General features: G+C 45.5%; 49 protein-coding genes and 1 riboswitch (1 of these 50 running past the window's edge). Of the genes, 40 read left to right on the forward strand and 9 right to left on the reverse strand.

The annotated features are described in order from the left end of the window. Positions 1-403: 403 nt before the first annotated feature. The 10 genes from ABCM67_RS10370 (at position 404) to ABCM67_RS10415 (ending at position 15,432) form a co-directional block, all read left to right on the forward strand. Positions 404-2,020 (forward strand): mannitol dehydrogenase family protein, encoded by a 1,617-nt coding sequence (locus ABCM67_RS10370; RefSeq protein WP_022427075.1) that lies wholly within the window; start codon positions 404-406, stop codon positions 2,018-2,020. A gap of 56 nt (positions 2,021-2,076) precedes the next feature. Continuing rightward, positions 2,077-3,297, forward strand: coding sequence for a PfkB family carbohydrate kinase (locus ABCM67_RS10375; protein WP_147603311.1), 1,221 nt, complete (start codon positions 2,077-2,079; stop codon positions 3,295-3,297). Positions 3,298-3,390: 93 nt separating this feature from the next. Further along, positions 3,391-3,783: a VOC family protein gene (locus ABCM67_RS10380; protein WP_015526181.1), complete on the forward strand. Its 393-nt coding sequence runs from the start codon at positions 3,391-3,393 to the stop codon at positions 3,781-3,783. A gap of 142 nt (positions 3,784-3,925) precedes the next feature. Continuing rightward, positions 3,926-4,570 (forward strand): GntR family transcriptional regulator, encoded by a 645-nt coding sequence (locus ABCM67_RS10385; protein ID WP_022427078.1) that lies wholly within the window; start codon positions 3,926-3,928, stop codon positions 4,568-4,570. Between the two features lie 176 nt (positions 4,571-4,746). Continuing rightward, on the forward strand, positions 4,747-6,126 hold the full coding sequence (locus ABCM67_RS10390) for an APC family permease (RefSeq protein WP_022427079.1): 1,380 nt from the start codon (positions 4,747-4,749) through the stop codon (positions 6,124-6,126). Beyond that, positions 6,119-7,528 (forward strand): serine hydrolase, encoded by a 1,410-nt coding sequence (locus ABCM67_RS10395; protein WP_015526178.1) that lies wholly within the window; start codon positions 6,119-6,121, stop codon positions 7,526-7,528. The genes ABCM67_RS10390 and ABCM67_RS10395 overlap by 8 nt, the downstream gene beginning before the upstream one ends. A gap of 188 nt (positions 7,529-7,716) precedes the next feature. Then, on the forward strand, positions 7,717-8,727 hold the full coding sequence (locus ABCM67_RS10400; protein WP_342992838.1) for a leucine-rich repeat domain-containing protein: 1,011 nt from the start codon (positions 7,717-7,719) through the stop codon (positions 8,725-8,727). After that, entirely contained in the window at positions 8,724-10,076 is a 1,353-nt protein-coding gene (locus tag ABCM67_RS10405; protein ID WP_287084504.1) for a VWA-like domain-containing protein, read from the forward strand. The genes ABCM67_RS10400 and ABCM67_RS10405 overlap by 4 nt, the downstream gene beginning before the upstream one ends. Before the next feature lie 145 nt (positions 10,077-10,221). Next, the gene (locus ABCM67_RS10410) at positions 10,222-12,636 is read left to right on the forward strand and encodes a glycosyl hydrolase family 65 protein (RefSeq protein ID WP_015526176.1); all 2,415 of its coding nucleotides are present in this window, start codon (positions 10,222-10,224) and stop codon (positions 12,634-12,636) included. Positions 12,637-12,732: 96 nt separating this feature from the next. Continuing rightward, the gene (locus tag ABCM67_RS10415; RefSeq protein WP_342992839.1) at positions 12,733-15,432 is read left to right on the forward strand and encodes a cellobiose phosphorylase; all 2,700 of its coding nucleotides are present in this window, start codon (positions 12,733-12,735) and stop codon (positions 15,430-15,432) included. A gap of 137 nt (positions 15,433-15,569) precedes the next feature. On the opposite strand, the gene ABCM67_RS10420 is transcribed toward ABCM67_RS10415, so the two are convergent. Continuing rightward, the gene (locus tag ABCM67_RS10420; RefSeq protein ID WP_110102967.1) at positions 15,570-16,310 is read right to left on the reverse strand and encodes an AraC family transcriptional regulator; all 741 of its coding nucleotides are present in this window, start codon (positions 16,308-16,310) and stop codon (positions 15,570-15,572) included. Between the two features lie 173 nt (positions 16,311-16,483). On the opposite strand from ABCM67_RS10420, the gene ABCM67_RS10425 reads away from it, so the two are divergent. The 10 genes from ABCM67_RS10425 to ABCM67_RS10470 all read left to right on the forward strand — a co-directional run bounded on the left by ABCM67_RS10425 (position 16,484) and on the right by ABCM67_RS10470 (position 29,418). Continuing rightward, positions 16,484-17,851, forward strand: a complete 1,368-nt coding sequence (locus ABCM67_RS10425; RefSeq protein ID WP_173756803.1) for an ABC transporter substrate-binding protein — start codon at positions 16,484-16,486, stop codon at positions 17,849-17,851. 72 nt (positions 17,852-17,923) lie between these two features. Beyond that, a complete protein-coding gene (locus ABCM67_RS10430) occupies positions 17,924-18,877 on the forward strand; it encodes a sugar ABC transporter permease (protein WP_215708107.1) in 954 nt (317 codons plus the stop codon). Continuing rightward, positions 18,877-19,722 (forward strand): carbohydrate ABC transporter permease, encoded by an 846-nt coding sequence (locus ABCM67_RS10435; protein ID WP_044961860.1) that lies wholly within the window; start codon positions 18,877-18,879, stop codon positions 19,720-19,722. The genes ABCM67_RS10430 and ABCM67_RS10435 overlap by 1 nt, the downstream gene beginning before the upstream one ends. Before the next feature lie 20 nt (positions 19,723-19,742). Continuing rightward, positions 19,743-22,202 (forward strand): glycoside hydrolase family 3 protein, encoded by a 2,460-nt coding sequence (locus ABCM67_RS10440; protein WP_215708106.1) that lies wholly within the window; start codon positions 19,743-19,745, stop codon positions 22,200-22,202. Between the two features lie 153 nt (positions 22,203-22,355). Beyond that, positions 22,356-23,942 carry an AAA family ATPase gene (locus ABCM67_RS10445; RefSeq protein WP_342992840.1) on the forward strand — a complete coding sequence of 529 codons (1,587 nt, stop codon included), beginning with the start codon at positions 22,356-22,358 and terminating at the stop codon, positions 23,940-23,942. A gap of 252 nt (positions 23,943-24,194) precedes the next feature. Further along, positions 24,195-24,929, forward strand: a complete 735-nt coding sequence (locus ABCM67_RS10450; protein ID WP_342992841.1) for a FadR/GntR family transcriptional regulator — start codon at positions 24,195-24,197, stop codon at positions 24,927-24,929. 309 nt (positions 24,930-25,238) lie between these two features. Then, positions 25,239-26,432 carry an Ldh family oxidoreductase gene (locus ABCM67_RS10455; protein WP_330577395.1) on the forward strand — a complete coding sequence of 398 codons (1,194 nt, stop codon included), beginning with the start codon at positions 25,239-25,241 and terminating at the stop codon, positions 26,430-26,432. 56 nt (positions 26,433-26,488) lie between these two features. Next, positions 26,489-27,664 carry a malic enzyme-like NAD(P)-binding protein gene (locus ABCM67_RS10460; protein ID WP_015526165.1) on the forward strand — a complete coding sequence of 392 codons (1,176 nt, stop codon included), beginning with the start codon at positions 26,489-26,491 and terminating at the stop codon, positions 27,662-27,664. Positions 27,665-27,842: 178 nt separating this feature from the next. After that, positions 27,843-28,901 (forward strand): histidinol-phosphate transaminase, encoded by a 1,059-nt coding sequence (gene hisC, locus ABCM67_RS10465; RefSeq protein ID WP_288866279.1) that lies wholly within the window; start codon positions 27,843-27,845, stop codon positions 28,899-28,901. A gap of 16 nt (positions 28,902-28,917) precedes the next feature. Continuing rightward, a complete protein-coding gene (locus ABCM67_RS10470; protein WP_021652100.1) occupies positions 28,918-29,418 on the forward strand; it encodes a small multi-drug export protein in 501 nt (166 codons plus the stop codon). 171 nt (positions 29,419-29,589) lie between these two features. On the opposite strand, the gene ABCM67_RS10475 is transcribed toward ABCM67_RS10470, so the two are convergent. Genes ABCM67_RS10475 through ABCM67_RS10505 form a run of 7 tightly spaced genes read right to left on the reverse strand, consistent with a single transcriptional unit; the run spans position 29,590 to position 34,429 of the window. After that, a complete protein-coding gene (locus ABCM67_RS10475) occupies positions 29,590-30,651 on the reverse strand; it encodes a PilT/PilU family type 4a pilus ATPase (protein WP_118608158.1) in 1,062 nt (353 codons plus the stop codon). 4 nt (positions 30,652-30,655) lie between these two features. Continuing rightward, entirely contained in the window at positions 30,656-31,141 is a 486-nt protein-coding gene (locus ABCM67_RS10480) for a hypothetical protein (RefSeq protein ID WP_118608157.1), read from the reverse strand. Then, positions 31,138-31,590, reverse strand: coding sequence for a hypothetical protein (locus ABCM67_RS10485; protein WP_129974725.1), 453 nt, complete (start codon positions 31,588-31,590; stop codon positions 31,138-31,140). Before ABCM67_RS10485 ends, ABCM67_RS10480 begins: the two co-directional genes overlap by 4 nt. After that, positions 31,587-32,081 (reverse strand): DUF4860 domain-containing protein, encoded by a 495-nt coding sequence (locus ABCM67_RS10490; RefSeq protein WP_022426851.1) that lies wholly within the window; start codon positions 32,079-32,081, stop codon positions 31,587-31,589. The genes ABCM67_RS10485 and ABCM67_RS10490 overlap by 4 nt, the downstream gene beginning before the upstream one ends. Beyond that, positions 32,078-32,434: a hypothetical protein gene (locus ABCM67_RS10495; protein WP_059086728.1), complete on the reverse strand. Its 357-nt coding sequence runs from the start codon at positions 32,432-32,434 to the stop codon at positions 32,078-32,080. The genes ABCM67_RS10490 and ABCM67_RS10495 overlap by 4 nt, the downstream gene beginning before the upstream one ends. Before the next feature lie 12 nt (positions 32,435-32,446). Continuing rightward, positions 32,447-33,490, reverse strand: a complete 1,044-nt coding sequence (locus tag ABCM67_RS10500) for a type II secretion system F family protein (protein ID WP_342992842.1) — start codon at positions 33,488-33,490, stop codon at positions 32,447-32,449. Positions 33,491-33,511: 21 nt separating this feature from the next. Continuing rightward, the gene (locus tag ABCM67_RS10505) at positions 33,512-34,429 is read right to left on the reverse strand and encodes a transglutaminase-like domain-containing protein (protein ID WP_342992843.1); all 918 of its coding nucleotides are present in this window, start codon (positions 34,427-34,429) and stop codon (positions 33,512-33,514) included. A gap of 129 nt (positions 34,430-34,558) precedes the next feature. Beyond that, a riboswitch (cyclic di-GMP riboswitch) is annotated at positions 34,559-34,646 on the forward strand. 160 nt (positions 34,647-34,806) lie between these two features. Here ABCM67_RS10505 and ABCM67_RS10510 point away from each other — a divergent pair. The 18 genes from ABCM67_RS10510 to ABCM67_RS10595 all read left to right on the forward strand — a co-directional run bounded on the left by ABCM67_RS10510 (position 34,807) and on the right by ABCM67_RS10595 (position 54,939). Next, positions 34,807-35,802 (forward strand): hypothetical protein, encoded by a 996-nt coding sequence (locus tag ABCM67_RS10510; protein WP_021652107.1) that lies wholly within the window; start codon positions 34,807-34,809, stop codon positions 35,800-35,802. A gap of 251 nt (positions 35,803-36,053) precedes the next feature. Beyond that, a complete protein-coding gene (gene rho, locus ABCM67_RS10515) occupies positions 36,054-37,574 on the forward strand; it encodes a transcription termination factor Rho (protein ID WP_021652109.1) in 1,521 nt (506 codons plus the stop codon). A gap of 105 nt (positions 37,575-37,679) precedes the next feature. Continuing rightward, complete coding sequence (gene rpmE / locus ABCM67_RS10520) at positions 37,680-37,883, forward strand: 50S ribosomal protein L31 (protein WP_015526151.1); 204 nt, start codon at positions 37,680-37,682, stop codon at positions 37,881-37,883. Positions 37,884-37,975: 92 nt separating this feature from the next. Next, positions 37,976-38,974: a DUF1385 domain-containing protein gene (locus tag ABCM67_RS10525; RefSeq protein ID WP_129974728.1), complete on the forward strand. Its 999-nt coding sequence runs from the start codon at positions 37,976-37,978 to the stop codon at positions 38,972-38,974. Beyond that, complete coding sequence (gene prmC / locus ABCM67_RS10530) at positions 38,961-39,848, forward strand: peptide chain release factor N(5)-glutamine methyltransferase (protein WP_022426857.1); 888 nt, start codon at positions 38,961-38,963, stop codon at positions 39,846-39,848. The genes ABCM67_RS10525 and prmC overlap by 14 nt, the downstream gene beginning before the upstream one ends. Then, complete coding sequence (prfA, locus tag ABCM67_RS10535; protein WP_015526148.1) at positions 39,841-40,917, forward strand: peptide chain release factor 1; 1,077 nt, start codon at positions 39,841-39,843, stop codon at positions 40,915-40,917. The genes prmC and prfA overlap by 8 nt, the downstream gene beginning before the upstream one ends. 56 nt (positions 40,918-40,973) lie before the next feature. Next, the gene (locus ABCM67_RS10540; protein ID WP_015526147.1) at positions 40,974-41,891 is read left to right on the forward strand and encodes a sugar phosphate nucleotidyltransferase; all 918 of its coding nucleotides are present in this window, start codon (positions 40,974-40,976) and stop codon (positions 41,889-41,891) included. A gap of 14 nt (positions 41,892-41,905) precedes the next feature. Then, positions 41,906-43,252: a phosphoglucosamine mutase gene (glmM, locus tag ABCM67_RS10545; RefSeq protein ID WP_015526146.1), complete on the forward strand. Its 1,347-nt coding sequence runs from the start codon at positions 41,906-41,908 to the stop codon at positions 43,250-43,252. Positions 43,253-43,260: 8 nt separating this feature from the next. Next, positions 43,261-44,319: a tetratricopeptide repeat protein gene (locus ABCM67_RS10550; RefSeq protein ID WP_022426860.1), complete on the forward strand. Its 1,059-nt coding sequence runs from the start codon at positions 43,261-43,263 to the stop codon at positions 44,317-44,319. A gap of 1 nt (position 44,320) precedes the next feature. Beyond that, on the forward strand, positions 44,321-45,556 hold the full coding sequence (gene hflX, locus ABCM67_RS10555) for a GTPase HflX (RefSeq protein WP_118608153.1): 1,236 nt from the start codon (positions 44,321-44,323) through the stop codon (positions 45,554-45,556). A gap of 214 nt (positions 45,557-45,770) precedes the next feature. Continuing rightward, positions 45,771-48,143, forward strand: a complete 2,373-nt coding sequence (locus tag ABCM67_RS10560) for a ribonucleoside triphosphate reductase (protein ID WP_059086732.1) — start codon at positions 45,771-45,773, stop codon at positions 48,141-48,143. 334 nt (positions 48,144-48,477) lie between these two features. Further along, the gene (locus tag ABCM67_RS10565) at positions 48,478-48,918 is read left to right on the forward strand and encodes an ACT domain-containing protein (RefSeq protein WP_015526141.1); all 441 of its coding nucleotides are present in this window, start codon (positions 48,478-48,480) and stop codon (positions 48,916-48,918) included. A gap of 27 nt (positions 48,919-48,945) precedes the next feature. Continuing rightward, complete coding sequence (locus ABCM67_RS10570) at positions 48,946-49,617, forward strand: response regulator transcription factor (protein WP_022426863.1); 672 nt, start codon at positions 48,946-48,948, stop codon at positions 49,615-49,617. 7 nt (positions 49,618-49,624) lie between these two features. After that, complete coding sequence (locus tag ABCM67_RS10575; RefSeq protein ID WP_022426864.1) at positions 49,625-50,683, forward strand: sensor histidine kinase; 1,059 nt, start codon at positions 49,625-49,627, stop codon at positions 50,681-50,683. Positions 50,684-50,869: 186 nt separating this feature from the next. Then, positions 50,870-51,637: an ABC transporter ATP-binding protein gene (locus ABCM67_RS10580; RefSeq protein WP_015526139.1), complete on the forward strand. Its 768-nt coding sequence runs from the start codon at positions 50,870-50,872 to the stop codon at positions 51,635-51,637. Then, positions 51,630-53,651: an ABC transporter permease gene (locus ABCM67_RS10585; RefSeq protein WP_022426865.1), complete on the forward strand. Its 2,022-nt coding sequence runs from the start codon at positions 51,630-51,632 to the stop codon at positions 53,649-53,651. Before ABCM67_RS10580 ends, ABCM67_RS10585 begins: the two co-directional genes overlap by 8 nt. Positions 53,652-53,915: 264 nt before the next feature. Next, positions 53,916-54,635: an AzlC family ABC transporter permease gene (locus ABCM67_RS10590; protein ID WP_015526136.1), complete on the forward strand. Its 720-nt coding sequence runs from the start codon at positions 53,916-53,918 to the stop codon at positions 54,633-54,635. Then, positions 54,625-54,939 (forward strand): AzlD domain-containing protein, encoded by a 315-nt coding sequence (locus ABCM67_RS10595; RefSeq protein ID WP_015526135.1) that lies wholly within the window; start codon positions 54,625-54,627, stop codon positions 54,937-54,939. Before ABCM67_RS10590 ends, ABCM67_RS10595 begins: the two co-directional genes overlap by 11 nt. 49 nt (positions 54,940-54,988) lie before the next feature. Here ABCM67_RS10595 and dapF read toward each other — a convergent pair whose 3' ends face one another. Then, positions 54,989-55,843 carry a diaminopimelate epimerase gene (gene dapF / locus ABCM67_RS10600; protein ID WP_342992844.1) on the reverse strand — a complete coding sequence of 285 codons (855 nt, stop codon included), beginning with the start codon at positions 55,841-55,843 and terminating at the stop codon, positions 54,989-54,991. 344 nt (positions 55,844-56,187) lie between these two features. Here dapF and ABCM67_RS10605 point away from each other — a divergent pair, with 344 nt between their 5' ends. Together ABCM67_RS10605 and ABCM67_RS10610 are read left to right on the forward strand one after the other, a co-directional pair. Beyond that, positions 56,188-56,964: a transporter substrate-binding domain-containing protein gene (locus ABCM67_RS10605; protein ID WP_015526132.1), complete on the forward strand. Its 777-nt coding sequence runs from the start codon at positions 56,188-56,190 to the stop codon at positions 56,962-56,964. A 144-nt stretch (positions 56,965-57,108) separates the two neighbouring features. Continuing rightward, a protein-coding gene (locus tag ABCM67_RS10610) for an amino acid ABC transporter permease (RefSeq protein ID WP_059086976.1) crosses the window boundary here: on the forward strand, positions 57,109-57,671 show its 5' portion. The gene runs 130 nt beyond the window's last position; only the first 563 of its 693 coding nucleotides appear in the window; it begins with the start codon at positions 57,109-57,111; its stop codon lies beyond the right edge, outside the window.

Below are 57,671 nucleotides of genomic sequence, written 5' to 3' on the forward strand. Positions count from 1 at the left end.
GTCTAACTCCATTATATTTATCATCCTTTTTCTTATATCGACGGATATGTATTTATGAACTAATTGTTCTTTTTCAGCATACTACATCAGGGAATGGAGAACAAGTGTTTTTTTATACTATAGAGATTTTTTTGAGCAGATATGCTCAGATGTGCAATTCATCTCCCCACCTGAAGAGGTGGGAGAATTCTTGCTACATTTGTTAAATGTATTTTAGTATAAATTTGCGGGAAATGCAATGTAGGGGAGAACGGGTAAAAGTAAACAAAAAAATAAGAGTAAAATTAGACGCTTTGCCAATAGATTTTTAAAAAGGAAAGTTTTATACTCTACTTACAGTTAAGACATAAACATAAGTAAAAGACATAAATAACGAAATGAACGAAAAAAAGGAGGTTCTATCATGAAATTAACAAGAGAAGGAATCAAAGAGCGTGAAGCATGGGAGAAAGCAGGCATCAATCTTCCAGGATACGATGTAGAGGCAGTTACTGAGAAAGCGAAGAAGGAGCCAGGCTGGGTACATTTCGGAATCGGAAATATCTTCCGTGTATTTATCGGAGGTATTGCAGATGGTCTTCTGGAAGGGGGAGTTCTTGACAGAGGCATCACATGTGTAGAGACCTTTGATTATGATGTAGTAGATAAGATTTACGCGCCATATGACAACCTTGGCTTAAATGTCATTCTCCACGGTGATGGAACCCGTGAATACAAAGTTCTTGGGGCGCTTGCAGAAGCAGTGAAAGCACAGTCATCTGATGCTGGACAATGGGACCGCCTGAAAGAAATTTTTGCGGCTAAATCCCTGCAGCTGGTTTCCTTCACTATCACAGAAAAGGGTTATGCACTCCAGAAAGCAGACGGAACATGGTTCCCGTTTGTGGAAGCAGATATTAAGAACGGACCGGATAAGGCAACGGGAGCAATGGCAGTTCTTGTGGCTATGCTGAATGAGAGATATAAAGCAGGGAAATATCCGATCGCCCTGGTATCCATGGACAACTGCTCACAGAACGGCGCCAAGCTTCGTGAGTCCGTGCTGACTATGACAGAGGAATGGCATAAAGCGGGCTTCGTAGATGATGGCTTCGTAGATTATGTAACGGACGAGAAGGTGGTTGCATTCCCGTGGACCATGATCGACAAGATCACACCTCGTCCAAGCGAGCAGATCGCAGCAGACCTTGAGAAGCTTGGCGTTGAAGACATGCAGCCGGTGATCACAGGAAAGAAGACATACATAGCACCATTTGTTAATGCTGAGAAGCCACAGTATCTTGTTATCGAGGACAGCTTCCCTAACGGACGCCCTGCTCTGGAAAAAGGCTTCGGCGTATACATGGCGGACAGAAATACCGTCAATCTTTCCGAGAGAATGAAAGTAACCGTATGCCTGAATCCTGTACATTCCGCAACCGGCCCTCTTGGTGTGGTACTTGGCTATGATCTGTTTGCACATATGCTGAACACCAACGAAGATATGATGAAAATGGCCCGTATGGTTGCTTATGACGAGGGACTTCCGGTAGTTGCAGATCCTGGAATCCTTTCCCCGCAGGCATTTGTGGATGAACTCTTTAATGACCGTTTCCCGAATGAGTATCTTGGAGATACCAACCTTCGTCTGGCTGTAGATGTGTCCCAGATGGTAGGTATCCGTTTCGGTGAGACTGTAAAAGCATATGTGAAGAAATTTGGAGATGCTTCCAGACTGACAGCAATCCCGCTGGGAATCGCAGGCTGGCTGAGATACATGCTGGCTGTAGATGACGAAGGAAACAAATTTGAGCTTGCACCGGACCCGATGAATGAGGAGATCACAGAGCAGCTTGGCGATATCGTGATCGGAAAACCGGAAACCTTCAAGGATCAGCTGAAGCCGATCCTTTCCAATGAGAGATTGTTCTTCACAGACCTTTATAAAGATGGTGTCGGAGAGAAGATCGAGGATATGTTCCGTGAGATGATCGCAGGACCCGGAGCTGTAAAGGCAACTATTCATAAATATGTAAAATAAAACCAGGGTTACGAGAACGGTTTATGTAAGTATTTTGCATAGGAGAGTAGACAAAAATGATAGTAAAAGTAATTTTAGGCACAATGCAGAATGCAAGAAAGCTGGTAAGTATTGCAGAATCCATCCCCTATGATGTAGAATTATGTTATGGCCGTTATGTTGTAAATGCGAAGTCTATGCTTGGTGTCTTAAGTATGCCTGAGTTTGACGAGGGAGAGCTTCATATACATACAGATAATGAGAAAGAATGCGAGAAGATCCTTTTTCAGCTGCTTGATCAGAACCTTATTGTGGACACAGGAGATGCTGTGAAAAGATCCATCTATGATATCACAACCTTTGGTGAGATCCTGATCGATTTTACATCTCAGGATATCAATGAGGATGGACAGATGCTGTATGCCAGAAATCCGGGCGGTGCACCTGCCAATGGTGCAGTTGCAGCCAGCAGACTGGGAGCTCATACTGCATTTATCGGTAAAGCAGGAAAAGATATGCACGGAAAGTTCCTGAAATCTGTTCTTGAGAAAGAAAACGTGGATACCAAGGGTATGCTCCTGGACGAAAATTATTTTACTACACTGGCTTTTGTGGAAGTCAGCGAGACTGGAGAGAGGACTTTCTCTTTTGCAAGAAAACCGGGAGCGGATACGAAGATCCAGAAGGAAGAAGTGGATGTGGATGTGCTGGATCATACCCATATTTTTCATGTTGGATCCCTGTCCCTGACGGATCAGCCTGCAAGAGATACCACGTTTTATGCGGTAAAAAGAGCAAAAAACAAGGGCAGCGTGATTTCTTACGATCCCAATTACCGTGCATCTCTGTGGCCGGATGAAAAGACAGCGAAGAAGCATATGAGAAGCCTGGTTCCCTATGTGGATCTTATGAAGATTTCGGATGAAGAGACAGAACTTCTGACAGATCATAAGGATGTCCGGGAGGCAGCAGAAGCACTGTACAGCCAGGGCGTGAAAGTTGTGGCAGTTACACTTGGCGGCGAAGGAGCATATCTTTACGGCAAGGATGGCGGCTGTATGGTACCGGGATTTGCAGTGAAACAGATCGCAGACACGAACGGAGCCGGAGATTCTTTCTGGGGCGGTTTCCTGTACAAAGTCAGCACAGCAGAGAAACATCTGGACGAGCTGACCCAGGAGGATCTGAAGGAATTTGCCCGTTTCGGCAATGCAGTGGCCAGTCTCTGCGTGGAGAAAAAAGGTGCGATCCCGGCAATGCCGGAGCTTGCACAGGTGGAACGCAGAATTGCAGAGTGATCGTATTCATAAAACTGTAGCAGAGTTGAATCTAAATTGCGAAGCGATTGTGTTTATGAGTATGTCAGATTTATGAAAGGATGGGGTTTTGAAATGAATTTAAAAGATCAGATGAACGGAGTTCAGCACGTAGGCGTGCCAACCAATGATATTGAGACAACCATTAAATTTTATGAGGCACTGGGATTTAAGATCGCTTTCCAGACGGTGAACGAGGCTGCCAATGAGAAGGTTGCTTTCCTGAAGCTTGGAAATCTTGTGATCGAGACTTACGAGAACAAAGCAGCAAAAATGGAATCCGGCGCCATTGACCATGTTGCCATTGATGTGAAGGATGTGGAGAAAGTCCACGAGCTGGTGACAGCAGCAGGACTGAATACCACCAATGACGAGGTGCATTTTCTGCCGTTCTGGGAGAATGGCGTGAAATTTTTTACTATTGAAGGCCCGAATAAGGAGAAGGTGGAGTTCAGCCAGTATTTATAAAATGTGTAAGTCAGTTAAGTCTCCTGCAAGAATGTGGGTACCTGTCTTAATGGGAATTTACAATACAGTAAAAATACGCTAGAATAGAATACTGTTAATATTCATCTAAATAAAAAAGATCTATAAGAACAGGAGTATATACATGCTGGGACTTAAACCAATAAAGACTTTACCCATAAGAGAAAAGATTGCGGCGAATCTCAGAGAGGCAATTCTTTCAAAAAAAATTCCGGCGGGGGAAATTCTGACACTGGAAAGTACTGCGCAGGAACTTGGAGTGTCCATTACACCTACAAGAGAAGCCTTTCAGATTCTGGCAAGAGATGGACTTCTGGAACTGGAGCGAAATAAACGTGCAGTAGTTCTTGGAGTGAATGAAAAAACGATCCGCGAACATTTTCAGGTGCGGGCGGCACTGGAAAGTGAAGCCTGTGTTTTGTGTTGTGAAAATAAGATCGATCTTCAGAGGATTGATCAGATCCTCAAGGTTTCCAGAGAAGAGATAGAAAAAGGTGATTTTGAAAGTTATTCAAGTCTCAATCAGACTTTGCACATGGAATTATGGACAGCAGCAGGAAATGATAAACTTAAAAATATGCTGTCAGAACTGTGGAACGGACTGTCCAGAGGCGTACTGGTAAATGAAGAAGAGTACGTAAGAAAATCTCTGAAAGAGCATGAGGAAATTGTAGAAAGTATTCGAAAAGGTGATTCTATGGAATGTTATCTGCGTATGCAGAAACATATAAAAAGCAGTTGTGAGAACTTTGTGCAACGGTATAATTAGGCTGTAGAAATTACCATTTTTCTGTAAAAAGTATACAAAAACAGAACAGATAATTTTTACAAAACGCCGAAATTGTTAATTGTTATTGACAGTTACGGCGTTTTTCACTATTCTTTATGTATACAATATAAAAAATAAAAAATAAAAAGTGAAGAAGTAAAGAAAGGCGCAATGAAATGAACGACAAGAACATAATTGTGAACAAGCCGGAACCGAAACCGGGTATACTTGAGCGTGGTGATCTTTTTGCAATCGCAGTAGGAATGGTAATCGGCTCCGGAATGGTAACTCTGATCGGACCGGCAATGGCTTATACCGGTTATTCTGTATGGCTTGCTTATCTGACAGCGATTGTCATGGGATTCTTTATGGTTTTTCCGTATATTATTCTTGGTGGGACCATGCGCGTGGCAGGAGGCCCGTATTCCATCGTAACGAACCTTTCCGGAGTCAGCACCGGAGGTCTGGTAGCTTATACGAAACTGGTAACGCCGATCCTCAACAGTTCTTTTGCGTTGGCACTGGGATTGTATTTGAATAATCTCCTCCCGGGAATTACAGTGAAAGCACTGGCAATCGCAGGTGTTGTTATCCTGTTTGTTCTGAATCTTCTGGGAATGGATATTTTTGCAAAGGTAAGCAAGATATTATCAACGGTTCTTCTGATCACAATGGTTCTGTATGTTGTTTTCGGACTTACACAGATCAGACAGCCGATCTTTGATTTTTCAGGAGATAAGATGTTTACCGGCGGCTTTAAAGGCTTTATGCTGGCGGCACTTCTTCTTATCAATTCCGCAAATGGTTACTACAATATTCTGTGGTATGGTAAAGACGCGAAAAGAGCAACGAAAGATGTTCCGTTTGCGGCAATGTCCTGCGTGCCATGTCTGCTTTTTATTTATGTGGGCCTTGCGATGGTTACAGGTGGGGTGCTTCCTCACGATGAGGTTGCAGGTGTGGAAACAATCCTTCCGGCAGCACAGGAGATCCTTCCTGGTATTGTGTATAAACTTTTTATGATCGGCGGACCGATCATGGCAATCATCACTACTTTGAATGGTGTATTTAATGATGTACGATATCCGATCGCTCAGGCTGCCAAGGATGGATGGCTGCCGAAAGGAATTCTGAAGGAAAACCGTTTCGGAGCACCGTACCTGATCTATACCTACACACTGATCGTAGTGTTGCTTCCGATCATTTTTGATATGAGTATCGTGACGATCACAAATATTTTCCAGGTGATCACATTTTTTATGAATGTTACAGTTGTGTATGCAATTTCACGTCTTCCGAAGAAATATCCGGATACCTGGAAGAAGAACAAATTTCACCTTTCCAGTGCAGGACTTTACGTATTCTGTACCATCAGTATCATCATTTACACGATTATTTTTATAAAAGGAATTTTCAGTATTAAACTTGTATATGCAGTATCTGCTGTTATAGTTATGGTTGCATTGATCCTGATTGGTGTATATCTCACCAGAAAAGGTGGAATCCGTATCGAGACATCCATATGGCAGCCTGCAGAGGAGGAAAAAAATGAATGAATTAAATCCGTTCAAGCTGGCAAAAATGCTTGAGGAACTTGAGAACACCGTAGAATTACACAGTATTTCTGTACGGTATAAAGGAGAAAAGGTTGTTGAAGGAGCCTGGGCACCTTTCTCAATGGAAGAGCCGCAGATGCTGCATTCTTTATCAAAGATCGGAACAAGTATCTGTGTTGGATTTGCGGTGGATGAGGGAAAACTTCATCTGGAGGATAAATTTCTGGATTATGTGAGAGAAGATCTTCCGGATGAATATGATGAAGCCCTGGAAAATATTACCGTATATGATCTTCTTACCATGCAGGCCGGTTCCCCGGAATGCTGTAATAATGTATGGTTTTCCAGACTGGAAAAAGACTGGGAGAAGAACTGGCTTGGACAGCCTAAGCTGAAAGAAGATATCGGAAAAGTTTTTCATTATGATTCCGGATGCAGCTATACACTTTCCAGGATCGTGACCAAAGTTATGGGTGAAAACTGTCTGTCCATTATGCAGAAACGTGTTTTTGACAAACTTGGTTTTGGAAAGATCAACTGGCTTACAAGTCCTGAGGGACATAATACCGGCGGCTGGGGCATGTATCTGACCGCAGATCAGATTTCCACACTGGCACAGCTCCTTCTCCAGAAAGGAAACTGGAAGGGTGAGCAGCTGGTGCCACAGTGGTGGATCGAAGAGATGGGACAGTCAAGAGTCGTAATTCCCGGAGATGAGAAAAAAGCACTGACTCATTATGCATATCACATCAAAGCAGGAAAAGAGATCTTTGCGGCAGAAGGAGCATTTGGACAGTATTTGGTGTGCTTCCGGGAACTTCCGGTTGCTATTGGCATTACCGCAGGTGCGAGAGAATATCTTGCGGCAGATATCTGCCTTAAATATATGAAGGAAGCAGTTTCCATACCTTGCCCGGAAGAAAAACGGGAAGAAGGAGAGAAATATCTGGAAGCAAAAATAAAAAGCCTTTCTCTGCCACAGCCGGAAGGCAGACTGAAAACTGCGGAAAAAGAACTCAGTGGATTATTTAACCGGGAGATTATTTTTACAGAAAATCCGAGAAACATTGAAAGTGCAAAGATCATTCCGGAAGGATGTAAACTGCGTCTGGAAATGATAGTCCAGGGTGAGAAAAAGATTGCTTATGCAGGATTTAAGAGCTGGAAACAGAACGATCTTTATCCGGATGATTTTACAAAGAGATATCACAGCATTGCTTATGGAATGGATCAGGAAACGTTATATCTGTCTGTGGGACTGCTCAACACTTCCTACAGGGAAGAGTATTCCTTCTGGGTCAATTCTAAAGATACCGTGATCGCGACCTGGAGACCTAACGTTACCTATCTTCCGGAACAGCCGGATATGGTATGGAAGTTTACAGGAAACTTTAAATCCTGAAGAGAAAAAACTCAAAGTATAGACCGATAAAAATATAGCAATTCCTCCAACCTTATGATAAAAGAAACGAACAACCCGCAGGATACTGACTTGCCATCAGTGGTCCGATGGGTTGTTTTTTGTTTGGAATAAGTCTACAATAGGAAACAGAAATTTTTATTATTGTGACATAGGGAAGAAAGTGTACGATGAAAATACATTACAGAATTAAAAATAATGCAATAGAGATCGTTCGGTGTTATGGTACCGATGACCGGATCGTGCTGCCGGAAGAGATCAATGGTCTTCCGGTAGTCAGTGCGGCGCCGTATGCGTTTTCTGCACATAAGGACGGAGAAGAAGATGCAGAAACCTGGGAGAGCGAAGACGCATTTTCATTCGGAGAAGAGAGGCTTCTTGCCGGAGAGGAAGTGCAGGAGATCGTTTTTCCCGATACACTGAAGGAAATCGGAAGATATATTTTTTATGGATGCAAAAAACTGGAACGGCTGGAATTTTCGGATACCCTGATGCAGGTGGGAACCGGGGCATTTACGGGCTGTAGCGGGCTGAAGGAGCTTGTGATCCATCAGAAAAAAGGGTTCAAGTCCTGTGCAAAGGAGATCCTCGGTGAGCTGTGGCAGAAGATCGATGTGGATTTTCTGTATGAAAATGGTGAGGCAGGTGGAAAACGTGCGCATATGGTTTTTCCGGAGCATTACGATGAGGCGGTGGAGAACACGCCTGCGAGAATTTTGTTTACAGAGTATCATGGCTCCGGGACCAATTACCGGCAATGCTTCTATAATAAAGAACTGAATTTCGCAGAGTATGACAGCCTGTTTGATATGGCAGTGGTTATGGATAAGCTGGAGGTTCTGGTGGATATGAGCTTCGGACGACTTTGTCATCCGTGGCAGCTGAGTAAAAAGGCGAAGAAGCAGTATGAGGATTATATCCGGGAAAATCTTAAGGATATCGGGGAATATCTGGTGGAAAGCGGAAGCTTAAATGGTCTGGAGCTGCTTTCACGGAAAAAATTCTGGAACAGAGAGGGCCTGGAACATAGTATTGATGTGGCGTCCGGGAAGAAGGATATGGAGATTTCCGCATTTCTGATGAATGAACGCAGCCGGATGCTGAAGGAAGAGCAGAAGGTTGCCGGGGAGACAGAAAATGATGGGCGGCCAGCGAGACGGAGGAAGAAATTTCAGTTATGAGTGATATAGAAACAACTGAAAACAATAAAAATAACTTCCTGCCCGGTCAGGGATCCAATTCCCAGGAAGCAGCCCAGCGTCTCCAGGATATCGGCAGCAGCATCCTCCGGGCGGCAAGAGACGAGCTGTATCTTGGCATGCGTTTTCTGGATGTGGCGCTGAGCAGCTTTATTTATCAGATGGATGGTTCGGTCAGTCCGTTTGGAACAGACGGGGCTGTGATGTATTTCCATCCGGCACAGCTTGGCGGGCTTTATAAAGAAAACAGGATTCTTGTGAATCGAGGATATCTCCATATGGTATTTCACTGCATTTTCCGGCACTTTGGGAAGCCGGGAATAGAGAAGCGTTTGTGGAATTTAAGCTGCGATATTGCAGTGGAGCATATGATCGACGGGATCTACCACCGCTCAGTCCGATATTCCAGAAGTCTTCTCCGGAGGGAAACCTACCGTCTTCTGGAAAAGGAAAAGAAGACGCTGAATGCAGAGAGAATCTACAAGATTCTGAAAGAAGAATTTCTGAAAGAAAAAGAACTGGCACAGCTTGAAAAAGAGTTCTACGTGGACGACCATAAATACTGGGCAAACCAACAGCCCGACCGGAAACCCAATCCCCTGATGAGCAAAAAATGGGGAGATATCAGCGATGGGATCGAAACAGACCTTGGGACTTTTTCCAGAGAGTCAGGAGAGCAGGACGGAGATTTTCTGGACCAGCTGAAAATAGAGAACCGGGAACGATATGATTATCGGGAATTTCTGCGGAAGTTTGCAGTATTTCGGGAAGAACTGACTGTAGATCCGGACAGCTTTGATTATAATTTTTATACCTACGGGCTTTCCCTTTACGGGAATATGCCGCTGATCGAACCCCTGGAAACCAGAGAAGTGAAAAAAGTTTCGGAATTTGTCATTGTGATCGATACCTCCATGTCCTGTTCAGGAGAACTGGTACAGAGATTTCTGGAGGAAACCTATGGGATCTTAAGCGACAGCGGGAATTTTTTCCAGAAGGTAAATATACACATTATCCAGTGTGATGAGAAGGTGCATTCGGATGTGAAGATCACCAGCAGAGAAGAACTGCAGGATTACATGGACAGCCTGGAACTTTACGGTGATGGAGGTACAGATTTCCGTCCGGCTTTTGCTTATGTGGAAGAGCTGATGGAAAAACGTGAGTTTGAAAATCTTAAGGGCCTGGTGTATTTTACAGACGGTTACGGTATTTTTCCGGCAAAGATGCCTCCATACCGGACAGCATTTGTATTTATGGAGCAGGAGCCTGAGGATGTGGATATCCCGGCCTGGGCCATGAAGCTGGTGATCACGGAGGAAGAATTGTAAAGAATTATATCCATATCTTATGTCATGAATCTGATATTTTAATCTTTTATTTTGTATATTGCTATCTGCATATCAGTTATAGTGTAGAAAATAGGTAACAACAGACAATGTTACGGAAAATATACAGAACAGGAGATTGTATGGCATGAGATATGGGTATTTTGATGAAGAAAAAAAGGAATATGTGATTACCAGGCCGGACACACCTGCTCCGTGGGTGAATTATTTGGGATCGCCGGAATACGGAGCAATCGTTTCCAATAATGCAGGGGGATACAGCTTTGCAAAATCCGGGGCGAACGGCAGAATCCTGAGATATATTTTTAATCAGTTTGATCAGCCGGGAAGATATATTTATCTCAGGGATAATGACACAAAAGATTATTGGTCAGCATCCTGGCAGCCGGTTGGCAAAGATCTCAGTGAGTATAAAAGTGAATGTCATCATGGCACAGCCTATACTAAAATGATGGCAGATTACAGCGAGATACATTCAGAGGTGAGATACTATGTACCGCTTGGGCAGTCCTATGAGGTATGGAATCTGAAAGTTACCAACTGCTCAGACAGAAAACGTGAGATCAGTGTGACTGGATATGCAGAGTTTACAAATAACAGCAATTATGAACAGGATCAGGTGAATCTGCAGTATTCCCAGTATATTACAAGAACAGTATTCTGTGGAGATCGTGTACGTCAGATGATCCATGCGAATCTGGACGGCCTTAAGGATGGGGAAGAGGTTGATAACAAGAACGTGTTCAACCGATTCTTCGGCCTGGCTGGAGAGAAGGTTTCTTCCTGGTGTGGTGACAGGGAAAAATTCCTTGGAAGATATCACGGATACAACAATCCGGCAGGGGTTGAAGCCGGTGTATTATGTAATGAGGGAAATTATAATGAAAACAGCTGTGGAGCTCTTTCAGCTGTAATTACTCTGGAACCGGGAGAAAGTCGGGAAATGGCTTTTTTGGCAGGAATGAAGGAGGATAATGAAGCAGCGGAGATTATAGCACATTATGCAGACTGTGAAAAAACATGCGCGGTGGAGCTTGAAGAACTGATCAGTTACTGGCACGGACAGCTTGCACATTTTCAGATCAGAACACCAAGTCCGGAATTCGATACCATGATCAATACATGGAACGCATATAACTGTTTTATGACATTTATCTGGTCACGTGCAGCATCTTTTACTTATTGCGGACTTCGTAACGGATATGGATACCGTGATACTGTACAGGATATCCAGGGTGTGATCCATCTTGCACCCCAAATGGCACTGGATAAGATCCGTTTCATGCTGTCAGCACAGGTAGATAACGGCGGCGGTCTTCCACTTGTGAAATTCACACATAATCCGGGACATGAGGATACACCGGATGATGCGTCCTATGTACAGGAAACTGGTCATCCGGCATACCGTGCAGATGATGCACTCTGGCTGTTCCCTACTGTATACAAATATATTTCAGAGACAGGAAATTTTGCATTCATCGATGAAGTGATCCCGTTTGCAAACAAGGATGAAGGAACTGTATACGAGCATCTGAAAAGAGCTATTGACTTCTCCATGAACCATCTTGGCAGACATGGAATGCCGGCCGGACTTTATGCAGACTGGAATGATTGTCTGAGACTTGGAAAGGATGGGGAATCTACTTTCGTTGCATTACAGTTCTATTATGCAATGACTATCCTGAAAGAGTTTGCAAAGTACAAAAAAGATGAAAAATATATAAAATACCTGGAAGAAAAACAAGAGCAGCTTGGAAAATTGATCCAGGAACTCTGTTGGAATGAAGATCGTTTTATCCGTGGTTTTACGGAGCGGGGAGAGGTTATCGGAAAGAGAACTGACCCGGAGGCAAATATGTGGCTGAATCCACAGAGCTGGGCTGTGATCAGCGGCCTTGCAACAGAGCGGCAGGCAGATCTGGCTCTTCAAATGGTTTATGAAAGATTGAATACAGAATACGGTGCAATCCTTATGGATCCTCCATATCATGCAAATGCTTTCGACGGAGCACTTGCGGTTATCTACAATGCAGGAACAAAGGAAAATGCGGGAATCTTTTCACAGTCACAGGGATGGCTCATTCTGGCAGAAGCACTTTGCGGACATGGTGAGCGTGCATTTAATTATTTCCTGGAGAATGCTCCGGCAGCGCAGAATGACAGGGCTGAGATCAGACAGCTGGAGCCATACTGCTATGGACAGTTTACAGAAGGAAAAGCAAGCCCGAATTTCGGACGATCTCATGTGCACTGGCTGACAGGAACAGCATCTACTGTGATGGTAGGATGTGTAGAAGGAATTCTTGGCATGCGTCCGGATTTCTATGGCTTACGTATAGCACCATCGATTCCAAAAGAATGGGAGAAGTTTGAGATAAGCAAGGATTTCCGTGGATGTCATCTCCATATCACTGTGAAGAATCCGGGACATGTGGAAGCCGGATGTAAAAAACTCTATGTAAATGGAGAAGAGCTTCCGGGTAATTATATTCCGCAGGAGAAACTTACCGGTGAGACAGAAATTGAATTCTATATGTCATGACATAATGGATATAAATTGCGAGGAGATCACATTTATGAATACAAAGTAAAATGGAATATAAATACCGTTTTATTTTGGCAGGAAGGAGATCACAGAATGAAATATATAAAATTTCAGGATAAAAATGGAAGCTTTTCCATAGAAAATCCGGAGAATTACAGCGGTTTATATATACCTCTGGCCGGAGAAAACGGATTGAAATCCGCGATCACCCCTTCTCTGGGAGGAGACAGCAAACTGGATCAGAATCATTTTCTGCTGGAACCGGTAAGCATTGAGAATCTTCATAATAATCGAAACACCAGAAATTTCTGGTGCAAGATAAAAGGAAAAGGTTACTGGTCAGCATGCGGAGTTTCGGCAGAACAGGAATTTCAGAAATATACTGATAAACAGGATAAAAGCAGCCTGGAAGCCGGATTTATGTGGCAGAAGCTGCACAGAACTTCTGAGAAATACGGACTTCAGTCAGAGATTTTGTCTTTTGTGACAGTGAAAGGTGATGTGGAGGTCCATCTTGTAAAGATTACCAATATTGAAGAGGAAGAACAGGAGATCACACCGGTTGCTGTAATACCTGTATATGGAAGAAGTGCAGACAATCTCAGAGATCACAGGCATGTGACTTCCCTTTTGCACAGGATAAGAACAACGGAGTACGGTGTTGAAGTAAAACCGGTGCTTTCTTTTGATGAAAGAGGTCATCAGAAGAATAATACTGCATATTTTGTATATGGATCTGAAGGCGAGGGAACGGAACCGGAAAGCTTTTATCCTGATGTGGAAATGTTTATCGGAGAAGGCGGTTCTTTCCTGATTCCGGAGGTGGTCAGAGAAGAGAAAAAAGGTGTTCCGGCAGGAACAGAAATTGAAGGAAAGGAAGCTGTCGGTGGTATTCGTTTTGCATCCAGGGTTCTGAGACCACATGAAACAGCTGTATATGTTGTGACAGCGGGAATATCTGAAAAAAATCAGCTGCCGGAGGAGACTGCACGGTTTTACAGAACTGAAAAACAGGTTGCAAGAGAATTTGAACATGTAAAAAAACACTGGACAGAAAAAGTGAATGTTTCTTTTGAGACAGGTGATGAGGACAGAGATAATTATCTGAAATGGATCTGTTTCCAGCCGATATTAAGAAGAATTTACGGTTGTTCATTCCTCCCGTATCATGATTATGGAAAAGGTGGAAGAGGCTGGCGTGATCTCTGGCAGGACTGTCTGGCACTTCTGATCATGGATCCTTCTGTTGTACGTCAGATGATCGTCGATAATTACGGTGGAGTACGCATCGATGGAACCAATGCCACGATCATCGGAAACAGACAGGGTGAATTTATCGCAGACCGCAACAACATTGCCCGCGTGTGGATGGATCATGCTTTCTGGCCATTTGTGACAACGCAGCTTTATATGGATCAGACCGGGGATATGAATGTCCTTTTTGAGAAGATTCCATATTTCAAGGATCTTCAGACAAAAAGAGGAACTGCGCATGATGAAAAATGGAGCAGTGCCTATGGAGAAAATCAGAAAACAGAATCCGGTGAGGTTTATTACGGAACGGTTCTGGAACACATTTTGCTGGAAAATCTCTGTGATTTTTATGATGTAGGAGAGCACAACGAGATGAAACTTCACGGGGCAGACTGGAACGATGCCATGGATATGGCATGGGAAAATGGTGAGAGTGTGGCATTTACCTGTGCATATGCTGGAAATATGAAGAACATCGCAGAATATCTGAGAAAACTTCAGGAAAAGGAAATGTTTGACAGGATTGAAGTTGCGGAAGAAATGGAAATCCTGTTTACCGGAGACCGTGAGCTTTATGAAAGCCCGGAGAAAAAGCAGCAGCTTCTGAGACAGTACACAGAAAAATGTGCACATGATATCAGCGGAAATACTATTGTGATCCGTCTGGACCAGCTTAGCCGGAATCTGGATGAAAAGGCAGATTGGATGATGGAAAACATCCGCAGAAGAGAATGGGTAAAAGACGGAGAAAACGGCTGGTTCAACGGATATTATGATGATCATAAACGTCCTGTGGAAAGGGCAGAAAACAGCCAGGTACGTATGATGCTTACCAGTCAGGTATTTGCGATCATGAGTAAAACCGCACAGAAAGATCAGATTGAGTCTATCTGTAAAAGTGCGGATAAATATCTTTTTGACCGTCAGGCAGGAGGATATCGCCTGAATACCAATTTCCATGAAGAAAAATTTGATCTGGGAAGAATGTTCGGGTTTGCTTATGGAGAAAAGGAAAACGGAGCGGTATTTTCCCATATGGCTGTTATGTATGGCAATGCACTGTATAAAAACGGCTATGCAAAAGAAGGATATAAAGTTCTGGAAACGCTTCTGGACGCTGCCATGGATTTTGAGAACAGCAGGATGTATCCTGGAATTCCGGAATATTTTGATAATCAGGGAAGAGGATTGTATGCATATCTTACCGGTGCTGCAAGCTGGTATATGCTGACTATGATCACAGAGGTATTTGGCGTCAGAGGAGATCTTGGAGATCTGGTGATCGCGCCGGCACTGATGCCGAAGCAGTATAATGAGAATGGACAGGCATCTCTTACTATGGAATTTGCCGGAAGAAAGCTGGAGATCTGTATCTGCAATCCGGAGAAAAAACTTCCTTCAGAATATAAAATAAAAACAGTATGGTGCGATGAAAAGGAAATGAAAAACAAACAGAGTACCTGTGTACGTATAGATCGGGAACTGCTCGAAAAGCTTTCTGTAAAAGAAACACACAGGATCAAAGTGGAACTGATGTAACCGAAATCGGTTATACATAATTGTTAAATTACAGAAACAGAAGTATCAATAGGAAAACGGCATCCCACAGTTGTAAAAAGCTGCGGGATGTCGTTTTTGATGCTGATAAAAAATATCAGCCATAATAATAAGGATGTTTACCACATGGATTTGTAATATTTGTCACGGTACTTCTTTGGGGTAAGGCCGGTGAAGTTTTCAAAGATCTGGATAAAATGACTCTGTGAAGAGAAATTCAGATAATTGGCGATATCAACGACTGCTTTATCAGAGTATCGGAGCAGGTGAGTGGCTTTTTCGATTTTTTTTTCGCGGATGTAATCACTTATGGATACTCCAAGATTCTGTTTGAATACTCTGGACAGATAACTGGGAGAGAGTCCGGTATGTTCTGACAGATCCTGAATGGTGATACGCTCCTTAATGTGACCGTAAATATAGTCCACGCATTGCATGACCGGTCTGGAAAGAATAGAGCTTTTTTTCTGGAGGATCATTTTTCCGGTAAAATCTCTGGCCATAATATGATGCAGATCTGCAATCTGGCGTACAGTGGTGCAGGAATCCATTTTCAGAATGTAAAAATCGCTGAGACGATATGCCTGTTCAGGCTCCAGTCCACCGTCAATACAGTAACGGGTGAGCATGGCAGTAGTGACAACGAAATGATACTTCAGGTTGATCAGAGGATTTTTGGAGAGGATACCGGTTCCCTTCAGATGAAGAAAAGAGTCTTCCTCGCAGTTTTTGTTTACAGCTTCCATATCACCGGCTCTTACGGCATTGTAAAAAGAATATTCCACAGAGGGAGAGCGATGAAGAGCTTCCAGTTCTGTATCTTCCAGTTCATTAGTAATCCAGTCTTGGGAAATGGACATATTGATATCCTCCTTATATGTTGATGTTTAAGGAATGTATTGGTTTCTTATATTATGACATGAATCTGACATTTTGTTAAGATTAATAATATAATCGCAGATAAAAAAATGGTATACTTTTATCATCAAAGGTAAAGCATCGGGGATGCTACAGAAAAAGGAGGATTTATACTATGAAAAAAAGAGCGGTATCTATGATCCTTGCAGCAGCAATGGTTTGTGGAATGATGGCAGCAAATGTAAGCTGTGTATCTGCAAAAGGATCGGATGAGGGAAAAGTGATCAATATTTATTCCTGGAATGATGAGTTCCGTCAGAGACTGGAAGCTGTTTATCCGGAAGTAGAGTCCACTTCCAAAGATGGTACAGTTACAAAACTGAAAGATGGTACAGAGATCCACTGGATCGTAAATCCGAACCAGGATGGCGTATATCAGCAGAAACTGGATGAGGCACTTCTCAACCAGGCTGATGCAAGTGCAGATGATAAGGTAGACATATTCCTTTCTGAGACAGATTATGTATTCAAATATACAGACAAAGATGCAGATGTTGCAATGCCTCTTACTGATCTTGGCATTGATCCGGACAAGGATCTTGCAGATCAGTATGATTTCACGAAAACAACAGCTTCTGATGCGGATGGAGTACAGAGAGGCGCCACATGGCAGTGCTGCCCGGGTGTCCTTGTATATCGTCGTGACATTGCGAAAGATGTTTTCGGTACTGATGACCCGAAAGAAGTTGGCGAGAAGATGAAAGACTGGGATACAGCTAAAGAAACAGCAGCTCAGCTGAAAGAAAAAGGATATTATACATTTGCTTCTTATGCAGACACTTTTCGTTTGTATGGAAACAGCATTGAGAATCCGTGGGTAGAGTCCGGTGATTCTGTGATCAAAGTAGATTCAAAGATCATGGACTGGGTAAAAGATTCCAAAGAGTGGCTGGATGCAGGTTATCTTAACAAAACTGTAAAAGGTCAGTGGAACGATGACTGGAACAAGGCAATGAGTTCTGAGTCCAAGGTATTCGCATTCCTCTTCCCGGCATGGGGTATCGACTTTACTCTGAAACCAAACTGGGATGGAGCAGAAGGTGACTGGGCTGTTACAAATCCTCCGCAGGAATACAACTGGGGTGGCTCTTACATTCAGGCTGCAACAGGAACAGATAATCCGGAACATGTCAAAGATATTATCCTGGCAATGACGGGAAATCAGGATAATCTTCTTAAGATTTCCAAAGAATACTCTGATTTTACAAATACAAAATCCGGTATGAAAGATGCAGCTACAAATGCAGATTTCGCATCTGATTTCCTTGGTGGACAGAACCCGTTTGAGTATTTTGCACCGGTTGCAGAGAATATCAAGATCGCACCGCTTTCCGCATATGACCAGGGTTGTGTAGAGCTGATCCAGAACGCTTTCAGTGATTACTTCCAGGGTAAAGTAGACTTTGACAAAGCAAAAGCCAACTTTGAGACAGCTATTCAGGAGCGTTATCCGGAGATCACAGAGATCCAGTGGCCGGAATAAATACCACATGAGGATAATTGTTAATGCTGCAGGATCTTTGGATCCTGCAGTTTGCTGGAAAGGAAGAGCATTATGAAGAAAAAGAGCGTTAATTACGGAAAATGGGGATACATATTTATTCTTCCGTTTTTTGTGATCTATTTTATCTTTTCGCTGATTCCGCTGTTTGATACAGTGAGATACAGCTTTTTTGAATATTTCCGTTCTGGAATCAAGCAGATTGGTCCTAATTTTATAGGACTTGCCAATTATGTCAGTCTTCTGCATTCTGACATGCTGAAATACGGACTGAATACACTGATCCTTTGGGTGATCGGATTTGTTCCGCAGATCGTTGTTGCACTGGTGCTTGCATGCTGGTTTACTGATGCCAGGCTGAAGCTTCATGGCAAGCAGTTTTTTAAGGTTGTAATTTATCTGCCGAACCTGATCATGGCATCAGCATTTGCACTTCTGTTTTTTACCATGTTTTCCACAAACGGACCTGTAAACTCCATTTTGTGTTCACTGGGCTGGATAAAGGAACCGATTGATTTTCTGGGCTCTGTTCTGGGAACAAGATCATTGGTAGGTTTCATGAATTTCCTGATGTGGTTCGGAAACACGACCATCATGCTGATGGCAGCAGTAATGGGAATCAGTATGGATGTTTTTGAAGCATCGGATCTGGACGGATGCAACAGCATTCAGCGTTTCTTCTATATTACGCTTCCACTGATTCGTCCGATTCTTTCCTATACTCTGATCACTTCCATCATCGGTGGCCTTCAGATGTTTGATGTACCGCAGATTCTCACAAACGGACAGGGTAATCCGGACAGAACATCCATGACACTGATTATGTTCCTGAACAGCCATCTGAAGAGCAAGAATTATGGTATGGCCGGAGCATTGTCTGTATACCTGTTTATTATCAGTGGAATCCTCTGCTTCTTTGTATATCGTATGACTAACGACAATGATCCGGACGGATCTAAGAAAGCAGCGAAAAAGAGAGCAAGAGCAGAAAGGAGAAAAACAAAATGATGAAAGATAAGACAGCCAGCAGGATCAGAAGTATCGTGGCACATGTGGTACTTATTATTCTTTCCTTTATGTGTCTCTTTTTCTTTTATGTACTGATCGTGAATGCGTCTCATTCTCATGCAGAGCTTCAGAAGGGATTTTCTGCTCTTCCTGGAAAATATTTCTGGAAAAACCTGATGAATGTTGCAAATGACGGAAGCTTTCCGATGTTCAGGGGAATTCTTAACAGTATTATCGTGTCCGGATGCAGTGCAGTATTATGTACATATTTTTCCTCACTGACAGCATATGGTCTTTATGCCTATGATTTCAAGGCAAGGAATGTAGCGTTTACATTTATCATGGCGATCCTCGTCATGCCGACACAGGTAACTGCAATGGGCTTCCTTCGTCTGATCACAAAGATGGGATTATATGATTCCCTGCTTCCGTTGATCATTCCGTCTGTTGCGTCACCGGCCGTATTCTATTTTATGTACAGCTATCTGCAGTCCTCACTGCCGATGTCACTGGTAGAAGCAGCCAGAATTGACGGCTCCGGAGAGTTCCGTACTTTCAACAGTATTGTCCTGCCAATCATGAAGCCAGCAATCGCTGTACAGGCGATTTTTACATTTGTAGGCTCCTGGAACAATTATTTCGTTCCTGCTCTGGTTATCCAGTCTAAAAGCAAGATGACTGTTCCAATCCTGATTGCAACACTTCGTGGAGCAGATTATATGAATTTTGATATGGGTAAGATTTACATGATGATCACGGTTGCCATTGTGCCGATTATTATCGTATATCTCCTTCTTTCCAAGTTTATCATCGCAGGAGTGACACTTGGAGGCGTAAAAGAATAACAAAAGGTAGCAGGTAAGATATGACAGTTAAGAAATGGAAACACAGCGGAACAAAGAAACACAGCATGTCAGACCGTGAAATACGAAACGGTCTTCTTTCGGAAAAAGCAGCAGAGGAGGGTATTGTACTGCTGAAAAATGATAAAAAAATACTCCCTCTGAATATTTCCACGAAAATAGGTTTATACGGCGCCGGTGCGGGAAAGACAGTGAAAGGCGGAACAGGTTCCGGTGATGTGAATAACAGAAGTAACATTTCTATTTATCAGGGACTGAAAGAAAACGGTATTCAGATCGTAAGCGAGAAATGGCTGGCCAATTATGAGTCAATATACGCAGAAGCACGCCGGGCATGGAAAGAAAAAATACTGGAAGAAGCAAAGTTTGTGGAAAATCCTTTTGATGCCTATGCGGAAAATCCCTTTGCAATGCCGGAAGGCCGTGCAGTCACAGCAGAAGATACTGTCGATGCCCAGACAGCAATCTATGTGGTAAGCAGGATTTCCGGTGAGGGAAAGGATAGGCGCAGGGTCGAGGGAGATTATTATCTGAGCAGACGGGAGCGGGAGGATATCCGGTTCCTTGATGCACAGAAGATTCCTACAGTACTTATCCTGAATTCCGGCGGTCCGGTAGAACTGACAGATATTCTGGAAGAAACAGAAAATATCTGTGCTGTCCTGAATATTTCCCAGCTTGGACAAAGAGGCGGACTTGCCCTCGCCAATGTCCTTCTGGGAAAGGTAACTCCAGGCGGCAAGCTGACTGCAACATGGGCCAGAAGGTATGAGGATTATCCGTGTGCAGAGGAATACAGCTATCTTAATGGCAAGCTTGAAAGAGAAGAGTACAAGGAAGGAATTTATACAGGATATCGTTATTTTGATACTTTTGGTGTAAAACCGCTGTTTCCGTTTGGATATGGACTTTCTTACACAGAAATGCAGATACGCTTCCATGGGATGAAAACATCAGGGGATGGCGTTGAAGTTGAAGCAGAGGTAACGAATACAGGAGAAACTTTTTCGGGAAAAGAGGTCGTGCAGGTCTATGTGTCTCTTCCACAGGATGAATCAGGGAAGGAATACCGTCGGCTGGCTGGCTTTGCAAAAACAAAACTTCTGAAGCCGGGGGAAAAAGAACTGCTGAAAATTAGGATCGACAGAAAGACACTGGCATATTTTTCCGAAGAGCAGCATGCCTGGATTGCTGAAAAAGGTTATTATGCTGTCTGGGTCGGAAACAGCATTGCATCGCTTACGCTGGCTGCAATGCTTGAAGTGCCGGAGAGTGTGATCCTGGATAAAACGAATATCCTTGAGAATCAGACTGATATTACTGAAGAAGTTTATGACCGCCAGAATCTTTCTGCCAGAACTCTGAAATGGAAAGAGAAGGCAGAGAATGAGAAGATTGGAAGATATATCTATTATCCTGAACCAGAGAAGAGAACAGAATGCACCTGCCAACCGGAAAATAAGATTCCTGCAAAGGATCTGCTCCCGCTGTTTTATGGAAATATTGCTGGAATCTCCAGTAATCTGGGGGCGGCAGGAATCCGTGTTCCTGGCTCTGCCGGTGAGACCACGGCTGCTCTTTATGAGCAATATGGCGTTTCCCCACTGATCATGGCCGATGGGCCGGCAGGACTGAGACTTCAGCAGAATTATGAAGTAGACAGAGAAACAGACACAGTATATGGAATCGGTGTCCTTGGATCTCTGGAAAACGGATACCTGAGAACAGATGAGACTCACGAAAACGCAGACAGATATTATCAGTTCTGTACGGCATTTCCGGTTGGAACTGCACTGGCTCAGACCTGGGATACTGCCCTTGTGGAAAAAGTTGGAATAGCAGTTGCAGAAGAAATGGAAGAATTCCACATAGATCTCTGGCTAGCACCTGGTCTTAATATTCAGAGAAACCCTCTGTGCGGCAGAAATTTTGAGTATTATTCCGAAGATCCGCTGCTTTCCGGAACCATGGCAGCAGCCATGACAAAAGGAGTGCAGAGCAGACCTGGCTGCGGTGTTACCGTTAAGCATTTTGCCTGCAACAATCAGGAAGATAATCGTATGGGCGTAGATGCACAGGTATCAGAACGTGCCCTGAGGGAAATTTACCTGCGTGGTTTTGAGATTGCAGTTAAAGAAAGCAGACCAGTGGCAATCATGTCTTCCTATAATTTACTGAATGGTGTCCATGCTGCAAACAGTGTTGATCTCTGTACAGCCATTGCCCGAAAAGAATGGGGATTTGACGGTGTGATCATGTCAGACTGGAATACAACGGTTCCGGAAGATGGAAGTATTCCGTGGAAATGCGTGACAGCAGGAAATGATATTATCATGCCTGGTAATGCAGCCGATGCAGAAAATATCCGAAAAGCTTTTGAAGACGGAAAGCTTTCGGAAGAAGTTGTCAGAATGTGTGCGGGACGTATTCTGAACCTGATACACACACTGACAGCAGAATAAAAAAAATATATAGTAGTGAAAAACTTGCCTGAATTCAATTTTCGATTTATCATTGGATTCAGGCATATTTTTTGCAGATGTCGCGCAAGGCAACCCGTTTTAGGCGGAGGATCCTGCAGGCAGTTTTTTATATGCCGTGAAAAGGAGAATACCATGAACATAAAACGAGCAAAGCAGGAGATAAGAGATTCCATAGAAGCATATCTTTCAAAGGACGAATTCGGTGAGTACCGGATCCCGGCGATCCGACAGAGACCGATCCTTCTTATGGGCCCTCCGGGAATCGGAAAGACACAGATTATGGAACAGATAGCAAGGGAATGCGGGATTGCTCTTGTTTCCTATACCATTACCCACCACACCAGGCAGAGTGCTGTGGGACTTCCTTTTATTGTAAAAAAGAATTACGGTGAGGAAGAATTTTCTGTCACAGAATATACCATGAGTGAGATCATTTCGTCCGTTTACGATAAGATGGAAAAAACAGGCCTGAGAGAGGGAATCCTGTTTATTGATGAGATCAACTGTGTATCCGAGACACTGGCGCCGATGATGCTGCAGTTCCTTCAGGGAAAAACCTTCGGAAACCAGAAGGTGCCGGAAGGCTGGGTGATCGTCACAGCAGGCAACCCGCCAGAATATAACAAATCCGTCCGGGAATTCGATGTGGTCACTCTGGACCGTATCAAGAAGATCGATGTGGAGGCAGACTTTGATGTATGGAAGGAATACGCCTACCAGCAGGGAATTCATCCGGCGGTGATCTCCTATCTGGAGCTTCGCAGAAAAAATTTCTACAGGGTGGAGAATACCGTAGACGGAAAGATCTTTGCCACAGCCAGAGGTTGGGAGGATCTTTCCCGTCTGATCCAGGTTTATGAGATCCTTGGAAAAACCGTAGACCGTGAGGTGGTCAGCCAGTACATCCAGCACAGGATGATCGCGAAGGATTTCGCCAGCTATCTGGCTCTTTATTATAAGTACAGAACGGATTATAAAGTGGAGGACATCCTGAAAGGAAAGTGGGATTCCATTACTCTGGGTAAAATCCGCACAGCCTCTCTGGATGAGCATCTGAGCATTGTAAGCCTTCTCAATGGAAAGCTCAGCGAGCTTTTTACAGAATGCTGTCTTACTGATGCCTATCTCACGAAACTGTATGATTATATGGTGTACTTCAGAGAAAATCAGGACGGCCTTACAGCAAAAAATCTCCTGGAAAAAGCAGAGGCGGATCTTGAAAAGGATAAAAAGAGTGAGCTTCTTACAAAACAGCAGGAGCGTATACAGAAACGTGTTGTGTCATTCTTTGAAAATGCGTCCGGATTGGAATCAGCTTCGGAATCAACTGGATCAGATAAAACCGGATCAGGTTCAGAGCCGGCAGGAGGCAGAAGTGCTGCAGCAGAATCGGAAGTTCTATCGTCAAACAGGAACTATGAGTTTGTGAAAGCCCTCTTTGAATCCGAAACCGAAGCCTACGAAAACCGAACCGACGAAATATCCTTTACTCTTCAGAACGTTTTCGACTTTATGGAAGCTGCCTTTGGGGACAGTCAGGAAATGGTGGCATTTATCACAGAACTGAATGCCAACTATTATAGTCTCTGGTTCATTCGGGAGAACGGTTCTGACCAGTATTACAGGCATAATAAAGGTCTTCTTTTTGACGACCGCCAGAAAATGCTTCTGGGCCAGATGGAGGAAGTGGAAAATATTCTCAATAATGGAATAAAATAATATGTCTTACCAATTTATTATTTACTATTGATTAAATTGGTGAATTATCGTATAATATTTACTATAAAAGTCCGGAAAATAGAGAGGGCAAATAGTCAAAATGCACAGATTGGCTGAATGGCTGCAGAGCGATCATCTGGTGCAGAACTGCATGGTGACTGAGAATGGTAAATATCCACTTGTCTATATTCCGGGATTTTTATGTAATGAAAGGCAACACAATAATAAAGGAAGGCGGCCGAAACGGACGACATGTTTACAAAGATTACAGAAGAACGAGCATTTGACGGAATATTAGCGCAGATCATAGAAAATATCCGGCGGGGAGAACTGAAGCCGGGGGACACTTTACCTGCGGAACGTGTTATGGCAGAATCACTGGGAGTTTCCAGACCTGCTGTCCGTGAAGTCCTGCGGGCACTGGAGCTGATGGGAATTGTCACAACGGTCCGCGGCGGAGCCAACTATATCACCGAGAATATGGATCAGTGGCTTTCTGCACCACTGGCCCTTCTTTTTCAGCTGAATAACAGCCATGTACAGCAGGTGCAGGAGCTTCGTTCTGCGCTGGAGCAGGAGGCTGCTCTTCTTGCAGCCGGGAATTGTACGGAGAAGGACGCATTAGATCTGCGTTCCATTCTGGCACAGCTGGAGAGCGCAGAGGATGAGAAAGCTCGTGCAGGTCTTGATAAGAAGCTTCATACGAAGATCGGCAGGATCGCAGGGAATCCTATGATCTACAATGTCCTGGATGCGGCAGCGCAGCTGACTGAGGAGATCATTTCCGGCACCCGAGCCTATATTATGCAGAAACATAATTCCGCTCTGGAGGTGGATGAGCAGCACAGAAGGCTGGTGGAAGCTATTATTTCCGGAGACCGGAACCAGGCGGAGAAGCTGATGCGCGAACATATGGAAACCATTGAGAAATATATACTGGAGATTGCGCAGCAGCAGGGTGAGAACAGCCTTGCATTTCATCGCTGATCCACCTGAAAAAATTAAATAAAATTTCAGTAAAAATCCCGTTAATCTGGTAAGACCACTATTGATTTTGGTAAGACCGCGTGCTATAATAGGGACTGTATTGGTAATACCAAAAAAGTTTGATATTATGGCAGCATCCTGAAGGCTTCATGACGAGACAGCATAAGTTGAGACAGCATAAGTTGAGACAGCATGAGATGAGACAGCATGAGATGAGACAGCATAAGTTGAAGCAGCATGAGGTAGGACAGCGTAAGACGAGACAGCACAGGATGAAGGTTACTGTATCCCTGCAGTATTATATAAAGTATGCAGCAGGCCACAGCGTGGGCGGTAACCTGCCGGAAATATCAGGAGAAAGGACTTGCGATTATGGGATATGTAAAATGGAGTTATGACACACTGAACCATTTCTGCGGAGACGTTTTTAAAGCGTTTGGCTTTTCTGAGGAAGAAGGAAGCATCATTAAAGATGTTCTTCTGACTGCTGATCTGTATGGGATCGAGAGCCACGGAATGCAGAGGATGGTTCGTTACCATAAAGGAATCGAGAAGGGGACTATTCATCCCCAGGCGAAACCGGAAGTTGTTTTTGAAACACCGATTTCTGCTGTGATAGACGGACATAACGGAATGGGCCAGCTGATCAGCCATTTTGCCATGGAAAAGGCAATTGAGAAGGCAAAGACAACTGGTGTGGGAATCGTAAGTGTACGAAATTCCAACCATTTCGGTATTGCAGGATATTATGCGAATATGGCCTGCCATGAAGGCCTTCTTGGAATGGCATGTACCAACTCCGAGGCGATCATGGTACCGACTTTTGGAAGAAAGGCTATGCTGGGCTCCAACCCGATCGCAGTCGCTATGCCTGCAGACCCGTATCCGTTTTTCTTTGACTGTTCCACAACAGTTGTAACCAGAGGTAAACTGGAAATGTATAATAAGATGGGCAAGCCTCTTCCGGATGGCTGGGCACTTGACAAAAACGGTCATGCCAGCAATAATGCACCGGATGTACTTGCAAACATCGTAGCCAAGAAGGGCGGCGGAATCATGCCTCTTGGTGGAAACGAGGAAGTCAGCGGAAGCCATAAGGGATATGGCTATGGAATGCTCTGTGAGCTGTTCAGCTCTATTCTTTCCATGGGCGTTACCTCCGACAAATGCTGTACATTCCCGGACAAGACCGGTATCTGCCATGGATTTATGGCGATCAACCCGGCGGCATTCGGAGATCCGGATGCGATCCGCAAGCATTTTTCAGAATATCTTGAGGCACTTCGGGAGAGTCCGAAGGCAGACGGTCAGGAAAGGATCTATACACACGGCGAGAAAGAGGTAGCTGCTGAAAAAGACAGAAAAGAGAATGGCATTCCGGTCAACGACAATACCATGGTAGAGCTTGCTGATCTCTGCAGTTATCTGAAGCTTGATTTTGGCGCTTATTTTGAAGGCTATGAGCTTCCGAAGGACAGTAGATTCTTCAATGGTAATTATTAATTCAGGTAATCCTTTTGAAATGAAATATATCATAATTATCCAAGGAGGAAAAGAAAATGGATTATGCAAAAGAGTCATTAAGACTGCACGGAGATTGGAAAGGTAAGATCGAGGTTGTTACAAGAGTGCCGGTTGAGAATAAAGACGACCTTTCTCTTGCATATACACCAGGTGTAGCTCAGCCTTGCCTTGAGATCCAGAAAGATATCAATAAATCCTACGAGCTTACAAGAAGATGGAATATGTGTCTTGTTGTAACAGACGGTTCCGCAGTTCTTGGTCTTGGTGACATCGGACCGGAAGCCGGTATGCCTGTAATGGAAGGTAAATGTGTACTTTTCAAAGCATTCGGCGATGTAGACGCATTCCCGCTTTGCATTAAGAGCCATGATGTAGACGAGATCGTAAATACTATTTACATGATCTCCGGATCCTTCGGTGGTGTTAACCTTGAGGATATCTCCGCTCCGAGATGCTTTGAGATCGAGAAAAAACTGAAAGAGAAATGTGATATTCCGATCTTCCACGATGATCAGCACGGAACTGCAGTTATCACACTTGCAGGTCTGACAAACGCTCTGAAGGTTGTCGGAAAGAAGAAAGAGGATGTTCGTATCGTTATGAACGGTGCAGGTGCAGCTGCTATCTCTATCTGCAGACTTCTTCTGAAAGCAGGCTTCAAGGATGTTACACTCTGCGATAGAAAGGGTGCCATCTATGAGGGACGTACAGAAGGAATGAACCCGGTTAAGGAAGAGATGAGCAAGCTCACAAACCTTCAGAAGAAACAGGGATCTCTTGCAGAGATGCTGGTTGGCGCGGATGTATTTATCGGTGTTTCCGCTCCTGGAGCAGTTACAACAGAGATGGTTAAGACCATGAACAAAGATGCCATCATCTTCGCATGCGCAAACCCGACACCGGAGATCTTCCCGGATGACGCAAAAGCAGGCGGAGCAAAGGTTATCTCCACAGGAAGAAGTGACTTCCCGAACCAGATCAACAACGTTCTTGCATTCCCTGGAATCTTCCGTGGTGCATTTGATGTAAGAGCAAGTGATATCAACGATGAGATGAAGATCGCAGCTTCCAAGGCTCTTGCAGATCTGATCACAGATGAGGAGCTTTCTCCGGAGTATATCATTCCGAAGGCATTCGACAAGAGAGTCGGACCGGCTGTCGCAAAAGCAGTAGCAGAGGCAGCAAAAGCAACAGGCGTAGCACGTATCTGATCTTAAGCGCCTGATACGAACCAAAACAGCCCTTCATTAAGAAGAATATATCAGACACCCGTACTCTGTAACCCGGTACGGGTGTCTTTTTGTTTCCCGGCAGGTGGTATTACCCTTTGACAAATGTCCTCGCAGTGAGTACAATAGCAAAAGAATATGATAGGAGGTTAAGCACAGCATGAAACCATGGGAAGCTAATATACGAAAAGTAGTGCCGTATACTCCTGGCGAGCAGCCAAATGAGAGCGGCATGATCAAACTGAATACAAACGAGAATCCATATTCACCGGCTCCGGGTGTGGAGAAGGCGCTGAAGGTCCTTGATGCCGATACCCTGAGACTTTATCCGGATCCGACAGCAGGAGACCTGGTACACAGTATTGCCGCGTTCTACGGCCTGAAGGACGAGCAGGTATTTACAGGCGTTGGTTCCGATGACGTACTGGCTATGTGTTTTCTCACATTTTTTAATTCAGAGAAACCGATCCTGTTCCCGGACATCACTTATTCTTTCTATGATGTATGGGCAGATCTTTTAAGGATCCCATATGAGCGCCCGGCATTAGATGAGGAGTTCCATATCCGTAAGGAAGATTATTTCCGTGAAAACGGCGGAATCGTATTCCCTAATCCCAATGCACCGACCGGCGTGGAAATGCCTCTTTCCGAGATCGAGGAGATCGTGGCAAAGAATCCGGAGAGTATCGTGATCGTAGATGAGGCGTACGTGGATTTCGGAGCAGCATCCGCACTGCCGCTGATCGAAAAATATGATAATCTGCTTGTTGTGCAGACCTTCTCCAAGTCCAGATCCCTGGCAGGAATGCGTATCGGATATGCCTTCGGAAATCCGGAGCTGATCAAATATCTCAATGATGTGAAATATTCCTTTAACTCCTATACCATGGATCGTACTACCATCGCGGCTGGTGTGGCATCTATGGAGGATAAGGCATATTTTGAGGAATGCTGCCATAAGATCATTACAACAAGAGAGTGGACAAAGGCAGAGCTCAGGAAGCTTGGATTTTCCTTCCAGGATTCCAGATCCAACTTTATCTTTGCCACACATGAGAGCTGTCCGGCCAAAGAGCTTTTCGCAGCACTGAGGGAGAAACATATCTATGTAAGATATTTCCCGAAGGACAGGATCGACAATCATCTCCGTATCACCATCGGTACCGATGAGGAGATGAAAAAGCTGGTAGAATTCCTGACGGAATATCTGCAGAAATAACAATTAAGGAGGTACTATGGAAGTACTGGTACAATGGTTTTCACACCACCTTGCACAGTTTATCTCTCCCGAGGGAGCTGTGTTCATCATTTCTATGATCCCGATACTGGAGCTTCGAGGCGGCCTTCTGGCAGCTTCTTTGCTGAAGATATCGGCTGCGAAGGCACTGCCGATCTGTATCGTGGGAAATATTATTCCGATTCCGTTTATCCTGCTTTTTATCCGGCAGATCTTTAAATGGATGAAAAAAACAAAGACGTTCAGAGGTCTGATCACAAAGCTGGAAAACAGAGCTATGGGAAAGAGTGACCAGATCAAGAGATATGAATTTCTTGGACTTTTGCTGTTTGTGGGAATCCCTCTTCCGGGCACAGGAGCCTGGACAGGTGCACTGATCGCCTCTCTTCTTGAGGTGGATATCAAAAAATCCTCCATTGCGATCCTGTGCGGACTTTTTATGGCAAGTGTCATTATGTATATTGTTTCTTATGGAATTGTAGGAAATGTAGTGCATTGATCGATCGCAGAGAAGGAATGTCTTTTTGATCGAAATCGGATTGAAAATAAAGAAATCCCTTACCGGATCTGTAAAATGATATGTGTTCTGTATTTCGGAAACATATCAGAGATCGGTAAGGGATTTTTTATGTGTTTTTACATATCAGGCAGAGGTATACCGAGAAGATCCTTACATAAGTCTGCGCTTCAGCATGTCCGCGTTTAAAGCGTATTTCAGAGCTGTATCCCTGGTGATACGGCCTTTTTTATATAATTCCAGAAGGCTCTGGTCCATAGAACGCATCTGCTCCTGACCGGATGTGGAGATCACGCCTTCGATCTGGTGTACTTTATTGTCGCGGATCATATTGCGGATGGCAGGAGTCAGGCGCATGATCTCGAAAACAGGAATGTTGCGTCCGTCCACATCCGGGATCAGCTGCTGGGAGATTACAGCCTGAAGGACCATGGAAAGCTGGAGGGCAATCTGATGCTGCTGAGATGGCTCAAACACGTCCATGATGCGTTCGATGGTGTTGGCTGCTCCCAAAGTATGCAGGCTGGAAAGGACAAGATGACCGGTTTCCGCAGCGGTCATGGCAGTCTGGATGGTTTCATGATCACGCATCTCTCCAAGAAGGATCACATCCGGGCTCTGGCGTAGTGTGGCACGAAGAGAAGTCAGATAGCTTTCGGTGTCGGTACAGATCTCGCGCTGGCTGACGATACAGCGATCATGGCGGTGGAGATATTCCAGAGGATCCTCCAGAGTGATGATGTGGCCTTCCCGGGTATGGTTGATCCGGTCGATCAGGCAGGCCATAGTGGTGGATTTACCGCTTCCGGCAGAACCGGTAACAAGGACCATGCCACGGGTATAGTCGGAGATATTCATCACATCCTCCGGAATGGAAAGCTCTGCAGGATCCGGCAGCCGGAAGGCGATCACGCGGATCACGGCAGCCAGGGAACCACGCTGCTTGTAGGCATTGACACGAAATCTGGAAACACCGGGAATGGAAAAAGAAAAGTCATCATCACCGGTTTCCATAAGACGGGATATATCGCGGTTTTCCGCAAGGCCGTAAATGGTGCGGAGTAAATTTTCTGTCTGATCAGGCATCAGCCTGTCACCACGGTCTAAAAGATGACCGTCGATCTTTTCTGCCAGGGGGCGGCCTGCGATGATAAAGATATCAGAGACACGCCGGTTGGCAGCTTCTGCTAAAAATTCAGGAATAGGGGTATCCATAGGTTTATTCTCCTTTAAATACATTCTGGTGGTTGTCAGGTTGCCAGGATCCGGTAAGCTCTGTGTTCCATTGCAGGATCTGATAAGCGGAAGAGCTTTTTTCCTGCGGGTAAAAAATCTCAAGCACTACAGAAAGCTGTTGTGTCTCGGAAATTCCAACGGAGAAGGAAAGGGTGTGGCTGTGGGAATCCCAGCTGAGATCGTTCCTTGTGTCCGCAAGCTTTTGTATCATGGAAAAATATCTGGTTTCATCGGAAGCTTTTTCCCTGTATTGCTCCAGATCATCACGGATTTCTGAAACGGTTTCCGTGGCGCTTGCGCAGCCGGTGTAATAATTTTCGGTCTGTTCCATAGAATGTCTGGCTGTGTTAAGACTGGATCTGGAGCTTCCAAGAGTAAGCAGAGCAAGTACACAGAGACACAGCACAGAGAAGATAAGAAACAGGGAAGGAATGCCGACAGTTACAAAAAACGTATGCTTCTGTTTCAATGTACAGCCTCCCTTCTGTAGTCATCAACAGGAAAACGCAGGGTGATCCGGTAAAGCTCACTGCCGTTGGAAAGCTGCCGGAAAGAAAGCTCGCCGGATTTTTCTGAAGAAGAAATATCTGTTTCCAGGATCATTTCACAGGCGGCTTCTCCAGAAGAGCAGCTCTGCCAGTTACGGTCATAATACCAGATCAGGTTGGTGTTCTTTTTGATACTCCCCGGAAGCAGGGAGAGGAACTGTTCATCGGTTCCGTCAGTGCCTTCCAGTATCTCGCCCACGGAGGTTGTGAGAGCCTGGATCTGGTTCCACTGTTCTGCCTGGAGCCGGTTTTTCCGTGCTGCCGCGAAGATCTGGATGCAGGCAGCTGAGGAAAGTGACAGAAACAAAAGGGCAAGGATCATTTCCATCAGAAAAAGGCTGGTACCGGAATTATGTCTTGATTCTTTCATGATGCCTCCTTTTTGCCAGTGCGATGAAGCAGGAATTCCGAGCAGACTCCCGTGGTACTTTCCAGGGAAAAGTGGTAAAAACCATTTTCCATTTCCGAAAACCGGAAATCGGAAAGCTGTGAGATGACGGTTCCTGCATCGGAACTGGCCTGAGAGCCTTTTGCAGTGAAAAGCTCCATCAGACTGTCATTCTTCAGGTAAATATACGTGATATATTCTTTTCCTTTGATATCATCCCGGAAACAAAGGGCAGGAATATCATCCAGGGAACCGGAAAAGATCTCATCGCCGCGGTCGTGCTGCCGGAATTTGGTAGTCAGATAAGTTGCTGCGGTCCCAAGCTCGGAATCGGAGTCAGTCTGTTTCACAGTCTGCTGGTAAATCCGGGCGGAAAATAGCAGCATCAGTATAAGGAACAGAACAAAAACACCAAAAAGAAGAAGCGAAAAAAGAGAAGAAACGGAATGTCCGGTGTTCTTCCGGTGATTCATGAGGCATTCCCTCCTTTCGTACTGCCGGACAGAGCGATCACGCTGATAGACGGCAGGAGATTGGAACCGTTAGGAACATACTCTACTACGAATTTGGTTTTGTCATAAGTGATATGATAATCCAAGAGAAGCTGGGACAGGCTTTCGGGATATGTGCCTGTGAGGGCATAGGTGCGGATGGCACCGTTTTTCAGTGCCTGTTCCAGAGCATCCTGTTCTTTGTGTACGGCCTGATCGGAGGTGCTGCTGACACCTGCCACAAACAAGGTGCAGGATAAAACCAGAAGCAGCGCCGGAAAGAGAAGAAAAAATGCTCTGAGAAATTTTGTTCTGCGGCTTTCAAAAAGTTCCATGCGGTCACCACCTTACATTGCAAAATCTGAGAGGATCCCCAGAAGCGGCATCATGACGGATAAAAGGACCAGCCCCACAAGAAGAGACAGCAGGATCACGATGGTAGGCTCCACAATGGAGACTGCCTGTGAGATCAGATCTATGGATCTTTCGGTGTACTGCCGGGAAAGCCTGCGGAAGGTTTCGTCACTGGAACCGGAATAGAAGGATATCGTGATGAGACGGCCTTCTATGCCGCCGAACAGACCGGATTCTGTAAGAGCCCTGGAAAAAGTTTCTCCGCTATCCAGGATAGAGGAAGCCTTCCGGAGTCTTTCGAGTATCACCGGCTGTGAGATCAGATCCTTTGTAAGCTCCAGGCTGGTTTCAGGGGAAAGTCCGCTCCGAAGCCCCAGGGAAAGGCCCTGGGCCAGACGACTGTAATCCATGGCAACCGGGATCTCACGGAAAAACGGGAGATGGATGACCATTTTTCGCAGCAGGCTGTGGCCTTTTTCCGTAAGACTGAAAAACAGGATGCAGCCAATGAGGGCTGCGGCGAGGATCAGAAAAACAGAGGAATACCGGCTGATCACGTTACCTGCATTCAGAAGTCCCCGGGAAACCCCGTTCATTTCCATTCCCATCTGGTTAAATACCTGTTGAAATACTGGCAGGACTTTTATCAGAAGGACCAGGATCACAACAGCCATCATGCCAAGCATGAGCAGCGGGTAAGTGACTGCAGACCGTATCTGTCCTGAGATTTCTTCCTCCTGTTCATAGTGGGAACTGAGACTTTCCATGATCTCATCCAGGCAGCCGGTTTCCTCACCGGTCCGGACATAGGCGGTCATGGATGTGGGAAAGATCCCGGATTCGTCAAGAGCCCGGGAAAGAGAACCGTTTTCTTCCACGGAACGGATCAGGGGTGTGAGGATCTGCCGGTCTGCATCGGTCTTGCTTTCGTCACAGAGGATGTGAAGTCCTTCCGCTGTGGATATGCCGGAATGCAGAAGCATTCCCATCTGCCCGCAGAAACTGGATAATTCCCGGGCTGTCAGTTTGTTTTTCATAATAAGGTCTCCTTTAGTTGGTCAGCGCGTGAACTGTACCGTATAATTGCTTTCATCACCGATATATTCCTGGATCGCTTCATCACCATCACTGTTGGCGTCAAAGGTGGGATCCATCAGCTTCCAGGTGTCGCCGTCAAAAGATACTGCCTTTGTCACCCAGCCTCTGCCACGGATATAAACATCGATCCATGCATGCTTTACATCACCGGAATAGCCGATCTGAAGCTTGCAGGGAATGTCCTGGCTGCGGAGCATTGCAGTAGTCAGTGCAGCGTAATCAAAACAGATCCCCGTGCCGGTGCTTAACGTATCATCTACATCAGGAAGATAACCGGCTTCGACAGAATCAGCTTTGTCATAATCGTAGGAAATATGACTGGTAACATATGTATAGAAGGTTTTCAGGATGTCGATATCGGTCATGTCTTCTTTGACAAGAGAGGCTGCCAGTTTGCAGGCTTCACTTTTGGAAGAAAAGTCCACGTACTGGTTTGGATATAGAAACGGAAGAAATTCATTCTGAAGCTTTATTGTGAGCGTTTCCGTGTAAAGGGCGGCATACTGGTTTCCATCAACCTGCTGATAGCAGGTGATGAGATACTCACCGGAGCCTTCGGAAAAAGGAAGTACCGTCTGTTCATCAGGTTCCAGAAAATAGGAATAGACCACACCGGAGGGAGCAGTAAGCTGAATGTTCATGCGGGAATCATCGGAATCGGATTCTGCGGTCAGATACCCCTGATCCTGATTGGAAATATCCAGGATCAGAGGGGAACTGCCCAGTGTTTTTTTGCCGGGGGCCTCCGGGGTGAGGACTCTGGCCGGAGAATATACCGGAGGTTCTTCATCGGAGGAAGGAGAATTTCCACAGCCTGTCAGCAGGATTCCGAAAAGCAGCCATACAAAAAAGAGACGGACTGGTAAAAATTTTGACATTGTTTCCGTTCTCCTGTTATATCATGCTTTCTTTTTGAACAGTATAGCAGATTCCGTGAAAAAAAGACAGGAGTAGGGCTCAAAATGCAGTGGAAAATGTTGACATTTCAGGGAAAAAAACATATACTATGCATATAAAGGCAAACCTGTTGAAAGACGGGGACGCAAAGCCATGGGTCTAAGGTCCGAAGGATGACTATGACAGCCGGTTGCCGCATTAAATTCCGATTTAATGACGTATTCAGATAACATCTATGAACAAGAATCTGTGTGTTAATGCGGCCGTTTATTTCGTTAGAATAAGCGGTTTTTTTGATGCCTAAAATCCGGTTTAGGTTGGAAACTGAAACGTCGGCTTTCAGAAAGGTGTGAATGATATGAAAAGAACAGATATCCATAAAATTTTTACAGGCAGGAAAAAAGCTTTAGCAGGATGCCTTGCAGCTGTTATTGTACTGGCAGGTGGCTTTAATGTCTGGCAGTCGTCACAGGTTCCGGAATTTCCGGATTTTACAGATCCGGTAGTGGAGACTACCATCACAGAGGACGACACTCCACTTGCTTCAAAACCGAAGGTGACTACCAAAACGACTTCAAATACCAAGACAACCAGAAAAAAAGTTAAGCTGAAAAAAGCGGCGACCAAGACTTATACCAAGAAGCTTCCGACTACCAATAAGAAGAGTACGACCACAAAGAAAACAAACAGAAATACAACCGTAAAAACATTAAAGACAGTTAAGACTGCAACAACACAGAAATACACAAAGAAATCAAAAACAGCCGTTCAGACACGGAAAGTAACTACAACCATTCAGACGACCACAACAGTCATGGCGGCTTCAGCTACTGCCGGCAAAGCGAATGCAGCTTCCACAAAAAAAGTAGAAAGCATCAACATGGACAGCAAATATTCAGTAAGCAATATTGCTTCCATTGCACCGAAGATGGACAGCCGGGTGCTCAAAGCCTACAAGAAGCTTGGATTTACTGTAACGATCGATCCGTCTGTTAACTACGGAGGCTGCTTTAACGCACATTCAAGAAGCATCATCCTTCGTTTTGAGAATGAGACAATCTACCATGAGCTGGGACATTTCCTTGCTTTTGTTGCGGGAAACGTAGACAGAACAAGTGATTTTGCCGCAGTTTATAACAGCGAAAAATCCAAATTTACAGGTATCAACAGAAGCTATGCAACGCAGAACAGTTCAGAATATTTTGCAGAATCAGTGCTTGAGTATGTAACAAGTCCGTCAACACTTAAGAGACAGAGACCAAAAACGTATGCAGCGATCGTGGCGGCTCTGAATAAAATTACTGATGAACGTATCCAGAGGGTCATGGATATATACGGACCGTTCTGGAGCTAAAAAAGAAGCATACAGGAACGTTGGATCTGTCCGGGAAGAGATCTCCCGGGCAGATTTTTTTCTTTTTTGTGAGAAAAGTATAAAAAAAATGTCGATAAATATTTCTTGCAATAGGCTCTATAAGGTGTGTATAATGAAACATAAGCTGAAAACATGCTTTCATTCAAAAAAAGTGCAGCCATGTCAGGTTGTATCTGATTCCATAAACAACAAATATATAATTTATCAGATTTAAGAATAGAGGATTTAATATGAGAGAAAAGTATGAATCATTATCTCTGGCGGTGCTGAAGGATCTGGCAAAGGCGAGAGGGATGAAGGGAATTTCTACTCTGAGAAAACCGGCACTGATTGAGCGGATGCTGGAGGAGGACGCCAAAGAGTCCGACAGAGGAAATCCCGAAGAAGTACACAAAAGTACACCGGCAGAAAATACTGTAAAAGAAAAAAGCTATGATTCGGAAAAAACAGAATATCGTACCCGTCCGGCAGGGGAAGGACTTCAGGAGCAGCGGAAGGAATATCGTAGTGATAAGAATGAGCAGGAACACAGAAGCACAAATATCCGCAGAGAGTACAACCGTGAATATAACCGGGAAGCTACAAGGGAGAACGGGAATGTCCCGTCAGAATCCACCCAGCTGGACAGTGGTGAAAAGGCCAACGGAATCCTGGAAGTGCTTCCTGACGGATATGGCTTTATCCGATGTGAGAATTATATGCCGGGTGAGAACGACATTTATGTTTCTCCTTCCCAGATCCGCCGCTTTAATTTAAAGACAGGTGATATCATCCAGGGAAATATCCGTATCAAGACCCAGGGAGAGAAGTTCAGTGCCCTTCTCTACGTATCTTCCATTAACGGTTTTCATCCGAGTGAGGGACAGAGACGGTATAATTTTGAAGATATGACACCGATCTTTCCGAATGAGAGACTTGTCATGGAGCGTGCAGGCGGTACAACGGCCATGCGTATCGTGGATCTGATCAGTCCTATCGGAAAGGGCCAGCGAGGAATGATCGTATCTCCGCCAAAGGCAGGTAAGACAACCCTTCTGAAAGATGTTGCCAAGTCTATCCTCAGGAATAACAGAGATATGCATCTGATCATTCTTCTGATCGATGAGCGTCCTGAGGAGGTTACCGATATCAGAGAGGCGATCCAGGGACCGAATGTGGAAGTGATCTATTCTACATTTGATGAACTTCCGGAACATCATAAGAGAGTTTCCGAGATGGTTGTGGAGCGTGCGCGCCGTCTTGTAGAGCATAAACAGGATGTGATCATTCTTCTGGATTCGATCACACGACTTGCCAGAGCCTATAATCTGATCATCCCGCCAAGCGGAAGAACCTTATCCGGTGGTCTTGACCCAGCGGCTCTCCATATGCCCAAAAGATTTTTTGGCGCAGCCCGCAATATGCGCGAGGGCGGAAGCTTGACGATTCTGGCAACCGCACTTGTGGATACCGGAAGCAAGATGGACGATGTTATTTATGAGGAGTTCAAGGGAACCGGTAATATGGAGCTTGTCCTGGATCGTAAATTACAGGAGAAACGGGTATTCCCGGCCATTGATATCCAGAAATCCGGAACCAGAAGAGAGGATCTGCTTCTCAGCAAGGATGAACAGGAAGCGGTTTATATTATGCGAAAAGCTCTCAACGGAATGAAAGCGGATGAGGCAGTAGAACAGATCCTGAATACCTTTGCCAGAACCAGGAACAATGCAGAACTGGTACAGACTGTAAAGAAACAGAAATTTTTATAAAGTCCTTGCATTTTAGGGAAAGCTATGTTATACTTAGCAAGCTGTTTAAAATGGAATTCGTCAATTGAATACGAATAATATTAAATATATAGAGAGGTGAAAATCATGAGAGAAGGAATCCATCCGAACTACTATCAGGCAACTGTAACCTGCAACTGCGGAAACACTTTCGTAACAGGTTCTACTAAAGAGGACATCCATGTTGAGATCTGTTCCAAATGCCATCCGTTCTACACAGGACAGCAGAAGGCTACACAGGCTCGTGGACGTATCGATAAGTTCAACAAGAAATACGGCCTGAATAAGTAATTATTGCGAATACAGGAAATGAGAAGGTTGAGGTTGGGAAATCTCAACCTTTCTTTAACTGAAAAATTTTTAATTTGCACAGGAGAGAATGAATGAGATCATCGAATATCGGCGGACAGGCGGTCATGGAAGGCATCATGATGCGCCACAAGGACAAATATTCTATCGCAGTGCGCCGCCCGGACCAGGAGATCGAGCTGAAGGTAGAGGATTATAAATGTATCTTCGGAAATCACGCATTTCTGAAGAAACCGATCATCCGTGGTGTGGTAAGCTTTGTGGATTCTCTTGTGGTAGGCACGAAATGCCTGATGTATTCTGCGGAGATCGCAGGAGACGAGGAAGATGAGGAAACAGCCAGGAAGAATGAGCAGCTTACAGAAGAAGAGCGTTCTGCAAAGAAAGCCAAAGAGGATAAGCAGTTCAAGTGGCTTCTTTACATTACGGTAGCTATCTCCATGGTGGTTTCTGTGGCTGCTTTTATGTTTCTTCCGTATGTACTGGCTAGTCTGATCCGAGGGGTAGGTGCTTCGGAATTTCTGGTCACCATAGTGGAAGCCTTTGTGAAGCTGGCACTGTTTATGGGATATATGTTCCTGATCTCCAGAATGAAGGATATCCAGAGGACATTTATGTATCACGGCGCGGAGCACAAATGTATCAACTGTGTGGAGCATGGTCTGCCTCTGACGGTAGAGAATGTGTTAAAGAGCTCCAGGTTTCATAAGCGCTGTGGAACAAGCTTTCTGTTTCTGGTCATGCTGGTAAGTATTGTGCTGCATTTTGTGTTTGTGGCGGTGCCGTTTTACTGGGTGAGACTGCTGGGAAGACTTCTCATGGTACCGGTAGTTGCGGGGATTTCCTTTGAGATCATCCAGTGGGCAGGAAGAACAGACAGTAAATTTGCGGACATTATGAGTAAACCAGGTCTTGCCATGCAGAAATTCACCACAAAGGAGCCTGCTGCAGATATGGCAGAGGTAGCCATTAAAGCAGTTGAGGCTGTTTTTGATTGGAGAGCTTATCTGAAAGAGGAATTTGACCTGGACATCCCATATGAGACAGAGGAGACAGAAAATGCAGACTCTTGAGTCCCTTCTGAAAAAAGGTACAACAATACTGAAAGATAACGGATTGGAAGAAGCCGGGCTGGATGCCTGGCTCCTTCTGGAATTTAAGACCGGAAAGAATCGGGCATATTATTTTGCGCATGGAGATGAACCGGTGTCTGATGAGACCGCAGCAGAGTATCTTACGCTGATCGACAGGCGGGCAGGACATATTCCTGTACAGCAGCTGACTCATCAGGCTTTTTTTATGGGCTATGAGTTTTATGTAAACGAAAACGTGCTGATTCCGAGACAGGATACGGAGACTCTGGTGGAAGAGGCATTGAAACACCTTGGGGATGTGGAAAAACCGGAGATCCTGGATATGTGTACCGGCTCCGGCTGTATTCTGCTCAGCCTTCTTCTGGAACGGCAGGATGCCTGTGGGACCGGGGTGGATGTTTCACCGGAAGCACTGGAAGTGGCAAAAAAGAATGCAGGTATTCTAAAGGTGGAGAACCGGGCGGATTTTGTGGAAAGCGATCTGTTCTCGGCACCGTATTTTTGTGAAAAAGGTGGAAAAGATAGTGGGAAATATGATATCCTTATTTCAAACCCGCCTTATATCGCAACAGAAGAAATTGAAACACTGATGGAAGAAGTCCGCCTTCATGATCCGAGGAAGGCCCTTGACGGAATGGAAGACGGGCTTTATTTTTACAGAAAGATCACAGCAGAGGCCGGAAGGTACCTGAAACCAGGCGGATGGCTTCTGTATGAAATCGGCTGCACCCAGGGTGAGGCAGTCAGTACAATGATGAAAGCAGCCGGGTTTACCGGGGTTCAGATCGTAAAGGATCTGCCGGGCCTTGACCGTGTGGTGCTTGGACAGAAACAGGAGGAAATACATGTTTGATAAACTGGATGATCTGCTGGTACGTTTTGAAGAGCTTCTCAATGAGCTGGGAGAACCGGGAGTAACCGACGATCCGGCACATTTTCAGAAGCTGATGAAGGAGCAGAGCGACCTGCAGCCAATCGTTGACGCATATAAAGAATATAAGAAAAATAAGGAAACCATCGAGGACAGTCTTTCCATGCTGGAGAGCGAGAAGGACGAAGAGATGCGTGAAATGCTGAAGGAAGAGCTTTCCGATGCAAAAAAGAGAGTGGAGGAGCTGGAGCATGAGCTGAAGATCCTTCTTCTTCCGAAGGACCCTAACGACAGCAAGAACGTTATCGTTGAGATCCGTGGAGGTGCAGGCGGTGATGAGGCAGCACTTTTTGCAGCAGAGATTTATCGTATGTATGTGAAATACGCGGAGTCCCGCCGCTGGAAAACCGAGATGCTCAGCCTCAATGAGAACGGCATCGGCGGCTTCAAGGAGGTTACCTTCATGATCAAGGGTGAGGGTGCATATTCCAGACTGAAATACGAAAGCGGTGTTCACCGTGTACAGCGAGTACCGGAGACAGAGTCCGGCGGAAGGATCCATACCTCTACCTGTACGGTAGCGATCATGCCGGAGGCGGAAGAAATTGATTTCCATCTGGATCTCAATGAGTGTAAATTCGATGTGTTCCGTGCATCCGGAAACGGTGGTCAGTGTGTCAACACCACAGACTCCGCAGTACGTCTTACTCATATCCCTACAGGAATCGTGATTTCCTGCCAGGATGAGAAGTCTCAGCTTAAGAACAAGGATAAAGCACTTCGTGTGCTCCGTTCCCGTCTGTATGAGATGGAGCTTGCCAAGCAGCATGACGCTGAGGCAGAGGCAAGGAGAAGCCAGATCGGTACAGGTGACCGCTCCGAGAAGATCCGTACCTATAACTTCCCTCAGGGACGTGTAACAGACCACAGGATCAAGCTTACCCTTCATCGTCTTGAGAATATCCTTAACGGAGATCTGGATGAGATCATTGACAGTCTGATCGCAGCAGACCAGGCAGTAAAGCTGACAAAGCTGAATGAACAGGAGTAAGCGCTGATTACAGCTACAGAGTTCAAAAAATTATAATAAATCAGGAGGAAACGAAAATGAAAAAGACAGCACTGGTGATCATGGCAGCCGGTATCGGCAGCCGTTTTGGAAAAGGAATCAAGCAGCTTGCACCGGTAGGTCCGAAGGGCGAGATCATTATGGACTATTCCATCCATGATGCACTGGAGGCAGGATTCAACAAGGTCGTATTTATCATCCGCAAAGACCTTGAGGATGAATTCAAAAAAGTGATCGGAGACCGTATCTCCAACATTACAGAAGTTGCTTATGCATTCCAGGAGATCGACGATCTTCCGGGCAATTTTACAAAACCGGCGGACCGTACCAAGCCATGGGGAACCGGACACGCTGTGCTGGCAGCAAAGAAAGTCCTTTCCGAGCCATTCGCTGTGATCAATGCAGATGACTACTACGGAAAAGAAGCCTACGTAAAGGTGCATGACTACCTGGTACAGGATCATCCGCAGGATGGCCCGATGCACATCTGCATGGCAGGTTTCCGCCTTGGAAATACATTAAGTGACAACGGAAGCGTCACAAGAGGAGTGTGCCATATTGAGGACGGCAAGCTTGTGGGCGTTACAGAGACACATAACATCTTCAAGACAGCAGACGGCGCAGAGACAAGAAATGACGATGGTACAGCAGAAACACTGGATACAAAGAGCCTTGTTTCCATGAATATGTGGGGACTGACACCGGAATTTATGGAGATCCTTGAGAAAGGTTTCGTTGAGTTCCTTGGCGGGATCAAAGAGGGAGACATCAAAAAAGAGTATCTTCTTCCTGAGCTTATCGACCAGCTGATCCATTCCGGAAAAGCAGCGGTAGATGTTCTTGAGACAAAGGACGAGTGGTTCGGTGTTACCTATCAGGAGGATAAGGCATCTGTACAGGCTGCATTCAAAAAACTTACAGATGACGGCGTTTATCCGGAAGGACTGTATCAGTAATAAAGGAGAACATTATGGGTAAATATTTCGGAACAGATGGTTTTCGTGGTGAAGCAAATGTAAAACTTACAGCAGATCATGCATTTCGTGTGGGACGTTATCTCGGCTGGTATTACGGCAGAGATCACAAGGCGAAGATCGTGATCGGCAAGGATACAAGAAGAAGCAGTTACATGTTTGAGTATGCCCTTGCGGCAGGACTTACCGCATCCGGAGCAGATGCCTATCTGCTTCATGTAACCACAACTCCAAGTGTATCCTATGTGGTACGTACAGAAGATTTTGACTGCGGTATCATGATTTCCGCAAGCCATAATCCGTTTAATGATAATGGAATCAAGGTCCTTAATGAGAACGGACAGAAGATTTCCGCAGATATTGAAGCACGTATCGAGGCATATCTGGACGGCGAGATCGAGGAGCTTCCGCTGGCAACCGGAGAAGATATCGGCTGTACTGTGGATTTTGCATCCGGAAGAAACCGTTATATCGGACATCTGATCTCTATCCCATGCCATGATTTCAAAAATATCAAGGTTGGGCTGGATTGCTCCAACGGAAGCTCATCCGCCATTGCCAAGAGCGTTTTTGACGCACTTCGTGCAAAAACCTATGTGATCAACAATGAGCCAAACGGAACCAACATTAACCGTGGCTGCGGTTCCACACACATTGAAGTTCTGAGACAGTTCGTGGTAGATAAAGGCCTGGATATCGGTTTTGCATACGATGGTGATGCAGACCGCTGTATCGCCGTAGACCACCGCGGAAACATCATTGACGGTGATAAGATCATGTATGTGTGCGGCAAATATTTAAGAGAGAAAGGCCAGCTCAACGGAAATACAGTTGTAACAACCGTTATGTCCAATCTTGGTCTTTACAAGTCTCTGGAGCGTGAAGGCATCGACTATGAGCAGACTGCAGTTGGTGACAAATACGTTGCCGAGAACATGATGGAAAACAATTACAGTATCGGTGGTGAACAGTCCGGACATATCATCTTTAGCCGCTATTCCGCTACCGGTGACGGGATCCTGACTTCTCTTATGATCATGGAGGCATGTGTGGATCAGAAGGCCACACTCTGCGACCTTGCAAAGGAGATGAAGGTTTATCCGCAGCTTCTCCGGAATGTGCGTGTTTCCGATAAGAAAACAGCACTGGAGAACGAAAAGGTAAAAGCAGCCATTGAGGCAGCCGCAGAGGCACTTGGCGATGACGGACGTATCCTGGTACGTGAGAGTGGTACAGAGCCGCTGATCCGTGTTATGGTAGAAGCGGGAACGGATGATCTCTGCCATAAATATGTAGATAGTGTTGTTGATGTGATGGAAGCCGAAGGGCTTGTTGTAGAATAAGGAATTCCATGAAAAAAACAAAGACCGTATTGATTCTTGCAGCCGTTACAGGAGCCTTGCTTCTGGGCGGCTGCGGCAGTGAAAAAACAAAAATATATGAACAGGCCGGAAAGGATCTTTCCCAGGGAAGTTACAAGTATGCCCTGGAGGAGTACCAGAGCTCTATCCAGAACGGAGTGAAGCTGGCACAGTCCTATCGCGGGGCAGGTATCGCAAGCCTGCGTCTTGGCAAATATGAGGATGCGGTGAATAGCTTCACGGAAGCTCTGAACTGCGATAAAGTAAGCAAAAGCCTTCGTAAGGATATCCTGTCCTACCGGGCTACTGCAGAGCTGAAGTCTGGAAAATACGAGGATGCCATGGCAGACTGCCAGACACTTGGAGAAGATTTTTCCATGGATGCAGGCAGTTATTTCCTCACTGGAAAGGTTGCCCTTGCCATGGATTCCTACGAAGAAGCCGCATCTAATTTCAAACAGGCCTATGGAGAAGATTCCACCTATGATATGGCGATCGAGATCTATGAGGCATATCTGGACAAGGATATGGAAGCGGACGGAACCAGATATCTGGAAGCTGCTCTTTCTTCTGAGGCCAAGGATGCCCAGGACCACTGTGACAGAGGCCGTGTCTACTACTATATGGAAGACTACAGCAACGCAAAAAAAGAGCTTCTGGAAGCAACCAAGAAGGATAATACGGAAGCATTGCTTCTTCTGGGAATGGTATATCTGGCCCAGGATGATGTGGAAAATGCTCAGGCAATGTACAAGCAGTATATTTCTGCAGTGGGTGATTCCGCCAAGGGCTATAATGGTCTGGCACTGTGCGATATCCGAAGCGGAGATTATGATTCCGCTCTTGATAACATCACAAAAGGCCTTCCGACAGCTACCACAGACGAGATGCAGAGTCTTCTGTTCAATGAGATCGTAGCCTATGAGAAAAAGCTGGATTTTGCTACTGCACTGACCAAGGTCCAGGAATATATTGAGATGTTCCCTGAAGATTCCGCTGCAAAAAAAGAGCGGGCTTTCCTGAAAACCAGAACGTCTTCGGAGGGCTGATATGGAATATTTTGAGGAAATACAGGACAGGGTTATCCTGATCGGTGTCCAGGCAGATCGGGGGGATGACATGGAGGAATCCTTGGATGAGCTTGGAGAACTTGCGGCCACGGCAGGTGCGGCGGTTGCAGGCAGGATCATTCAGAATCGTGAGGCCGTACATCCGGGCACCTATATCGGAAAAGGCAAGATCGAAGAGGTAAAAGGTCTTCTCTATGCCCTGGATGCCAATGGTGTGATCTGTGACGATGAGCTTTCTCCTGCCCAGATGAATAATCTGGAGCGGGAGCTGGAGTGCAAGGTTATGGATCGTACCCTGCTGATCCTTGACATTTTTGCGAAGCGTGCCGTCACAAGTGAAGGCAAGATCCAGGTAGAGCTTGCACAGCTTCGTTACCGGTCTGCACGTCTTGTGGGACTACGTTCTTCTCTTTCGCGACTTGGAGGAGGAATCGGAACCAGAGGCCCTGGTGAGAAAAAGCTGGAGACAGACCGTCGTCTGATCCGGAACAGGATATCCGCACTGAAGCAGGAGCTTTCCCAGGTAGAAAAGCACAGAGAGCTGATCCGTTCCAGAAGAGCTGTGGGAAATCTGAAGACAGCAGCCATTGTTGGCTATACCAATGCAGGAAAGTCAACGCTTCTGAATACACTGACAGGCGCTTCGGTGCTTTCGGAGGATAAGCTGTTTGCCACACTGGATCCGACTACCCGTCTTCTGACACTGGATGACGGACAGCAGCTTCTTCTTACGGATACCGTAGGCTTTATCCGCAAGCTTCCCCACAATTTGGTGGAAGCCTTCAAGAGTACTCTGGAGGAAGCCAAATATGCGGATTATATCATTCATGTGGTAGATGCATCCAATCCTCAGGCGGAGATACAGATGCATATCGTATATGAAACCCTGAAAGAGCTTGGTGCTCTGGGAAAAAAGACGATCACACTTTTTAACAAGCAGGATCGTGTTTCCGGGGAGAGCTTTCGGGATCTCCGAGCAGACCATACGCTAAAGATTTCCGCACGGACAGGAGAGGGGCTTGAGGAATTTAAGCAGCTTCTTTCTGAGATACTGGCAGAAGGACAGATTTATATGGAACGGCTTTTTCCTTATTCGGAGGCCGGTCAGATCCAGCTGATCCGTGAGTATGGACAGCTTCTTTCGGAAGAGTATACCGAAGGAGGGATTGCTGTAAAAGCAAGAGTTCCGCGGGAAATCTATCCGAAAGTCACATAATGTTAAAATATCTACTCAGTACCATATATAGTACCGTGAACAAAACGGGCACTATATATGGTGCTTTTTATGTTGACGCAAAGAGGCGTGTCTGATACAATAAGCCTACAGCGCTTTGAACACAGATCGTGAAACGGAGTGTGTTCGTAAGCAGGCAAGTGAGGCGGAATGGAATATCCGCTTATAAATAAATGCATGAGGGAGGCATTTTCTTATGTTTCAGGTAGTAAAAAGAGACGGTGAATTAGACGAATTTAAAATGGGGAAGATCACCGCGGCAATTGATAAGGCATTTGATGCCAAAGGTAAGAATTACAGTTCGGATATGATCGATCTTCTGGGACTTCGTGTTACAGCGGATTTTCAGAATAAGATCGAGAACAACCGGATTTCTGTTGAGGATATCCAGGACAGTGTGGAGAACGTACTGATCCAGGCCGGATATTCTGATGTTGCCAAGGCGTATATCCTTTATCGTAAGCAGCGTGAGAAGATCCGCAATATGAAATCCACCATCCTTGACTATAAAGAGATCGTAAACAGCTATGTAAAGGTTGAGGACTGGCGTGTAAAGGAGAACTCAACGGTTACTTATTCTGTAGGAGGTCTGATCTTAAGCAACTCCGGAGCAGTTACCGCAAACTACTGGCTGTCTGAGATCTACGACAACGAGATCGCAGATGCACACAGAAATGCAGATATCCATATCCATGATCTGTCCATGCTGACCGGTTACTGTGCAGGCTGGTCCCTGAAGCAGCTGATCCGAGAGGGACTTGGTGGTATTGAGGGTAAGATCACTTCTGCACCTGCAAAGCATTTAAGTGTACTCTGCAACCAGATGGTGAATTTCCTGGGTATCATGCAGAACGAGTGGGCGGGCGCACAGGCATTTTCATCCTTTGATACTTATCTGGCACCTTTTGTAAAGGCAGACAACCTTTCCTATCCGGAGGTTAAGAAATGTATTGAGTCCTTTGTATATGGCGTAAATACTCCAAGCCGCTGGGGCACTCAGGCACCATTTTCCAACATTACACTGGACTGGACCGTTCCGGACGACCTTGCAGAGCTTCCGGCTATCGTAGGCGGCAAGGACATGGATTTCAAATATAAGGACTGTAAGAAAGAAATGGATATGGTCAACAAGGCATTTATCGAGACCATGATCGAGGGAGATGCCAACGGACGTGGATTCCAGTATCCGATCCCGACCTATTCCATCACAAAGGAATTCGACTGGTCTGATACCGAGAACAACCGTCTTCTCTTTGAGATGACTTCCAAGTACGGTACTCCGTATTTTTCCAATTATATCAACAGTGATATGAAGCCAAGCGACATCCGCAGCATGTGCTGCCGCCTCCGTCTGGATCTCCGTGAGCTCCGCAAAAAGAGTGGTGGATTCTTTGGCTCCGGTGAGAGCACAGGCTCTGTAGGCGTTGTTACCATCAATATGCCGCGTATCGCATACCTTTCCAGAACGCCGAAGGAATTTTATCAGCGCCTGGACCACATGATGGATATCTCCGCAAGATCTCTTCACATCAAGAGAGATGTGATCAGCAGGCTTCTGGAAGAGGGACTGTATCCGTACACGAAGAGATATCTTGGAAGCTTTGACAATCATTTTTCCACCATCGGTCTTGTGGGAATGAACGAAGCGGGCTTAAATGCCTGCTGGCTGAAAAAAGACATGACAGATCCGGAAACCCAGAAGTTTACAAAAGAGGTTCTGGAGCATATGAGAAGCCGTCTTTCAGACTATCAGGAGCAGTATCCGGGAGAGCTTTTCAACCTGGAGGCAACACCGGCAGAGTCCACTGCATACCGTCTTGCCAAACACGACAGAAGCCGTTATCCGGATATCAAAACAGCGGGAAAAGAGGGCGACACTCCGTATTACACAAACAGCTCTCATCTGCCGGTTGATTACACTGCGGATATTTTTGACGCACTGGATATTCAGGACGATCTGCAGACTCTGTATACTTCAGGAACCGTATTCCATGCATTCCTTGGGGAGAAGCTTCCGGACTGGAAGGCAGCGGCAGCGCTGGTACGTAAGATCGCAGAGAATTATCGCCTGCCCTATTACACCATCTCACCGACCTATTCCGTATGTCAGGAGCATGGCTACATCAGCGGCGAGCATTTCACCTGCCCGAAATGTGGAAAGAAGGCTGAGGTTTACAGCCGTATCACAGGATATTACCGTCCTGTACAGAACTGGAACGATGGTAAGACCCAGGAGTACAAGAACCGTACCCTCTATGATATTACCCATTCCCATCTGAAAAAGGTCCATACCAGTGTGATGACCATGAAGGGTGACGAGGTGGAGATCCAGCCTGTGGAATCTCATAAATATCTTTTTACGACTAGCACTTGTCCGAACTGCCGTATGGCAAAGAAAATGCTGGAAGGCGAAGAGCTGGAGATTATCGATGCTGAGCAGAATCCCGAGCTTGTCAAGCAGTATGGGATCCGTCAGGCCCCGACGCTTGTCATTACTGACGGGGCGAAGGTTAGGAAGTATGTGAATGCTTCTAATATACAGAAGTATGTAGACGAAGAGTTGGATTGAGTTTTTTGCCAAAATAACTGTAAGTAAAAAATGGATGGCTGGACGCATGTCTGTTGGATGTGTGTCTGGCCTTTTTTATATTGGGAATTTTATGTTATGATATTTTATGTTTGAGATTTGGGGCCTGGAAAAGATGGTTGACATTTCATGTCGAGATGGGTATACTTATACCTGAATTTAATGATTAAAAGCGTTACGCTTTAATGTATGAATGTATACGCAAAACGCTCCATCCCGGAAGGGCCCCGCTGGGGAAGGGATTCACTTCCACCAAATTTCATGCTAAAATAAAAAAAGAAAATAAAAAAGAATAACAGAAAAGAGGAAAATTATTATGGTAAAACAGAACATCGTCTTCGTAGAAAACACTCCAGGCAGTCTTCAGAAAGTTACAAAGATTCTTGCAGAGAATCAGATCGATATCTACGGTTTCGGCTGCTTTGACGCACCGGAGTTTGCAAACTTCCGTATGGTATGCGACAATCCGGAAAGAGCAGATGAGATCATGGCTGAGCATGGATACATGACTCGTATCACACAGGCTATCCTGGTAGACCTTCAGGATGAGATCGGTGGGTTAGACAAGCTTCTTAGTGTCATGGGCGACAGCAACGTAAACCTTCATTACATCTACACCTTCTTCCACAGAGGCCTGAAAGTTCCGGTAGCGATCATGCACTGTGAGGATCTTCTGGTTGCAGAGAGTGTTCTCCGTAACAATGGATTCCAGGTTCTGAACCGCCTGGTAGATCCGGATGGAGAAGCAGAGGCGTAATCAATCGCATAAAAGGGACAAACAGGAATGAAGTATCGTATTTTTATTGTAGAAGATGACGAAACAATCGCGAATCTTCTGAAAAAGCATCTCAGTTCCTGGGGATATGACGTTTTTCTGGCTGAGGATTTTTCCAATATACTGCAGGAATTTGCGGGGAAAGATCCTCAGCTTGTTCTTCTGGATCTGAAACTTCCATTTTATAATGGCTTTCACTGGTGTGAGGAAATCCGAAAGGTTTCCCAGGTGCCGGTGATCTTCATCTCCTCCGCAGCGGATAACATGAACATGGTCATGGCCATGAGCCGTGGAGCCGATGACTTTATTGCCAAGCCTTTTGATATGGACGTACTGGTGGCCAAGATCCAGGCAATCCTCCGCAGAACCTATTCCTTCGGAAACCCGGGAAATGTCCTGGAACATAAAGGCGCGGTTCTCAATCTTTCCAGAGCGACACTGACCTGGAACGGGGAGGAGACGGAACTGACCAGAAATGAACTGCGTATCCTGGAACTGCTTTTTTCCCAGGCAGGGAAACCGGTATCCAGAGATGCCATTATGACAAAACTGTGGGAAAGTGACAGCTTTGTGGATGACAACACCCTGACCGTAAACATTACACGCCTTCGCAAAAAACTGGAGGCGGCAGGCCTTGTGGATTTTATCATCACGCGAAAAGGTCTTGGATATATGGTGTGAGGTTTTTATGGAATCATTTCGAGCATATTTAAAACAGACAAAAATTTTTTTCATCGCCTGTGTTTTTATGGCGGCTGTGTCGACAGCAGTGATCTGCCTGTACCAGCTTCCCCTGGAGGCGGCGGTCTATCTGGCAGTTCTGTGGCTGGGAGCAGGAGCTGCCGTTTTTTTATACGGTTATGCCTGTTACAGACAGAAGGTGCAGAACTTAATCCTGGTGGAAAAAGCTCCGGAGATTAATCTGGACCGGCTGGGCGAGACCACCGATGAGGTGGAGCTTCTTTACAGGGATATCATCCGGAAACTGGACGGCATGCGGATGGGTGCGGAGACAGAACGGCAGCGTTCTCTGGAAGAAATGACCGATTACTACACTATGTGGGCACATCAGATCAAGACGCCGATCTTTGCTCTACGCCTGCTGCTTCGGGAGGAGCCGGAGGAGAACCGGGAGTCCGGGGCACAGCTTTTTCGCATTGAACAGTATGTGGAGATGGTGTTGGGCTACCTTCGCACGGAGGACATGTCCGCCGATCTGAAGCTGACCCGATGCTCGCTGGATCGGATCATCCGGGAGCAGATCCATAAATACGCAGGGATCTTTGTGTCAAAAAAGCTTTCGTTATCATATGAGGGGACAGATGCGATCGTTCTTACCGATGAAAAATGGCTTGGTTTTGTCATTGGACAGATTCTTTCCAATGCGTTGAAATATACAAGAACGGGCGGCATTGAAATCTGGCTGGAGGATGAGCGTGGAAACAGGGTATCTGAGAATCCAAATTTGAAGCAGAATACGGCTCCGGGGATTTGTAATACGGCCCCGGCAACTCTGGTCATCGCAGACTCCGGCATCGGAATCCAGCCGGAGGATCTTCCGCGCATCTTCGAAAAAGGCTACACAGGCGTCAATGGACGGGAGGACAACCGTGCTACCGGGATCGGTCTGTATTTAAGCCGGAAGATCCTGAGAAAACTGGGTCACGAGATCACTGTGGATTCCCAGGTGGATAAAGGCACGGAAGTTCGGATGAGCCTGTGGAAAAAAGATCTGGAGATGTATTAACCTTACACAAATGTAAGCTTCCTCCGTAAAATGTAAGCCACTTCGATGGCAGCCGCCGGAGAATTTTCTTATACTGAAACCATAACATAGCGTTTCGGGTAATTCTTACATCAGGTTCGATCGCTTTAGAACATGATGCACGACTCCCTGGATCGCTGTAAATACAGATAAGAAAGGAATTAGCGTATGGCATTACTGGAAGTAACAAATGTAAAAAAGATATACAGCACCCGCTTCGGCGGAAATAAAGTGCAGGCACTTTTCAATGTGACATTTTCGGTGGAAGAAGGAGAATATGTGGCGATCATGGGAGAGTCCGGTTCCGGAAAAACAACACTTCTGAATATTCTGGCAGCCCTGGACCGCCCCACATCCGGCGAAGTGCTTCTGGAAGGAAAAAGCATTACTCACCTGACAGAAAAAGAAATTTCCGCATTCCGTCGGAAGAACTTAGGCTTCGTGTTCCAGGATTTCAATCTTCTGGACACCTTCAGCCTCCGGGACAATATTTATCTTCCTCTCGTGCTGGCAGGGGAAGATTATCAGGAGATGGAGCAGAAGATCCGTCCCATTGCAAAAGCCCTTCACATCAACCAGCTTCTGGAAAAATTCCCCTACGAGGTTTCCGGCGGACAGAAGCAGAGAGCAGCAGTTGCAAGGGCACTGATCACAGATCCGAAGCTGATCCTTGCGGACGAACCGACCGGAGCCCTGGATTCCCGTGCAGCCTCCGATCTTCTTTCCATGTTCAATGAGGTAAATCGGGAAGGCCAGACCATTCTCATGGTAACTCACAGCGCGCAGGCCGCCAGCCACGCATCCAGAGTACTTTTTATCAAGGATGGCGAAGTGTTCCACCAGATCTACCGTGGCACAAAAACAAGACAGGAAATGTACCAGATGATTGCAGATACCCTGACGATCCTTACGACAGGCGGTGAGACCTATGCGTAAAGGAATGTTTGGAAAACTGGCAGTGCAGAACATCCGGAATAACCGGAGCACCTATGTTCCCTATATGCTTACCTGCATTTTCTGCATTGCCATGATGTATATGATGGAATTTCTGCGGGACTGTCCCACATTGGAGAAAGCAGTGCCCCAGGCAGCAGAAGTGAGGATGATCGTAGGAACCGGTGAAGTGGTTGTTGGAATTTTCTGCGTTATCTTTCTGATCTACAGCAACAGTTTTCTCATGAAACACAGACAGAAAGAAATCGGGCTTTACAACATTCTGGGACTGGAAAAAGGCCATATCGGAAAAGTGATGTTTCTGGAAACAAGCATGACTTCGCTGCTTTCTCTGACGGCAGGGATCGGGATTGGCATCCTTGGAAGCAAGCTCTCCCTGCTTTTGCTTTTCCGTTTTCTTCATGTTCCGGCAGTGCTGGGATTTTATGTTTCCATTACAGGAATCCTGTTTTGCATCGCAGGATTTGGAGGGATTTTTCTTGTTATTCTGGCACTGAATCTTACCAGAGTAAGGATGAATAACCCCATAGAACTTCTGAGAGGCGGAAACACAGGAGAGAAGGAGCCCCGGGCAAAATGGCTCATGGCACTTCTGGGGATGATTTCTCTTGGAGTGGGATATTATCTGGCAGTAACCACGGAATCCCCAATCCAGGCAATTTTCATTTTTCTTCTGGCAGTGATTCTGGTTATGGCAGGAACGTATCTTCTTTTTACCGCAGGAAGCATTGTAATCCTGAAACTTTTGCGAAAGAACAAAAAGTTCTACTATAAAACCGGCAACTTTATCAGTGTCTCCGGCATGATCTATCGTATGAAACAAAATGCGGCAGGCCTGGCCAGCATCTGTATTTTAAGTACAGGAGTGCTCCTGCTTCTTTCTATGACTGTGTCGCTGTATTTTGGAATGGGTGACATCATGGTGAACCGGTATCCTTTTGATACGGATGCCAGGATTTCGGGCATCAGCCAGGAACAGAGTGAACAGATTCAGAAAGTTTTTGCACAGGCAATCAAAAATGATCAGGTGCCGGCAGAAAAAACAGTGGACGAAACTTATCTCGAGATCGGCTGCAGGCAGGAAAAAAACGGTATTATGATCGGACAGGCTTACAGTTACTCAGAAGATGGAAAATCCGTAGATCTGTATACGATCCGTCAGTCTGAGTATGAGAAACTTACCGGTGAAAAAACAGATCTTCACGACGGCGAGATCTTTGCCTGGTATCCGTCTGAAAAGGAAAAAGACATATTAAAAATTGATGACCGGGATTTTGCAGTAAAAAAATGGCTGGAAAAAGCACCTTTAAGTGCCATGAACAATCTGGTATCCAATATGGCGGCAATTGTTGTGACGGATTCCGATTTCGAGTATATTGACGGGCTTCGGACAAAGATGTATGAAGGTCTTGATGCCTACGAGGCTGGAAAAGATCTCACAGTTCATTTGGGTGTAGATATCCGTGGCAGCGGGGAGGAAAAGATCCGGTATGGCCAGGCTGTTTATCAGGCACTGAAAGATTACTGCAGAAGCGGTGGCTTTTCAGAGAATACCATCGTGATCGGTGGTGTCCGCCAGAGTGAGTACGAAACGTATTATGTAGATAATGGAACGATCCTGTTTATTGGAATCTTTTTGGGAGCACTGTTCCTTATGGGAACGGCGATGATCATTTACTACAAACAGATCTCAGAGGGCTACGAAGATCAGGGAAGGTTCCAGATCATGCAGAAAGTAGGTATGAGCCGCAGAGAGGTGAAAGGAGCTATCCGCAGACAGATCCTTCTGGTATTTTTTATCCCGCTTGTGATGGCAATGGTGCATATTTCCATGGCATTTCCGCTGATCCGCCGGCTCCTGCTGCTGTTCGGAATGGCCAATACAAAATTGTACGTGGGCTGCACTGCGGGAACGGTTCTGGCCTTTGCGCTGGTCTATGGACTGATCTACTCCATGACAGCCAGATCTTACTATAAAATAGTGGAAAAAGCATAAAATCGGTGAAAAAGCACAGCTGTGTTTGCTGTGAAGTATTGAAGTTTTGATATGGCAATGCTACAATAAAGGGGCGTGTCAGGAAGCAGAAAAGTTTCCGGACACGCTCTTATTTACATGTACAACGAACTATAGCGATGCACTAATTTATTGGATCGCTGTAAGACGAGACGCTGGTGATCGCTGCACAGATCGGAGAAGCCTGCAAAGGTGCTTTTCATAGTTGCGTTTTATAACGGAATGTACATACAATGGAGGAAATCGATGAAAAGAGAAAGTTTCAGAAAAGGTATGAAGGATGGAGTTCCCATCGCTCTTGGATATTTTGCGGTATCCTTTACCTTTGGCATGATGGCTGTTGCCGGCGGCTTGCGTATCTGGCAGGCAGTTCTGATCTCCCTGACCAACCTGACATCGGCCGGTCAGTTTGCGGGACTGGACATTATTTTTGCGGGAGGCTCCATGTGGGAGATGGCAATGACCCAGCTGATCATCAACCTGAGATACTGCCTGATGTCATTTTCCCTGTCCCAGAAATTCCGGCGTGAGGAGTCCGGTATCCTGAAATACATCGCTGCTTTTGGTATCACCGATGAAATTTTCGGGATCAGTGCGGCCCAGGAGGGAAAGGTCAGCGTATTTTATAATTACGGAGCCATGTGCGTGGCAATTCCCGGATGGACTCTTGGAACTCTGGCAGGAGGAATCTCCGGAAGCCTTTTGCCGGATTTTATGCTTAGTGCGTTGAGCGTTGCCATTTACGGAATGTTCCTGGCCATCATCATCCCGCCGTCCAAAAAGAGCAGACCGGTTCTTGGGGTGGTTGTGGCATCCATGGCAGTCAGTACTGTTTTTGCGGTGACACCGGTGTTAAAACAGGTATCATCCGGATTTATGATCATTATCACAACACTTCTGGTAGCAGGCCTGGCAGCTTATTTCTGCCCGCTGGAAGAGAAAGGGGAAGCCGTTCATGAGTCATAATGTATATCTTTATATCCTGGTGATGGCAATTGTCACCTATCTCATCCGTATGCTGCCCCTTGCTCTTGCAAAAAACGAGATCAGAAGCCCGTTTATCAAGTCCTTTCTGTATTATGTGCCATATGCCTGTCTGGCAGCCATGACCTTCCCGGCTATCCTGAAAGCCACAGACAGCATCATCTCCGGCGCTGCAGGTTTCCTGGTAGCACTTATTGCTGCATATAAGGAAAAAAGCCTGATCACAGTAGCCCTGCTGGCGTGTGCGGCGGTGTTTATCGTGGAGAGGGTTCTGGTATTTATCTGAAAAGTATAATATGCAGGAGGGAGCTTCGAAAAGCTCCCTCCTTTTTCATTTATTCACCTAAAAATCCAAGATCGATCTCTCCGTTAAACACCGTAGTTGCAGGTCCTGTCATATATACAAGGTTTTCATCTCTTTCCCAGGAGATGTTTAAGTCTCCGCCAAGAAGCTGTACAGTAACCGGCTTGCTGCCGTCAACCTTGTCATTGAGGATGGAAGCTACCGTAACTGCGCAGGCGCCTGTGCCGCAGGCAAGAGTTTCTCCGGAGCCACGCTCCCATACACGCATCTTTACGGTGTGGCGGTCGATCACCTGAACAAACTCAGTGTTGACTCTGTCCGGGAAGCATACGTGATTTTCAAAGGACGGGCCGATCTTTTCCAGGTCAAGGCTGTCCACATCGTCTACGTAGATGATGGCATGAGGATTACCCATGGAAACTGCGGTCATGTGATATTCTTTTCCGTCGACGGTGATGGGAACGTCGATCACCTGCTCGGTTTCGGCAACCACCGGGATCTCTTTTGCAGTGAGGATCGGGGAGCCCATGTTGACTTTTACCATGGAGGCCTTGCCGTCGTGGATGGTAAGATCCACATATTTGATACCGCTTCTTGTGGCGATGCTTAAAGAAGTTTTGTCCACAATGCCGTGGTCGTAGACATATTTGGCAACGCAGCGGATACCGTTTCCGCACATGGCACCCTGAGAGCCGTCCAGATTGTACATATCCATCTCGCAGTCTGCAATCTCAGACGGGCGGATCAGGATCAGACCATCGGAACCAATGCCAAAATGACGGTCGCTGACAAATTTTGCCACTGCGGCCGGATCCTTAACAGTCTCCTCAAAACAGTTTACATATACATAATCGTTTCCAATGCCGTGCATTTTCGTGAATTTCATAATAGTAACCTCCTCTTGTTTATGAATAGTATACTTGTTTTTTCTGTTGGAGCACAAGCCCCCATGGAAAAAACACGCAGGTTTTTTCCATTTGTTGCCTTTAATAGTATAGTATATTGGACAATTGTTATTGAAAAGTGAATTTTCCCTGTGAAATTCCCATAAATTACAGGTGGATTTTCGGATTTATGGGTTTTATATGCTTGCATTTTGTCAGAAACATGGTATCATAAAACAAAGTAATATGCATGGAGATGTATAATTATGCTGTACATTACGAATTGGACTGACAGAAGCAGAGAGACAGTTAACGTAAAGTACATAGAATTCAGGAGGAAGAAAAAATGAAGAGAAAATTTATGGCACTTGCACTTGCAGCAGCTATGACAGTTTCTATGACATCCGCTGTTTTTGCAGCAGATGAGATCAAGAGCGCAGATGATCTGGAGGGTAAGAAGATCGGTGTTCAGCTTGGAACAACCGGTGATGCAGACGCTACAGAGGTTAAAGACGCAACAGTAGAGAGATACAACAAAGGTAATGACGCTGTTATGGCTTTGAAACAGGGTAAGATTGACTGCGTAGTGATCGACAGCGAGCCTGCCAAGAAATTTGTTGAGAAAAACGATGATCTTGAGATCGTTGAGGATATTTTTGATAAAGAGGAGTATGCAATCTGTCTTTCCAAAGATAATGCAGACCTTACCAAAGAGTTCAACGAAGCGCTGAAGGAGCTGAAGGATGACGGAACTCTGGATTCCATCAGAGATAACTACATCGGTGATGATGCAGGTAAGACACCGTATGAGACTCCTAAGGATGCAGATCACTCCAAGGGAACTCTTACCATGGCAACAAACGCAACCTTCCAGCCATACGAATACTATGACGGAGATAAGATCGTAGGTATTGATGTTGATATCGCTCAGGCTGTCTGCGACAAGCTTGGATATGAGCTGAAGGTCGAGGATATGGAGTTTGATGCGATCGTAAATTCTGTTAAATCCGGAAAAGCTGATTTTGGTGCTGCAGGAATGACAGTAACAGAGGATCGTAAAAAGAGCGTTGATTTCACTGATCCGTACACAACTGCAGAGCAGGTTGTTATTGTAAAGAAATAATTTTGCACAGAGAAATCAGAGGATTCTGAACGGATAAGCTGAGAAACAGATATTCGTTGCAGGGTTCAGTAGCGAATGATCAGGTTCCGGATATCCGGGTATGTTTTCCGGATTTCGGAACCTGTAGTTTTGGAAAGGGTGGAAATTTTGAGTCTTATTGAACAGTTTCAGTTTAACTTTCTGGACGACAATCGCTGGCAGTTCATTTTGTCCGGTCTGAAAAATACCATCATCATTACTTTTTTTGCTGTACTTCTTGGTATTTTTCTGGGATTTGTCATTGCTATTGTCCGTTCTACACATGATAAGACAGGTAAGCTTAAGATCCTTAATGTGATCTGTCGTGTTTATCTGACTGTGATCCGTGGCACCCCAACGATGGTACAGCTGCTGATCGTATTTTATGTTATTTTTGCAACCATAGATCCGGGTAAGATAGTTGTTGCCATTATCGCCTTTGGTATGAACTCTGCTGCATACGTGGCTGAGATCGTCCGTTCCGGTATCATGTCTATTGATCAGGGGCAGTTTGAGGCAGGACGGAGCCTGGGTCTTAACTATACACAGACTATGATCAAGATCATTCTTCCGCAGGCGGTCAAGAACATCCTGCCGGCCCTTGGAAACGAGCTGATCGTACTTTTGAAGGAGACATCCATCAGTGGTTATATCGGACTTATGGATCTGACCCGTGGCGGAGACATTAT

Source organism: Blautia sp. 2227st1_G12_2227SCRN_220401 (genome assembly GCF_039062885.1).
Taxonomy (GTDB): domain Bacteria; phylum Bacillota; class Clostridia; order Lachnospirales; family Lachnospiraceae; genus Blautia_A; species Blautia_A fusiformis.

Excerpts from the sequence above, each read along its gene's own strand:
- hisC (WP_288866279.1), top strand. The coding sequence starts at position 27,843 with ATGAAACCATGGGAAGCTAATATACGAAAAGTAGTGCCGTATACTCCT.
- ABCM67_RS10550 (WP_022426860.1), top strand. The coding sequence starts at position 43,261 with ATGAAAAAAACAAAGACCGTATTGATTCTTGCAGCCGTTACAGGAGCC.
- prmC (WP_022426857.1), top strand. The coding sequence starts at position 38,961 with ATGCAGACTCTTGAGTCCCTTCTGAAAAAAGGTACAACAATACTGAAA.
- ABCM67_RS10385 (WP_022427078.1), top strand. The coding sequence starts at position 3,926 with ATGCTGGGACTTAAACCAATAAAGACTTTACCCATAAGAGAAAAGATT.
- ABCM67_RS10425 (WP_173756803.1), top strand. The coding sequence starts at position 16,484 with ATGAAAAAAAGAGCGGTATCTATGATCCTTGCAGCAGCAATGGTTTGT.
- ABCM67_RS10440 (WP_215708106.1), top strand. The coding sequence starts at position 19,743 with ATGACAGTTAAGAAATGGAAACACAGCGGAACAAAGAAACACAGCATG.
- glmM (WP_015526146.1), top strand. The coding sequence starts at position 41,906 with ATGGGTAAATATTTCGGAACAGATGGTTTTCGTGGTGAAGCAAATGTA.
- ABCM67_RS10460 (WP_015526165.1), top strand. The coding sequence starts at position 26,489 with ATGGATTATGCAAAAGAGTCATTAAGACTGCACGGAGATTGGAAAGGT.
- ABCM67_RS10540 (WP_015526147.1), top strand. The coding sequence starts at position 40,974 with ATGAAAAAGACAGCACTGGTGATCATGGCAGCCGGTATCGGCAGCCGT.
- ABCM67_RS10580 (WP_015526139.1), top strand. The coding sequence starts at position 50,870 with ATGGCATTACTGGAAGTAACAAATGTAAAAAAGATATACAGCACCCGC.
- hflX (WP_118608153.1), top strand. The coding sequence starts at position 44,321 with ATGGAATATTTTGAGGAAATACAGGACAGGGTTATCCTGATCGGTGTC.
- ABCM67_RS10495 (WP_059086728.1), bottom strand. The coding sequence starts at position 32,434 with ATGGAACTTTTTGAAAGCCGCAGAACAAAATTTCTCAGAGCATTTTTT.
- ABCM67_RS10560 (WP_059086732.1), top strand. The coding sequence starts at position 45,771 with ATGTTTCAGGTAGTAAAAAGAGACGGTGAATTAGACGAATTTAAAATG.
- ABCM67_RS10475 (WP_118608158.1), bottom strand. The coding sequence starts at position 30,651 with ATGGATACCCCTATTCCTGAATTTTTAGCAGAAGCTGCCAACCGGCGT.
- ABCM67_RS10375 (WP_147603311.1), top strand. The coding sequence starts at position 2,077 with ATGATAGTAAAAGTAATTTTAGGCACAATGCAGAATGCAAGAAAGCTG.
- ABCM67_RS10470 (WP_021652100.1), top strand. The coding sequence starts at position 28,918 with ATGGAAGTACTGGTACAATGGTTTTCACACCACCTTGCACAGTTTATC.
- rpmE (WP_015526151.1), top strand. The coding sequence starts at position 37,680 with ATGAGAGAAGGAATCCATCCGAACTACTATCAGGCAACTGTAACCTGC.
- ABCM67_RS10450 (WP_342992841.1), top strand. The coding sequence starts at position 24,195 with ATGTTTACAAAGATTACAGAAGAACGAGCATTTGACGGAATATTAGCG.
- ABCM67_RS10395 (WP_015526178.1), top strand. The coding sequence starts at position 6,119 with ATGAATGAATTAAATCCGTTCAAGCTGGCAAAAATGCTTGAGGAACTT.
- ABCM67_RS10490 (WP_022426851.1), bottom strand. The coding sequence starts at position 32,081 with ATGAATCACCGGAAGAACACCGGACATTCCGTTTCTTCTCTTTTTTCG.
- ABCM67_RS10430 (WP_215708107.1), top strand. The coding sequence starts at position 17,924 with ATGAAGAAAAAGAGCGTTAATTACGGAAAATGGGGATACATATTTATT.
- ABCM67_RS10455 (WP_330577395.1), top strand. The coding sequence starts at position 25,239 with ATGCAGCAGGCCACAGCGTGGGCGGTAACCTGCCGGAAATATCAGGAG.
- dapF (WP_342992844.1), bottom strand. The coding sequence starts at position 55,843 with ATGAAATTCACGAAAATGCACGGCATTGGAAACGATTATGTATATGTA.
- ABCM67_RS10590 (WP_015526136.1), top strand. The coding sequence starts at position 53,916 with ATGAAAAGAGAAAGTTTCAGAAAAGGTATGAAGGATGGAGTTCCCATC.
- ABCM67_RS10400 (WP_342992838.1), top strand. The coding sequence starts at position 7,717 with ATGAAAATACATTACAGAATTAAAAATAATGCAATAGAGATCGTTCGG.
- ABCM67_RS10525 (WP_129974728.1), top strand. The coding sequence starts at position 37,976 with ATGAGATCATCGAATATCGGCGGACAGGCGGTCATGGAAGGCATCATG.
- ABCM67_RS10370 (WP_022427075.1), top strand. The coding sequence starts at position 404 with ATGAAATTAACAAGAGAAGGAATCAAAGAGCGTGAAGCATGGGAGAAA.
- ABCM67_RS10415 (WP_342992839.1), top strand. The coding sequence starts at position 12,733 with ATGAAATATATAAAATTTCAGGATAAAAATGGAAGCTTTTCCATAGAA.
- ABCM67_RS10445 (WP_342992840.1), top strand. The coding sequence starts at position 22,356 with ATGAACATAAAACGAGCAAAGCAGGAGATAAGAGATTCCATAGAAGCA.
- ABCM67_RS10595 (WP_015526135.1), top strand. The coding sequence starts at position 54,625 with ATGAGTCATAATGTATATCTTTATATCCTGGTGATGGCAATTGTCACC.
- ABCM67_RS10510 (WP_021652107.1), top strand. The coding sequence starts at position 34,807 with ATGAAAAGAACAGATATCCATAAAATTTTTACAGGCAGGAAAAAAGCT.
- ABCM67_RS10410 (WP_015526176.1), top strand. The coding sequence starts at position 10,222 with ATGAGATATGGGTATTTTGATGAAGAAAAAAAGGAATATGTGATTACC.
- ABCM67_RS10605 (WP_015526132.1), top strand. The coding sequence starts at position 56,188 with ATGAAGAGAAAATTTATGGCACTTGCACTTGCAGCAGCTATGACAGTT.
- ABCM67_RS10390 (WP_022427079.1), top strand. The coding sequence starts at position 4,747 with ATGAACGACAAGAACATAATTGTGAACAAGCCGGAACCGAAACCGGGT.
- ABCM67_RS10570 (WP_022426863.1), top strand. The coding sequence starts at position 48,946 with ATGAAGTATCGTATTTTTATTGTAGAAGATGACGAAACAATCGCGAAT.
- ABCM67_RS10585 (WP_022426865.1), top strand. The coding sequence starts at position 51,630 with ATGCGTAAAGGAATGTTTGGAAAACTGGCAGTGCAGAACATCCGGAAT.
- ABCM67_RS10565 (WP_015526141.1), top strand. The coding sequence starts at position 48,478 with ATGGTAAAACAGAACATCGTCTTCGTAGAAAACACTCCAGGCAGTCTT.
- ABCM67_RS10505 (WP_342992843.1), bottom strand. The coding sequence starts at position 34,429 with ATGTCAAAATTTTTACCAGTCCGTCTCTTTTTTGTATGGCTGCTTTTC.
- ABCM67_RS10380 (WP_015526181.1), top strand. The coding sequence starts at position 3,391 with ATGAATTTAAAAGATCAGATGAACGGAGTTCAGCACGTAGGCGTGCCA.
- ABCM67_RS10500 (WP_342992842.1), bottom strand. The coding sequence starts at position 33,490 with ATGAAAAACAAACTGACAGCCCGGGAATTATCCAGTTTCTGCGGGCAG.
- ABCM67_RS10575 (WP_022426864.1), top strand. The coding sequence starts at position 49,625 with ATGGAATCATTTCGAGCATATTTAAAACAGACAAAAATTTTTTTCATC.
- ABCM67_RS10405 (WP_287084504.1), top strand. The coding sequence starts at position 8,724 with ATGAGTGATATAGAAACAACTGAAAACAATAAAAATAACTTCCTGCCC.
- rho (WP_021652109.1), top strand. The coding sequence starts at position 36,054 with ATGAGAGAAAAGTATGAATCATTATCTCTGGCGGTGCTGAAGGATCTG.
- prfA (WP_015526148.1), top strand. The coding sequence starts at position 39,841 with ATGTTTGATAAACTGGATGATCTGCTGGTACGTTTTGAAGAGCTTCTC.
- ABCM67_RS10485 (WP_129974725.1), bottom strand. The coding sequence starts at position 31,590 with ATGAAAGAATCAAGACATAATTCCGGTACCAGCCTTTTTCTGATGGAA.
- ABCM67_RS10420 (WP_110102967.1), bottom strand. The coding sequence starts at position 16,310 with ATGTCCATTTCCCAAGACTGGATTACTAATGAACTGGAAGATACAGAA.
- ABCM67_RS10435 (WP_044961860.1), top strand. The coding sequence starts at position 18,877 with ATGAAAGATAAGACAGCCAGCAGGATCAGAAGTATCGTGGCACATGTG.